Below are 53,026 nucleotides of genomic sequence, written 5' to 3'. Positions count from 1 at the left end.
TTCAGGCGAAGGCCGCCTCCGTGTACGGCAGTTGCCGAACCGGGTGATCAAGTTCGAGGGACCATTCGACACCGGACGTTAAAGATCAAGCTAAGGACTGTCTCGCAAAAGCCGGTTGACGTCCAGGTCAGGTGCTGAGATGGATACTCGCGAGACCCTGACGCGGGGCTGTGACTGTCTGCGGACATGCCAGAGCTGCGCGTCCATGCGGGTCGTCACTATGCCGTCCAGTTCCACTGCGCCTTGCCGGATGACGCATGGTGTGTGGAGCTGAGCAAGGCTGCTCCCGCGCCGGAGGCATGGGCTGAGATCCCCCGTGCGGAACCCCATTTGCCTGGGGCGGCCTTCGTGGTGGCGGTGATACCCGACGAGGATCCGGACCTGGAACCGACCGTCCACATTCACAGCCATGACGAGCACGTCATCCCCTACGAGATCATGCGCTGGCTCATGGAGCACGTTGCTGAGCAGGTCGAACGTTGCCGCATCGCGTTCGAGCAGGGAGAACCTGAAGCAGCGGAATGATCACGCGGTGCCTGGTGTGATCACGGCGCCGGAGCCGTCTTGGATAGCCCCGCTCACCGGGCTGAGCCCGCGCTGTTTCGGCAGGCTGGTGACGGTAGTGCGTAACGCGATCGCGAACGAGACGCGACGCGGGCGACCGTGGGGCCTGTCGTTGGAAGACCGGGTGCTGCTGGTTGTGGCGTATTGGCGCACGAACCTGACCATGCGCCAACTGGCCCTACTGTTCGGGGTGTCCAAATTGGCTCTGAACTTCAGGCTGTGGATCCTGCGGCGCAGGGTTCCGCAGCTGCCGAACGCACGGCACCCGCCCAGCGGGCGTCGCAGAGCGGGTGCCGAGGGGTGTGGGATCAGGCAGGCTTGATGTTCTCCGCCTGGGGTCCCTTCTGGCCCTGAGTGACGTCGAAGTTCACTTTCTGGCCTTCCTGGAGCTCACGGAAGCCGGAGCTGGCGATGTTGGAGTAGTGGGCGAAGACGTCGGGGCCGCCGCCGTCCTGCTCGATGAAGCCGAAGCCCTTTTCCGAGTTGAACCACTTGACGGTTCCGCTGGCCATTGTGCCCTCCAAGGGGACTCGAAGTCGGTCCCGCACTGCGCGGGAACCGGAGGTGATCGCCCTGGTCCTCAGAGACTGTGAACAGCAGAATCGCCCGTGCGCATTGCTCACGGGCGACCGGTACTTCGGAACCACGACAGCTGGCCTTCACGCTACAGGGAAAGATCCGTCCTCGCCGTGGGAACGCTCAGGTCACAAGCGGCCGAGCCGTCCGTTCAGCCGGGTGACGGCTGGCGGTCACCTGACGTGATTCTCGGCCACCGTTGTCCAGAGGTCCTTACTCCTGGGCTGATCCACAACCCCTGCCGTGGCCACGCAGGCACGTTCTGAGGAGACGGACATGCGGCAAAGACGACAGCGCACGCGAGCAGTGGCCTTTGTCGACGAGAACGGCAGTCGACGACTTGCGATGCCCCATAGACGTGGGCAACGCAGGAAGTATCCAGAGGTCACGGTCAGGGAGCACAGCACTGTAGAACCGCTGGCAGACGGCGACAGCGTTGAGGAAGGCGAGCGTGAGATGCTGTACATCAAGGTGAGAGTCGGCGGTGTCATCACGGCCTACCCTCGGTATCGGGCACCCGGCCACCTTTCCCACCGAGGCGATCATCAAGCAGGCCCAGCGCCTGCGAGCCGCCCAGAACACCTGGGACTTCCTGTCGACCCGGGAGCGGGGCGCCGACGTGACCCGGTTCCCCGCTGGTGCCTTCCTGACCCGTTTACGGCGGAACGGGTGACCAGGGGTCGGCCGGCGCGCGGTGGAACGCGACCTAAAGGGGCTGGGCCTGCCGGACTTCGAAGCGGTGGCGCATCTGGAGACCGAGCTCAGCGCGGACCTGCGGACGCGCCGCGGAGCCGGTCTAGGGCATATCGTTCCAAGCGGGCGCGGTGCCGCCGGAACTCCCCGCTTCGCCGTGCCGCTTCATGACGCCGTGGCCGCCCGGCCGCTGGACTGGGCTGCGGCGGGACAGCGGAGCGCGGGCGGCTGCCTTCCAGGTGTCCAGTACCGCCTCGTCGGCCGGCTTCATCTCGCCGTGGAACATCAGGACGTTGCCGTCCTTCACGGTCGTCTCGTCCCGCCAGGGCTGGGTGGCGAACACGTAGGCACCGCCCTCTGACAGTCGCTGCCGGGGCTCGTGGTCCGGCGCCCAGGTCACCCTGACCCGGGGGGGGGTGAGCGCCGCAAGGTCGTCGGGAAGGTTCTGGCCGGCTGCGGTCGCGCGGGCCTGGGTGCCTCGACGACGCTCGACGGCGTCCCGCCGCGCGGCGAACAGGCGCAACCAGCGCAGGTCACTGTCGTCCTGGTCGCCCGCGGGGGTGTAGAGGCGCTGGCGCGCACCGTGCTCGTCGACGACGGTCATGCCGATCGCCTCCAGCATGCGGCGAGGCCGTGTTGGCCTTCTGGGCGACCGCGATCAGCGGGCCACCGCCGGGGACGGCGTCCGTCCACCAGCTGACCGCCGCCGCGACCGCCCTAATGGTGGAGTCGGATGTTGTAACTCTCTCGCTTTCCGCCCACCGCGTGCCGTCAACGACGGGACTGATGTTTTTCGCCGAACCGCTTCCGTTCAGGGCGACGGAGCCGGAGGTAGTCGCGGCCTCCTGGGGCCCCTGGGACCCGCACACCAGCCCAGCAGGGTGGGTGACGAGCCATCTCCCGACCATTCCCGCGGCCAGCACCACGTTCGAACCCGCCGAGTTCGGACCGGGCCCGCACTGGTGGGTCACGCTGTACTACAACCAGGACGACCTGATCGACGACGGTCGGGACACTCCGCCAATGGACCGAGGCGGCACGTACGTGCTTTCCTCCGGGCAGTCGTTCCCAGACCCGGGGCCTCGTTGGGTGTCAACGGCCAGAGCGTCTCGATTCAGTCTGTCGAGAATACCTTCGGCTCCTGATGGGGCGGCGAAAAGGTTAGTTGCGCCCGGGCGAAACCGGGACGCTGATCGAGCGTTCGTGATGCGGAATACTCTGGTCATGAGCGAAGACTCCGAGCGGCTGGCGAAAGCTCTCATCGAGTACCGGGAATCCGAAGGCATCTCCGTGAGGCAGCTCGCGTATCGCACCCAGTTGAGCCAGGCAACCATCAGGCTCCACGAGAGTGATAGCGAACGCCCACCCGTCCCCTTCGCGGCCCGCCATCTCGAGGAAGTACTCGGCTGGGCATCTGGCAGCATCGCAACCGAGTCGCGCGCGACGACGGATCTCGAGCTTCCGCCGGACTCCGGCGCTTCGACTGGGTAGCCCGAGAGAATCAGGTGGTCGGAGGGTGCTGCAGCGTCCGGCGATCTGACCAAAGGTGGGCAGGCCCAGGTGGATCACCGACGGTTTGAGTGCGGCATTGAGCTGGGTCAGCTTCTCCTCGGCGCCGACCAGGCTGATCTCCAAGCCCTCGACCTCTCCGATCCAGCCTTCGCGCTGAGCTTCGGCGATCCGGTCGAGCAGGTTGTCGCGGATCTCGATCAGGCGTTTACGCTGGGACGGCTCAGGTCGGAGGAGCGAGCATCTGGCACAAGCTTCTCTGAACAACTCCGAGACAGGTATCCAGCCTGTGACAGTTGCCGCTGGATCACCCAGCGGTACTGCTCGGGGTCCGCTGTGATGATGTCTGTTGCCCGCTGGTGGCTGGACCGGGTGACCTGATGGCCGGTGTTCTCCCGGCGCCGGCGAAGCACGGCGTGTGGCGGCTGCGCCGTGAGCCGGCAGGGGATGCGGCACCGTGTGGGGCTCCCCCGCCGTCTCCGCTTTATACAGGACGGTTCCGTGCCCGCCGGTCAGCCGTGCTGGATGAGGTGGTCGAACTCTCCGTCCCGTACGCCGTTGAGGAAGGCCCGCAGTTCTGAGGGCGTGAAGACGTGCGGGGCGCGGTCGGGGTTCTTCGTGTCGCCGATGAGGATGTGCCCGTCGATCGCGCCGACCCGGACGCAGTCGCCTCCGCCTCCGCTGTGGGAGGAGACGGTCCACTGGACTTGAGTGAGGTCGAGGCCGGCGGGATCGGGCTTGGGGTTGGCGGTCATGTCCGCAGCTCCTTGATCAGTTTCTGGAGGCCGATGCGCGGGTCGCCGGGCGGAAGGGCAGCATCCCGAAGAACCCCGCAACACCGCAGAACGCACCCGGTCACCGGGGGTGCCCCAGTGACACCCCCGATGCCGGTCGGGCACTTCGACCGGCCGAACGTCGCCCGCGTCCAGGACCACCTCGACGGCGGCACCGACCACCACGCCGCCGACCGCGACTTCGCCCGCCGCCTCGTGGCAGCAGCGCCCTGGCTCCCGGCCAGCATCCGCACCAACCGCCGGCACGGCCCCCGGGTCCTCGACTGCCTCACCCGGGAGTCCGGCATCGACCAGGTCCTCGACCTCGGATGCGGCCTGCCGCACGACGACAACCGCCACCCGCCCGACGCGGTACACCGCATCATCTACATCGACTCCGACCCCGCAGTGGACGCCCACGCCCGCATGATCCTCGCGGAACGGGACGGCACGGACTCACTGCGGGCAGATCTCACCGACATGCCCGCCCTGCTGGCCGCGCAGCCGGTGGCAGGGCTCGACCGCAGCCGTCCCGTCGGGGTGCTGCTCCACGACGTCCTGCCCTGGATCGACGACGAGGCCGCCCACACCGCAATGGCAGCGCTCAGGACCTGGCTTCCGTCCGGGTCCGTACTGTCCCTCACCCACGCCGCCTCCGACACGGCACCCGCGGCGATGGCCGCCCTCACCGCCCACTACGCAAGCGCCGGAATCGCCTTCCGGCCCCGCACCGGGCAGCAGATCCGTCACCTGCTCCGCTCCTGGAAGCCCGTGGAGCGCGGCGGGCTAGTGACCACCGCGTCCTGGCGCCGCCCCACGCCCCCGCACGAGCGGCTCGACCACTCCCACGCCTACGCCGTCCTCGCCTCGCCCGGAGACCACCCCACATGACCGCCCCACCACCGCCCATGCCCGCCGTGCGGTGTACGTTCGGCAGGCCGGGGAAACGAGTGAGCGAGGGCGGGATGCCATGGGGAACGGCAGAGGTACAGGTCACGGCAGAGCAGTAGGCGGCTCGCAGTGACCGCCCGGAGGGCCACCCTCTGGACCCGGCTGACCGGCGTCCTCACGCTGGCCGCGGTCTACGCCGCCCTGCTCGCCGGGATCGTCCCGCTGGCCATCCCGCACCCGGTCACCCGGCCCCTCCGGCTGGCGCTGGCCGGGTGCGTGGTGGTGTGCGTGCTGCTGTGGACGCTGGCCTCGGTCAAGGCGCCGCCGGTTCCGCCCGTCCCGCCGGTTCCGCTCGACAAGGGCCGACGGGACGCGCGGCGGTACGTGCTGCCGCGCACGGGCCGGTTCCTGCGGGCCCTCCTCGTCCTCACCGTCCCGCTGGCCAGCGGCGCCGCACTGATACAAGGCGTCGGACCGGACGGCGCCGACGGCCGCTGGCAGACCGAGGTCTACGCGGCGGGCGGGGGCATCCAGGCCCTCCCCATCGACCGGCTGCTCGGCGACCCCGTGCCGACCGGGGTCAACATCAACGACGTGGACCAGTACGCGACCGACGTCCAGATCACCGTGCCGTTCACCGACGGCCCCCGATCGGTCACCGTGCACCGGGCGAAGACGCGGGGCGAACCGGCCGAGGGGGACACGGTGGACATGCTCTACGCCCCCGACCGGCCCGCGCTCGGGGCACGTTTCAACGACTCGGGGTACATGTCACGTGGCTTCGCCCTCCTCTGGATCCTGGTCCTGACCTTCTGCGCGTGCCTGTTCACCGTCGCGACCTTCAGCGCCGTCGCCCCGGAGAGCCTGAACTGCCGCCGGTTCCGGCCCCGGCTGCACGGAGTCTGGGCGCTGCTGGCGGTGCTGAGCATCGGACTGCTGCTGCCAGGCCTGTTCTTCCTCGTGTCGTCCGGGGTCGGCTGGCTCCTCGCGCTCACCGCCGCCGCGCTGCCCTGGCTCGCCCTCACCTGGACACTGAAGCAGGAGTAGTCCCGGCGCCGGGTGCCGGGGTTCAGGTCCGGCCGTGAGCGATCACAATCGGCCGGATCATAGAGTGTCGTGACGGCCGGTCCAGGGCGTCCGCGAACGCGTCCGCCCGCCGAGGCCGTACGGCCGCCGTCAGCCGTCCGTCGTAGCCCTCGCCCAGGGTGGCCACCACGTCGACGGAGTCGAACGCGCCGCTGAGCACCAGACCGACGGACCCCTCCGCCCCGACGGTGACCTTGCCCCCGGCCGGCCACGCGGTGGTGGCACACGTGAGCGTCAGGGTGAGGGTGGTGCGCCCGGCGTCGATCTGGGGCACACCGGAGTCCGCCGTGCCCTGGCAGAAGCCGTCCGGGAAGGTGCCGAGCACGTGGGCAGCTGCGGCGCCACCACAAGGGTCACGAGCCCGACTGGGGTGCCTCCGGGGGTCGCAGAGGGCCATGGCGGCGGCCGGTGGACACCGAAGCTGCACCGCCGGTCTCATCGCGTTCGAGAGGACGCGGCCGGGCGGGGCGCTGCGCTGCGGACCGGTGGCGGTGGGCGGCGCGGTCATGACGGGGCTCCCGGTGTGTGGACGGGCGCAGGGTTTCCAGAACTTGGAAGAGAATCAGCGGGTCGAGTTCGAGACCGCCGTCGGACCCAAGGGCTCTGAGGCCCGGGAGGTCAGGAAGCTGCGACCCTGATCGGGGCTGTCCGCCCGATTCCCACCGCGGCCGTAGCCGGGTCAACGCGAGGATGAGCGTGCCGGGTGGTGAGCCCTCCGTGTGAGCGGACCGTCAACTCGTCGGGCCGGGCCGCATCAAGGTCCGCTCCGCCGGCTCAGAGCCCGCTGAAAAGCTGAACCCCGCGATCATCGAGGTCATGGCGGAGAAGGGCATCGACCTCGCCGGGCACACCCCCAAGCACCTGACCCCCGATGCCGTCCGGGCGTCTGAGCCCCGCCTTCCCCGGCAAGGCACACCTCGACTGGATCGGATCGATCCTCGACGACCCCGCAGGACAGGACACCGACGCGGTCCGGCCGATCCGCGACGACATCGAGCACCGCGTCCGGGTTCGATCACGAACCCGGCTGTCCCGTTCGCCGTGCAGTCGGTCCGCGGTGCCGGGGGCTTGTGGAGAATCTGGTGTCCGGGTTACGCGGCCAGGTAGGCGGCTGCCCGGGCGGTGAGGTTGCGGGCATCGGGGTCGTCGGGGTAGCGGGTGAGGCGGTTGCGCGAGGAACTCCTCATCGTCTTCAGCGCCACCCTGGGGCCCGGCCCCCGCACGGCGTAATCCGCCGCCCGGCCGCGCCGCTACCTCGCTACCCGCATACCCGGCCGCCGGCCGCTGACCCTCCTCGCCCCGACCAAGTGCTTTTGCGCACAGGCGGGATGGGGACACGCAGGGGGGTGGCTTCCTTCCGGCCTCGGGGTCGAACACAGGTGTCAGCCCGCGAGTGGATGCCCCCGGACGTGCCCGCGCGCACCAGCAAGTCCGCCCGCGTCGGCCCCAGATGCGTCCTGGACTACCCCACATCAGAGGCTGCGGTGGGCCTTGGCACTCCCGCGAGGGACGCGCTCGCCACCACGCGCCCCGCCCGACCCCGCGCACTCGGGCCGTGCCCGGCTCGCGTTCCCGCCTGCCGGGCATCGCCCGGCGGAGGAGTCGCACGCGCGCCGGGATCGGTCTGCGGGGATCTCCAGTGGGGGTGACGGCGAGCCGGGCATACGGTAGCTGTCGTCCGGCGGTTCCGGCGGCTTGGTGGTGCGGGTCAGGAGTCGATGGCGTAGGCGGGGTGGAACCACAGGGATTGCTGGATGTCGGTGAGAAAGGCGCAGCCGGTGGTGAGGTAGGGCATTCCCGCCCAGGCAGTGAACGCGGCGGCGATCGCGCTGGCGCCTTGGTCGGAGCTGGTCTTGAGCTCTGGCAGAGCGGCACCGGTGGTGAGCTTCGCCCAGGACACGCAGTACAGAGGCGGGGTCTCCTCGTTGGCCGCCTTGGTGAAGTTCACCGCGGCGATGCGGTCGCCGGCGTGCAGGAACACCATGGCACCGGAGTCGTTGCCGAAAGAGTTGCTGTCGATGCCGACGATGGCGGCGGGCAGGGGAGTTCCCAGGACGGTTTGGACGCCCGTGACAAGGTCCTTGACGGAGCCGTCGGGCAGCTTGACGGGCCACTTGTGGTCGACGCCGAGTGTGATGATGCCCGTCTGCAGGTCCATGGCCTGGAGAGTGTCGCGGATGACCGCGATGCCTTTGCCGTTCTGTTCGAAGAAGACCCCTGCGGTGATGCCGGAGTGGCTGGGCTCGACGGGCGTGTATGCCACGGGGTCGAGGCTGGTGAGAGCGGCTCTCAGGTCGTAGCGGAGGTCGGCCCAGAAAGCCCCGAAGGACTGGGGGGTGTCGTCCTTGGGCTTTCCGTCCTGGCCGAAGGTGTGGCCGACGATGATGGCGTCGGGGACCTCGGGGAAGGGCCTGCCGCGCACCGGTTCGGTTCGCGTGAGCTTCATTGTTCCGTCTTTGCTGTAGTTGCTGCCCGTGGAGATGTGGCCACCGGTGTATTCGGGCGGGGCGATGGCGACGGGTCCCAAGGCCGGGTCCGAGGTGGTGAATTCGACACGGCGGGTCCTGGAGTTCCACACCGAGTCGATGGGGGTGCGGCTGGTCAGCGCGGTGAGTTCGTATCCGGCGGCGTAGGCGGCCGCGGCGTCGGGCTGGATGCGTACCGCCATGCGTGGGGCCGGGTGGACCAGGACGCCGAGGGGGGAGGGGGGTCGGTAGTTGAAGTTGGCGCGGGTCAGGTTCCCCAGGTCGGGGAAGGGTTTGGGGTCGTCGAAGGGCGGATCGCCGGCGTCGTCCAGGCCCCAGGAGTACGCCTCCCCCGCCTCCCAGTCGATCACGAAGCGCTGCAGGAGCCGCTGCATCCCGCTCTCTCCCGATACGACTATGTGAATCTGGAATCCGGCATGCCGTTGCCGGGGGACGTCGGATGCCAGGCCGAAGACGGCCTCAAGATGCGGGGAGATACCCGTCTGCGCCAGAAGGTCTGGTGTGTCGTCGCTCTTCTCGAACCGCCACGCCACGCCCGGGATGTCCAGGTAGGTGCCGGGTGCGTTCGCTCCGGAGACGTAGAAGTCCGGAACCGACCAGGACTTGCCCGTCGAGTAGCTGTAGCTGACGCCTCCGGTGAGTGAGTCACCGAAGAACCCGAGGTTGGCTCCGACGCTGGTGGAGGTGCTCATCGTCGTGCTCTTCCCGGTGGTGGCCGGGGAGAAGTCCGTGAGCGTCCAATCCGTCGGGGACTGGGCCTTGTGCTTGCTTTTCAGGGGGACGGCCATCGGTGTGACATTCACCTCAAGCTGGGCGAGCTTCCCTCCGGTGGCGAAGGTAGATCCGGAGGTGCCGAGGCGCACCGCTCGGGCGGGTGACTTACCGGCCGGGTTGGATTCCTCGAACAGTTCGAGGAGAAAGCTCACCCTGACGGCTAGCGCGGAGTCGGCGAAACGGCGTGAGACGTGACGCATGGTGCGCGGGTTGGCTGCGGCCGCATGGGTGCCGCGGATGAGTGGCATCGGTGATCTCCTGGCTTCCGGGTTGTCTGTCGTCGGCAGTGCCGTCCCGGGGTGTGGGCCGGCACGAGGGAGGAGTCTCAGGGCCGGCCGGGCGCTTTGCGCAGGCCGGCCCAGGGCGATGGTGTGTTGTCCTGCGGCGTTCGGACGGCGACGGGTCCGCGGGACGGGCGGGCCCCGCAGAGCGGGGTCGGCTCTGCGGGGGTCGGCCGTGGGAATCGGGACTCCTTCGGTGCCTTGCGGCGGGGTGGTGTCACAAGAGCGTTCACCCACGCATGGCCCTGGCTCCCCCTATCCGTGCGGTGTGGGGTACCCGTGCGATGTATGGCCCGTGCCTCAGCGCCATGAGGGTCCCGGGATGTCCCACTCGTGTGGCGGCGGGAGGTCGGGGAGCAGTGGGGCGCCCGGGGTCTGTGCGGGGCCGTCGGCGCCGGCGGCCGCGTCGAGGCGCTCTGCCGGGGGTGCGTGATCCGCACGGCGAGGTGGGTCATCGTTCTCCTCCGGGCGAGTGTCGTAAAAGGGGAGGGCTTCGGTCAGGGCGGCGTCGAACGCGCGGGGCCCCAGATGCCAGATGAGGCCGAGGTCGGAGCTGCGCGCCTGCTCCATGCCTGTGTGGGTGAGTTCCCAGTACGCCTGCCAGTTCTGGTTGGCCATGGCGCCGGCCGGGGAGTCGGCGAACTCGATCACGCTTTGGCGCACCTGCTGGTACAGGCTGCGGGCGCGGCGCTGGTCGACGTACGGCACGAAGGGCCGGTAGCCGCTGGTGTGCTCGTTGCCCATGACGCCTTCGGCCATGCACTGCCCGATGGGGAAGGTCGAGACGAAGGTGTGGTAGGCGCCGAAGTTCATGTAGGCGGCGATGCCGGTCGTGGCGGCGAGGACGGTGTCGCGGTCCCCGTACAGCGAGGTGGGGCTCAGGCAGCTCAGGCCCAGCAGGATGTCGCAGGTCCCTCCGGACTGTGCTCCTGCCACCGGCAGCAGCTGGCCCTCGGCGTCCCACATCCAGGTGCCCCGCAGCTGCCATCGGCCGGTGCCGGTGCCGTGGAAGTAGCGGTGGTCGGCCAGGGCGTCGGGCAGGCCGCTGTCCTGGAACGGGCGGGGCATGTTCTCAAGCCGGGCGTCGGCGTCGCTGAGGGTGCCGGGGCGGGACAGGTCGGTGATGGGCTGCCCGATCCGCGGCAGTCCGCCCACGCCCATCTCCTCTTCCTGGGCTTGGAGCTGCTGTCTCAGGCCGGGATCGACGACATCGATGATGGAGCCGAATCCCTTGTTCACCGACGATGCCTCGATGTACCGCCAGGTCCCGGACGGAGCGTCGTGCAACAGTTCAGGGACGCGCTCGATCCGGGCGCGGCTGATCTCCTGGTCGAACAGCGGGGTGCGCGTCCGGCTGCGGAAATCCCGGAAACGCCACTCCAGCCGCTGCCCCAGCGCGATGTCCGGGTTGCCTCGTCGCAGGGCGCTGCGGAAGGCTTCGCCGGTGTTCACGGTGAACGTCTCGCCGTCGCGCCGGACCAGCATGTCCTGGAACTGGTAGGGCTCTTGGAGGTACTGCCACACCAGCGAGCCGAATCCGCAGATCGCCTTGATCTTGGTCAGCAGCCGGTCGTAGCGGTAGTTGTCATCCGTGGTGGGTGTGCGGAGTTCGGCCAGGAGCCACTGGAGGCCCTGGGTCTCCATGTAGTGGCGCTGGTCGGCGCTGTCGTTCAGCCCTCGCATGGTCTGCTCCGCAGCGTCGTCCCGCCAGCGCCCGATCTGGTCGGTGAGCGGCGACATCTGCATCAGAACGCCCCGGGTGACCACCTCGCGCAGGGTCTCCACCGGGGCGTCCAGGGTTTCGATGGCCGGGTCGGCCTGTGTCCGGCACACCCGCTGGTTCCCGATGGCGGCATCGGTGTAGATGCCTTCGAGGACCGTCGCCAGACGGCGGCTGAACCGGTCGTAGACCTCACCGACACGCCCGGGATAATCCAGGATGGCCAGAGACAGGGCCGTCTCGAAGTCCCGGGCATAGGACAGGTACCGGGCCCGGTCCGGGGACGGGGGGAAGTTGTGACTGATGTCCACCAGCCGACCTGTCACCGGGAGACGCCGGATCACGCGGTAGGCCAGCGTCTCGGGATCGAACTCCGTCTCCTGCGTTCCGAGCCATCCGGGAACGGGACTGGTCATCGCTCGGCCTCCCATTCACGCACCGGTGCCGGCTCGGGCGGCAGCAGAGTGCCCTCGGGACGGGCTGGATCGGTGGCGGAGCCACCGGCCTGCGCGCCGAGTGGGTCCCGGTCCTGGTATCGGTTCTCCTGCCCGCCTTCTTCGACGGGCGAATATGGCCATTGCACCCGGTCGGAGCCATACGGTGCCGTGATTGATCCGATCGACGGCGCGTCCCGGCAACCACGGGTCAGCCCCGGCGCACCGGCATGCGCCGCAGTCGGGGAGAGCGAGAAGCGGCCTTCGGCTCGCCCTGTCTCAGTAGCACCACCCGCCGGAGGCGTCTTCGCCCCTCAGGCGCCTTCCGTGCCAGCGTGCTCGCACGATCGCCCACGAACCGCCCCTGCGGTGCCGACCACACTGCCGACCACACGGGCCAGCTCGGGACGTGTCCCGGCGGCTCTACCCGGCGCGCCGTCCACCGCGCCGATGGAGGACATGTGATGGTTGCGAGGTGATCATGAGCCGCTGAGAGGAATCGCCGGGAGACCGCAATGCCGGGTGGAGAAACACTTCCGTACACCGTGACGTCCGTAAACCGTCTGACCGGTCGACTGCAGGACATCACCCGAGGCGCCCCGGGACCGTTCGGCCCCGATGACTTCTTCATGTTCGGACAGTACTTCGAGGCTGCGGTCAGCATCGCAATCCTCGACCAACCAGGTGCAATCGGCGACGTCTACGACCGGTACTGCAGCATCCTGGCCGATGTCCTGCAGCGCCTGAAGGACGACCCCGAAGTCGCGAACAGGCGGGTCAAGCAAGTTCGCCCGTACACGGAAACGACCCTGCTCAGCGCGGTAGTGGATGCCTTGTTGATGCCGTTCTCGCCACTGTCCGACCAACCCGGGGCATGCCTGGACGAGAACATGAAGAAGGCGCTGGCCGACCGGCTCAAGATCTTCACCGAACCCGAGTACAGACAGGAGGTGATCAGGGACTTCATGAAGAAGGAAGGCCTGGACTGGCTCCTCAAGGAACTGAGAACCCCATGCTGGGACCCCGGGTACACGTACACGCACCTGCTGACCAAGATCAAAGCCATCGGGGCGTTCGGTAGCATTCTGTGGGAGTACCTCAGAGACGGGCCGGGCCAGTTCGAGGACGCCACATTCGATGGCAGCTCCTTCAATACGGCCGGCTCCCTCTGCGAGTTGTTGAGGGAGAGCAACCCCGCCCTCGGCGACATCGAAGCGCTCCGCGAACGCTTCGACGAGTTCCGGCGACGGACCCGCACCCCACTGTTCGACCGCCCGACCGTCCGGCTCGCTTCGGGGGACACCTGGACAACGTTGGAGGACCGCACGGGCAAGAAGACCTGGCGGTGGTTCCTCGACGGGGCCCCCGTAGGCTGGCGGGTCGGGATCCACAATCTCGAGGGCCGTTTCCTCAATCCCTACCTGTGCCGGCTCATCGCCCAGCGCTTCGAGGCCCCGGGCGGTGGCCTCGCCGGTGACGACGTCCCGGTGTCAGACCTGGTGCGGTCCGGCCCGCTGTCCCGGCTCGGGCAGGAGTACATGCCGCCAGGGTTCCGGCGGCTCGGGCTGCCCGAGGCCCTGGCCGGCCACGTACTGGAACCCGGGAGCGGCATCAACATGTGGGAGCGGCTGGGGGTGTATCCCTACCACTTCCAACGGCAAGAGCTTCTGCACACGCCCGGTTCGCCGGCCGGCGGAGCCTTCGATGTGCTGCTGGGCCTGAACAGCTTGAGCGACACGTCCCTGTACGGAGCAGAGGACACGGTGATGCCGGCCACCGCGGGCATGTCGGCCTTCTTGTCCTTCAGCGGACTCCAGCCCTTCGAAGAGACCTTCCCCATCGGCCACTGCATGGCCGCCGACATCATGGGCGACCAGCACACCGGAGGGCTGCGGCCCCACCCCGCCTTCACCACAGGACAGCGCCTGACCCTCTACCGGCACGTCACGGACACTCTGATCCTGTCCGACCAGGTCCACGCCAGTATGACCGCCGTGGACTACATTCGGGAATGCGAGCGGCTCGCAGGAGAACTGATCCAGGCCCGGACGCTGCAGCACCGGATCGCCATGCCGGTGCCGCCCGCAGCATACGAGGGTCCGGCACCGCTCCAAGGGTTCGACGAACCTTCCGGCAGCCGCGATGAACCCTCGGCAGACGACGGGCCCTCCCCCGCAGACCACCCCGGGGCCCCGCTGATCCCCGAGCCCCCACCCCAGCCCGACTGGTCCACCCTGCTCGGCCTCGACACCCTTGCGCACACCGACACCCCGGTGCCCGAATGGGCGGGTTGGTGACGCCGATGGGCGTGCTTGCCTCCTACCGCCAGAACGGGCAGGTCGTCGTATGCGGCGTCCGGAAGGGACCCACCCTCTGCGCCTGCCCTTCCCGGGCTGCTCTCGTCACTGAATCGCGCGACAGGCCAACGTCTCTGCGCACCGACCGCCGCTTGGACCTCACCGACCTCCCGACGACGTGAACGCCCTGCGCCGTCGTCCTCGCCCGGTAGGCGCGTTGCCGGCACGCCCGGGAGCATGACGGGCGCGACCGTCCGGCAACGGCGCGCAGGTCATGACCGCCGCACTCAGCGCAGCCAGGGTCTGCTGCGCCCAGGGCCTCATTGCACGGCTCCGGTTTCCGTGTGCGGGGTGGTGGAGCCCGGTACCGGGGCTGATCGAGGTCGATCCGACGACGCTCTGCCCGTAGGGCGCCACCAGCGCCGCGACGCCAGAGCGGCCAGCCCGGCTCCGGCGGCGTTGAGCAGTACGTCGTCCACAGAGGACACCCGGTCCAGCCGCAGGACGTACTGCGCGGTCTCGACCAGGACCGAGCAGCCCGCCGCGAGCGCCAGGATCCGCGGTACCGACGCCAGCGCCGCGAACCGCAGCGGGGCGAGGAACCCCAGCGCCGCGAAGACCAGCAGGTTGCCGACGACCTGGACCGTCGCCGTCATCGGATCGCTTGCGAGGATCGTGAGCAGGTCCCGCAGCGGCACCAGGCTCACTCGAGCGGGGACGGTGTCGGCCCGGCCGCCCGGCAACATGATCATCCATACCCACGGCACCGTCCCGTAGACGATGCCGACCTCGGCCAGCGACATCCGCCACGCCGACGTGGTGCCGGTGCCCCTCCGACGACGTGCCAGAAGCCCCACCGTCAGCGCGGCCAACGGCAGTACGGCGGCCGTGATGAGGGCCACGCCGGTGAACGTACCGACCCAGCCGTGCCACCCCTTGATGATCACGCTGCCTCCGCTTCCGTCCGACCCCGAAATCTCCCCGCAGGTCAGAGTGTCTTCTTTGATGTCCCAATGGATGTGACGGTTGTCAGGCTGTACCCCGCACCGTGGTGGATGCGGTGGAGTTCCTGAAGGCCGACCGGCGTCGGGGCGGTGCCGGCCGCCCGACCGAGGGTGCCCTCCGGCTGTCCGGTACGCCAGGCAGGCGGAGATCCCTTCTCATCGGGTCAGCCGACGGATCACCTCAGCCACCTGACCCGCCGCCGGGCGTGGCCCCGGTGATGGCCTGTGTCTCTCGCCCGATCATGTCCTGAAGCGGCACGCCGTCGATGTTGCCGAGGATGACGCCGACCCAGTCGGTGTACGGGTAGATGTCCCAGTTGGCGGCGACACCGGGGTTGCCTCCGGCGCGCTGGTACTTCCACTGCCCGTTGACGATGGAGACCGGAATCCTGTACGCGCCGAACGACGCCGGTCCGTGGGGGATCTTGGCCCCGGTGAGCACATCGGCCCAGGGCCGGTCCAGGAGCGTGCCGTCGCCCAGCGCGTGCGCGAACCGGACCAGATCCGGCGCGGTGGCGAAGCCACCGTCCCCGGGGGCATCGATGAAGGCGCGGCCCGGGTTCCTGCCGAGTACGTTCGGGTTCGGGCTGCTCTTGTCCAGGTTGCGGACGGCGTCCACCTGGCTGCCGTCGGCCAGCGTCATGTACGGGTGCGCGATGGCCTTGTCGGTGAGCCACTGCGGCCTGGTGTAGAACGCCGAGCCGGTCATGCCGCAGCGCTTGAAGATGTGTTCCTCGACGTAGTCCCAGTACGTCGTGCCGGCCACGGCCTCCACGATCAGCGCGGAAATGGTGACCTCCGACTCGGCGTGAGCGGTGTCGGAGGTGCCCGGCAGGCCCACCAGTTTCGCCTGCCGGGCCCGCTGCTCGTAGTGCTCGTGCACCTCATCCCGGCTCTGGAAGACGCGTTGCACGTCGTCCTCCGGGCTGTCCAGCCCGGAGGTGCCGGAGAGCAGGTGGTGGATGGTCACCTTCTCGGCGATGTCCTTGGCGAAGCCCGTCAGATGGGTGCCCACCGTGTCCGACAGCTTCACCTTCCCCTGCTGCGCCAACTGCAAGATGGCCACCGCGCCGAACGGCTTGCCCGCCGAACTGAGGGCGAACGCGACGCCCTCGTGATTGCGGATCCCCTTCTCCTTGTCGGCCATGCCGTAGCTGCGCGACAGCACCGTCCGGCCCTGGTGCGACAACAGCACCACGCCGGAGAACTTGCCCTCGGCGGCCAGCTTCGTCACGTACCGGTCATAGGCTCCGCCGGGCCGGGTGTCCGGTGGGATGCCGGGGTCGGTTGCGGCCGTTCGGTGCTGTCCCGCGGCTGCGGCATGGCCGCGTCGGGCGCCCACCAGCGGCACGCCGGCCGCCACGACGCCGACGGCCAGCCCGCCCCACCCGCACAGCCACCGCCGGTCGATACCACGTACGGAATCCGAGTCCACGATCACGATCCATTCCCGGTCGACAAGCCGACCGTTGCAGGTGTGCTGCTGTCCATGCCTCCACTGAAGGCGGACGACCGTCGCGGTGGCGTATGCGATTTTCGATACGCCTGCGACAGCTCGCCGTCACGCCCGCACGTCTGCCCTGAACCATGAACGCCTGGGAACCACGGCGGCGGGACGCGCATCCACCGGAAGATCGGGACGGGTCCGCCCACCGGAAGTGGTTTCTCCGGGCTAAGCGTCGCCCAGGACTAGCTGGTCAGCGCCTTGCAGGCCGTCGAAGGCCCGTTGCATACGTCGGCGATATGCCGTGCTGCCTATGCTTCGGGGATGCGTGTGCTGATCGTGGAGGACGAGCGCTACCTGGCCGAAGCCGTCCGTGACGGTCTCCGGCTGGAAGCGATCGCCGCCGACATCGCAGGTGACGGCGGCACCGCTCTGGAACTGCTGAGCATCAACGTCTACGACATCGCCGTCCTCGACCGCGACATTCCCGGCCCTTGCGGTGACGAGGTCGCCCGGCGCATCGTCGGCTCCGGCAGCGGTGTCCCGATCCTCATGCTCACCGCTGCCGACCGGATCGATGACAAGGCTTCGGGGTTCGAGCTGGGCGCCGATGACTACCTCACCAAACCGTTCGAGCTTCGCGAACTCGTCATGCGGCTGCGGGCGCTCGACCGTAGGCGCGCGTACGCCCGACCACCGGTCCGCGAGATCGCGGGCCTGCGGCTGGACCCCTTTCGCCGGGAGGTCTTCCGTGATGGACGCTACGTCGCGCTCACCCGCAAGCAGTTCGCCGTGCTCGAAGTCCTCCTCGCCGCCGAAGGCGGTGTCATCAGCGCCGAAGAACTCTTGGAGCGGGCCTGGGACCAGAACGCCGACCCCTTCACCAACGCCGTCCGCATCACCGTCTCCGCCCTGCGCAAACGACTCGGCGAACCACGCGTCATCACCACGGTGCCCGGCGTCGGCTACCGAATCGACACCGGCATAGGCCCCGCACACCCTGGCAACCCTCATGACTAGACGCCCAGGGCTCAGCGCCCGACTGAAACTCACCATCAGCTACGCCGGATTCCTCCTCCTCGCCGGCGCTCTCCTGCTGGCCCTGGTATGGGTGTTCCTGCTGCGTTACGTACCCGACAGCCCCAGGGGCCTTCTCGGAGTCGCACCCAACCGCTACGTCCTCGTGCGGGTCTTCGCCCCCGCCGCGGCCACAGCCTGGGCCTTCCTCCTGGTGTTCGGCCTCCTGGGAGGATGGGTCCTCGCCGGCCGGATGCTCGCACCACTCACACGGATCGCAGACGCGGCACGGATGGCCTCGAACGGAACGCTGTCCCATCGGATCCGCATGGAAGGCCCCAAAGACGAATTCCGCGAACTGTCCGACGCGTTCGACACCATGCTCGAACAACTCCAATCCCACCTCGGCGAACAGCAACGGTTCGCCGCGAACGCCTCCCACGAACTGCGCACCCCGCTGGCAATCTCCCAGACACTCCTCGACGTCGCCCGCAACGACCCCACACGGGACCAGGGCGAACTCATCGAACGCCTCCACACCGTCAACACGCGGGCGATCGGCCTCACCGAGGCCCTCCTGCTGCTCACCCGCGCCGACCGCAGGAGCTTCACCCGCGAGCCCGTCGACCTGTCCCTCATCGCCGAAGAAGCCACCGAAACACTGCTCCCCCTCGCCGAGCAGCGCCGGATCACGCTCAACGTCACCGGCGAGAAGACACAGACCGCCGGTTCCGCGGCGCTCCTACTGCGGATGGTGACGAACCTTGTCCAGAACGCCATCGTCCACAACCTCCCCGCCGGCGGCACCGTAAGGGTCCACACCGAACCTCAGCACGACGCGAGCGTGCTGCGGGTCGAGAACACCGGCCATCGGCTCCCACCTGAACTGGTACCGACCCTCACCGAACCCTTCCAACGCGGAACAACACGCGTCCGCACCGACGAGCACGCCGGCGTCGGCCTCGGGCTGGCCATCGTGCGCAGCGTCGTCCGAGCACACGACGGGACCCTCGACCTCACACCCCGCCCCACCGGCGGTCTCCTCGTCACGATTCGGCTTCCCGCCACACCGTAAGCATCGTCGGGCGTGGCCCCGGGCCGTACGACGACGGCTCGGCCAGGCATCTACCGCGACAACTCAGCTCCGCACACTCCTCGACGACAAGCCGCCGACGAGGAGATTCGTGCCGCACGCAGGCGGCGCCGGGCAACCCGCGCGTGGTGAGCCATTTCGGTGAGGCTGCCGAGGGCTTTGCCGCCGCGGCGGCGGGCACGGGGGCGTGTTCAGATGAAGCCGATGTAGCTGGGCGACCACCGTCTGGGGTGGTGGGCCCGGACAGGTCGCCGCCTTCCAGGCCGAGGTGGTGGTCGCGGTCGTTCTGGCCGATCGCCGCCTCAGGGGAGCGGAAGGTGGCGCTGGCCGACAACGACGCGGCCGTCGTCTGGCCGCTCGGCCACCTCGCCGCCTGCGATGTGGTGCTCGTCAATGCCTCCCGCGGGGCACGCCTGGACGAGGTCGCCGCGGCGTTCGCGTACTTTGGCGGGCGAGCCAGATTCTTGCCAACCACATGACCCCGTCGAGCGTCTCTATGTCGCAACGCTCCGGATCCCGTGTGCTGTTGCTCGGATCGGCCCGTCTGGAACACCCATGTCCTGCGCACCGGGAAGGGATCTCCAGCGGGCCGCTGCGGCATGTCTGACCTGCAATTCCGTCCCCCGACACGGCACTTGACAGGTCTAATGTGGTCGGTCATATTGAATCGGCCGTCAGCCCAGTCGGTACTCATCCGGCATCGAACGCCCACCCCCGGAACGGACGCGGCGCACCCACCCACTGTGAGCCGAACAAAGAGAAGGAGCCCGTGATGGTGACGGACGACAACTCCACGGCAGCGGCACCCATCACGGCACTGCCGCCGGGGCGGCACGCGTCGTGGCCGCGAGCCAGGTGACCTACGGCACCATCGTTCACTGGAACGAAGTCGGCCCTGGCGCCCGCTTCTCCACCTGCGAACAGCCGAAGCTCCTCACCGTGGAACTGCGCACCGCCTTTCGTCCACCGCGCTGACCCGCCCCATGCCCCGTCCCCGTGCAGGAGGCGGACCAGGACTTTCCCGGACGGCGACTACCTCCGACCGACGACGATCGGCTGGAGACCGCCGTTCCACGCACTGCTCAAGGTGGCAGTTCCGCAGGTGACGGCCAGGTCACTTGAGGTCCGGTGCATCACCGGGCCGAGTGGTCACCCCCTTGCACACCGATCGCCTCAGGGTCGTGTGCGTACGCGCACGAGACCACCTCACGCCGGGCGATGACATGACGCCCGGCATCCCGTCTCCAGGAGGAGATTTGCCCATTCGAAGGAAGAGCCCGGCAGCCGCGATGGTCGCGGCGGCTGCCGCCGCCGCTCTTGCCGCAAGTGTGATCAGCCCGGCGGCTGCGTCGGCCACTCCCGCCGTGGACGCGGCGCCGATCCCGGGCCCTGTCGACAAGCAGCGGATCACTCTGATCACAGGTGACCGGGTGACCCTGGACGGCAGGGGCCGGGTCGCCGGTTTCGAACCGGCCGAGGGCCGGGAGAAGATACCCGTCCAGGTCCGCGAGAGCAGTGGCCGCACCTACGTCCTCCCTTCGGACGCTTCGCGGCTTGTCGCGAGCGGCAGACTGGACCCCCGCCTGTTCGATGTCACCGAGCTGAGCAAGGCCGCCGCGATCCAGAAGGCGCAGCAGGACGGTCTGAAGGTCATCGTCGGTTATCGCGACGGTGCCTCCGCCACCAAGTCGGAGGTACGCGAGGCGAGCACGGTGCGTCGCACCTTCAGGACGCTCAACGCCGATGTGGTGCAGGCTCCACAGTACGACGCCACCGCGTTGTGGAAGGCGCTCACCGACGGCAGCCGTACCGCCTCGGGGATCTCCCGTATCTGGCTGGACGGGGTCCGCACGGCTGCCCTCGACAGGTCCGTCGAACAGGTCGGCGCCCCTGCGGCCTGGTCTTCAGGCTACGACGGCAAGGGCGTCACGATCGCGGTCCTGGACACCGGCGTCGACACCGGACACGAGGACCTCGAGGGCCGGGTCGTCGCTTCCAGGAACTTCAGCGACTCCCCCGACGCCGGTGACCGACACGGCCACGGCACGCATGTCGCGTCAACCGCCGCCGGCAGTGGTGCCAGGTCCGGCGGCACGTACAAGGGGGTCGCGCCGGGTGCGCGGATCCTCAGCGGCAAGGTGCTCGCCGACAACGGCTCGGGCAGTGACTCGGGCATCATCGCCGGCATGGAGTGGGCCGTCGAGCAGGGCGCCGACGTCGTCAACCTCAGCCTCGGTTCCCCGGACTCCCCGGGCATCGACGCCATGGAGGCGGCGGTCGACCGTCTGTCCACGGAGAAGGGTGTCCTGTTCATCATCGCTGCGGGCAACGACGGTCCCTCGGCGGGGACGGTCAACTCGCCCGGAAGCGCACAGGCCGCGCTGACCGTGGGGGCCGTGGACGACCAGGACCGGCTGGCCGAGTTCTCCAGCATCGGCCCGCGTGCCGGGGACGCCGGTCTGAAGCCGGACATGACGGCCCCCGGAGTGGCGATCACCGCCGCCGCAGCCAACGGCAGTTCGCTCGCCGAAAGGCTCGGCGAGAATCCGCCCGGCTACCTGACCATCGAGGGCACGTCGATGGCGACACCGCATGTCGCCGGCGCCGCGGCGATCCTCAAGCAGCAGCACCCCGACTGGACGTCCGCCCGGCTCAAGGTCGCCCTCACCGGCTCCGCCAAGGGCGGCTCCGACGGTGCGTACCAGCAGGGCTCGGGCCGGCTCCAGGTGGACCGGGCGATCGGGCAGAACGTGATCGCGGAGCAGGTCTCGCTCACCTTCGGCACCCAGCGCTGGCCCCACACCGACGACACCCCCGTCGGCCGACAAGTGACGTACCGCAACCTCGGCACCGAGGACATCACGCTCGATCTGTCGACGAGCGGCGTCGGCCCTGAGGGCCAGGCCGCACCGGCCGGCTTCTTCACCCTCAGCGCCGACCGGGTGACCGTCCCGGCGGGCGGCACCGCCTCCGTCGACATCACCGTGGACACCCGCCTCGGCGGCGCCCTGGACGGTGCGTACTCGGTGTTCCTCACCGCGGCGGGCAGCGGACAGAGCGTGCGCACGGCTGGTGTGGTCGAGCGCGAGGTGGAGTCCTACGACCTCACCATCCGGCACATCGGGCGGGACGGCGGCCCGGCGAAGTACTACGACACGGAGGTCGCGGGCCTGGGAGGGCTGGGGGCGGACCGGTACCACCGGTTCCTGGAGGAGACCTCCGGCACGGTCACGGTCCGGGTCCCGAGGGGCTCCTACGTGCTCAACTCCGGTGTGTACATGGACCCGCTGGACGTGACGAAGGGTACCGACTGGGTGGCCCAGCCGAATCTGGACGTCACCGGCGACACCACCGTCACCGTGGACGCCCGTACGGCCGGACCGGTCTCCGTGACGGTCCCCGACGCGGCGGCCGAGCAGGTCCACGCCGCCGCCCGCTACACCGTGCGTGCCGGCGAGAGCCTGGAGACGTTCGGCTGGTTCCTGGGCTCCTACCGCGGATTCCGCTCGGCCCACCTCGGCCCTGACGCGTCCGCCGGGACCCTGCGGCAGGAGTGGGGCACGCATCTGCGGCAGGGCGTGAGCGGCGACTACTACGCCACTGTCTCGGGCGCGGTGGCCGACCGGCTCACCACCGGCCATACGAAGAGGTACCAGGCATCCGAGCTGGCCACCGTCAAGACACGGGTCGGCGGGCCTCTGGGCAAGACGGGATCGATCGGTCTGTACAGCTATCTGCCCGACGCCCTGTTCGGCACGGGCGCCGCCACCGAGATCGCCCTTCCCGCCCGGCGCACCCTGTACGTGTCCGCGCAGGACGGGGTGAAGTGGGAGCTGGACTTCACACAGCACGACGCCCTCGGCGAGGCGGAAGCCGGATACCGCATCGACCAGTCCACGGTCTTCGAGCCCGGCCGCACCTACCAGCGGACCGTCAACCGCGCGGTCTTCGGCCCGGCCCTGGGAGATGGGTTCGGCCTGTACCGGGACGGCGACGACATCTTCGGTTCGCTGCCGCTGTTCGCCGACTCACGCGGCAATCCCGGGGGGTCCGCGCACTCCTTTGCGTACACGACGCTGTACCGCGACGGCGCCGAAGTCACCTCCTACGAGGAGCCGCTGAACCCGTTCCAGGTGTTCAAGGTGCCGTCCGCCGACGCCGAGTACCGGATGACCACCTCGGCCACACGGAGCCATGACGTCGCGGGGGCCAGCACGCGGGTGGACGCGAGCTGGACCTTCCGCTCGAAGCAGCCCACGGCGTTCACCGCGCTTCCGCTCTCCGTGGTCCGCTTCGACGCCGCGACCGGCCTGGACAACAAGGTCACGGCAGGCCGTACGGCCACCGTTCCCGTCGTGGTGGAAGGCGCCGCCGCCGGCGGGAACCTCAAGTCCCTGACGGTGGAGGCGTCCTACGACCACGGCCGGACCTGGACGCAGCTCCCGGTCGAATCCGGCGGCGTCACGGTTCCGCAACCCCGCCAGGGGAGAGTCGATCTCGTACCGGGCGGACATCACCGACATGGACGGCAACAAGTCGACGGTGTCGATCTACGACGCCTACTACGGGAACTAGGCGGACACAGGCCCGGCCCTGGAGGCTGTGAACTGAGGCGACGGCCGCCGGGCGGCGCCTCACCGGGAGCACGACCCACGCCGGTCGAGCGGTCCTGGAGCACTTCCACCTGGCGCTCCAGGCCGCCTCGACCGGCGTCGCCTTCGTCCCGTACGCCCCCTCCCGGGGCGATCCTGAGCGGGGACGGCTCGTCGCGCCGTTCGGCATCGCCCCCGACAGGACCGGCTGCCACCTCCGCAGCCACCGGTCAACCCGACGAGGTGTCCCGTTGGCCGGTTGTGCGCCTGATGGAAGGCCGGCACGAGCTGTCTCCGGACCGTGCCGTCGCCGCAGATCCACGTCGGGCATCAGTGCCCATCTGGATCGCCGGCGGCTGCGGGAAGGGCGGGCGGCGCAGTCGTCCTGCCCCATCACAGCAAGCCTGACCTGAAGCGGCCAAACACTCTTTGCTTCTTACTTTCATGGCGCACGCATAAGACGAATCCAATGATTGAAAGACCTGTAATGGGTATGCTTGCTTCGCAGTTGAGTCAACCCCGCATCCTGGACGGAGGACGGCCTCACGGCTTCCCACCTCGATTACTCCGTGCTCGTCACGCCCGGCGCGGAGCGCGCCGGAAAGGTCCTGCCGAACGGCGATCCGATCATCTCCTCGCCCGTCTCCACCGTCCTCGTGTACGGACAGGTGGACGCGGTACTCATCGACCCGCCGTTCCTGGACTCCCAGATCGCCCAGGTGCGTGACTGGGTAGCCGAGTCCGGCAAGCGGGTCCGGTACGTCTTCGCCACTCACGGCCACGGGGACCACTGGTTCGGTACCGCCGCTCTGCTGCCCGGGTTCCCGGACGCCCGGGTCTACGCGACCCCGGGGACCATCGAGGTCATGCACCAGCAGGCGACCGAAGGCCGGGCAGCCATGTGGGATGTCGACTTCCCCGGCCAGGTCCCGCCCTCCCCGGTGCTGGCCGGTCCGGTGCCGGAAGAAGGCTTCCTGCTGGAAGGCGAGGTGCTGCGTGCCATCGACATCGGCCACACCGACACCGACCGCACCTCGGTCCTGCACGTGCCCTCGCTCGGCTTGGTGGTCGCGGGCGACTCCGTCTACAACGGCGTGCACCAGTACTTCCTCGAGGGCGGAAACGGCGGGCTGGAGTCCTGGCTCGCGGCGCTCGACGTGCTCGAGGCACTTGAGCCCCGCCATGTGGTGGCCGGCCACAAGAGCGCGGCACTGCCCGACGACCCGGCGACGATCGCGAGCACCCGGGAGTATCTGCGGGACGTGATCCGCCTGCTGGAGGACAAGCCGAACGCCCGCGACTTCTACGACGAGATGCTGCGGCTGCACCCTGACCGCCTCAATCCCGGGCCGGTCTGGTACGGCGCCGTCGGCCTGCTGGGCGCCTGAGAGCGAAGGGATGCAGCGATGGACATCGACTCACGTGGCCTGACCGCGAAAGAGGCCTACAAACTGCTGATCGGCAGCATCATCCCACGGCCCATCGCCTGGATCAGCACCCAGTCGGCGGACGGGATCGGCAATCTGGCCCCCGTCTCGTTCTTCACCTGCGTCGGGCGCAAGCCCCCCAAAGTCTCGCTGACCATCCAGCCCAAGTCGGACGGGCTCTCACCCAAGGACAGCTTCCTGAACATTCGGGACACCGGAGAGTTCGTCACCAACCTCGCGACGCTTCCGCAGATCATGCCGCTGCACCGCAGCGCCGTGGAATTCGAGCCGGACGTGGACGAGTTCGACGCCGTGGGGGTGGAGAAGGAGCCGTCGGTGCTGATCACCCCGCCCCGAGTCAAGGGCGCACCCGTCGCCCTGGAATGCAAGGTCGACAAGATCTTCTCCGCCCCGGACGGGCTGCACCATGTGGTGTGGGGGGAGGTCGTGAGCTTTCACGTGCGCGACGACATCTATATCAACGGGCGGATCGACTTCGGCGCGCTGGCGCCCGTGGGCCGCCTGGCGGCGGAGTACACCGTAGTGGACAACGCCTTCGTTCCCCCGCTGCCCGACGAGGTCATGGCCAGAAGGACAGGGCAGCGGATGGAGCGGATCGACCACCTGGGCGATGAGTACTCGGCGGTGGACAACTCGGACTGGTCAGCCTCCGGAGCAGTCGCGGAGTAAGCAGGGACGGGCAAGTGCCACCATGCCCTGCGGGTCACGCTTGAGCGCCGGAGCCGTCGAGGTTCGCGGGCCGGACCGTCTACCATCGGCTGTTTGATGCGTGGGGAGGCGGCCGGTCGATACGGCCCACCCGTGACACAGGGAGGTGTCGGTTCCATGGGAGCCACCTGGCAGGCGACCGGCCGGTACGGCCTCGCGTCGGCTCCCGGCGCTCTGGGCCTGGTACAGGATCTGCTCAACACCGTCCCGGCAGGCCGGCCGCGAGCGGCCGACCTGCTGTCGGACACGGAAGCCGCGCAAGAATGGCTGGACTCGGCGCTGACCGCCTGGGCGGCCACCATGGAACGCCCCGCCCCGAAAGTACGGCTCGACGGCGAGGACCTGACGCGGCTGCGTGATCTCCGCAGAGCCCTTCGTGACTCCCTGACGCCGCTCTCCGAGGAGATGCAGGGACCCGGAGCGGGCTCGCGGGCACCGGTGACGGAGGCCGCGCAGGCCGCACTGCAACTCGACGGCTCCGGCAGGGTGCACCTGGAACCGCGCGGCGGCGGGATGGGAATCCTTGTCGCCACGCTGCTCCTGACGCTGTGGCAGGCCCAGAACACTGGTGACCGGCACCGGCTCAAGCTGTGCCGAAACCCTCGGTGCGCGGTCGCGTTCTACGACCGTTCCCGCAACAGCAGCGGTGTCTGGCACGACGTGCGGACATGCGGCAACGCGGCGAATCTGCGCGCGCACCGCGCCCGGAGCCGCGACACCGGGGCAGCCCAGACCTGACGTCCCCGACGACCGCGCCTGTCCAGCCAGGCAGGGGCCGACCTGCCCATCTCTGCCCGCAGCTCCAAACGGCGGCTGCGGTAGCTGGTCGGCTCCGCCGCGCCGTACGGGTGAGGGCGGACGAAGCGGGCCGGTGCGCCGGGGGCATGGAGCCTCGACGGCGACCGGCCCGCTCACCGGTGCGGCTACGGAGCCGGGAGCGGGCCGGGCCCCGGACCTGTCAGTGGAGATGCTCGCGGAACCAGGTCAGGGCGGCCTCGCTCGCCTGGTCGAACTCTGCGATGTACGGCGCGAAGTGGCCGCCGGGGATCAGCCGCAGGCGCTTGGGTTCCAGCGCCCGTTCGTAGGCTCCGAGGGCAAGATCGGTGACGGTGACGGTGTCGCCGAGGGCGACCACCATGAGCAGCGGCGTCGGGGAGACCCGGCTGACCCAGGCGCCGGGCTCGTACATGCGCGCCGCGCGGGTGGAGCGCACCGTGGCGTAGTTCGCCCACACGCCGTCGGGCGTCGGCTGGAGGTAGAAGTCGATCGCCTCCTGAGTACGGTAGGAGGCCGGCACCGTGGGGTCGCTTCCCACGATCGCCTGGGTGCGCGGGGCCTCGCCGCGTGCCTGGGCCCGCTCGTCCTCGTCGAGTGCCTCCTCCAGGGCCGCGGTGGCTTCCGGGGCGATGCGGCGCAGGCCCTGCTCGTAGCCGCTGATGGTCGGTACCTGGGCGACCACGGCACGCAGCCGACGGTCGGTGGCGCCCAGCACGATGGCGTGGCCGCCCGCGTAGCTGGTACCCCACAGGCCGATCCGTCCGGGATCGACCTCGGGCCGGCTCTCCAGGTAGGAGATGGCCCGCCGCCAGTCGGAGATCTGCCGCCAGGGGTCCACATCCTGGCGCGGGTGACCGTCGCTGGCACCGAAGGCGCGGTGGTCGTGGAGCAGTACGACGAAGCCGTTCTCGGCGAAGGTGCGGGCGAACGGTTCCAGACCGTGGTCCTTCACTCCGGCGTAGCCGTGCGCCATCGTGATCGCCGGATGCGGACCCGGTCCGTCCGGCAGGTACAGCCATCCGCGCAGCGTCACGTCTGCGTCAGCCTTGAACTCGACGTCCTTGCGTTCAACCATGAAAGCCGCCTCCTGCGGTGTGACAGTGCCTAGCTTTGGTGGAAATGGTCTGCTGCTACCCGCCCGCGCAGCCGGTCACGGAGTTCGGCGGAGAAGCGCAGCGCGGCTCCCAGCGGCCGGTGATGGATAGCGCCTCGTCGGATCTGGCCGTCCGCGTCCTTGGTCAGCACGGTCACGCCCTGGATCGCCAGACCACCGAAGGCGGTGGCTTCCCATTCGAGGTAGGTCCGGTCACCGTCGGTGGTCTCGCGGGCGAAGGTGAGCGACTCGTAGATCGTGCTGGCCGTGCCCATGACGGCCATGACCTGTTCCCGGCCGTGGATCGGACGGGTGAGCACGCTGGCCTCTAGCTCGACGTCCGGGGCGAAGGCGGCGCCGAAGGCCGCGGCTGACTTCTGGGTGAAGGCGCCGGTCCAGCCCTGTCCGCCCGCCGCTTCGGGAGCTGGTGCGACGCCGGGCCGGGAGAGCGCGGCCAGGAAGCGTTCCACATGGGCGGCGACCATGGCGGTCTGTTCCAGGTGGACCCAGTGCCCGCCCGAGGGGACCGACACTGACTCCACGGAGCAGAACCGGGGTGCGACGGCGGTGCTGACGAGTTCTTCGGTGACGAAACCGTCGGCCTCTCCGTGGAGGATCAGTACCGGGCCCGTGTAGCCGCTGGCCTGCCCGCCTGACGGATGGCCGTTGTTCCAGCAGTCGGCGAAGTCCCGGACGATCTGCGGCGGTACCCGCTCCCCGACCGCCACCAACCGATCCAGCTCTCCGTCCGGCATGGTCGCGGACAACTGGCCGCGCACCGCGCGCTGCCCCGCACCGTCACCGCCCAGGCCCTGGAACTGGCCTATTGCCTCGTCCGGCAGGTGGATGCCGGACAGGGGAACCGGTGTGATCAGCACGAGGCCGAGGGCTCGGTCGGGACGCTGGGCGGCGACCAGCTCGGCCACCGCTGCCCCCATACTCTGTCCGACGATCACAAAGGGTCTGCCGACGGCATCGACCACGGCGCCGACCTCTGCCGCGAATCGGTCGTATGTGAAGGGCCCGTCGGCTGCCGCACGATCGCCGCTGCCCGCGAGGTCGAGGGTGATGTACTCGGTGCCTGAAGTGTCCAGCTCGGCGATCAGGGGGTCCCAGACATACTGGTCGTCCAGGAAGCCGTGGACGAACACCACGGCGCGATCCCCTTCACCGCCTCGCCGGAAGCGAATGCCTGTCTGCCCAAGGCGATCTGTTCTCATGTTCCAGCCCACCATCCGGGAAGGGACTCGGACCGCAGGGGACCGGTCCCGGGTTTCGATCGGAGGGAAGCAGATCAGCCGCGTCGCACCGGGAGTGCCGGTGGCAGCCGCGGTGATGGTCCTTGAAGTGGATGCACCCGCTCCCAGGTCGCGTTCGAGCGCCGAGGGCGTCGGCCGCAACCGCCGAGTTCGGGTGGAGCGGATGTCCCTGAGGCTGGCCGATGCTCTGACCTGCCTGGGGATTGTCGCTAGGTGTCGTCGTACCAGATGCTGCGGCGCCGGATCGCCACCCCTGCTCCTTACGTCGTAGGACGGTTCTCGACGGCGGTTCCTACTCGGCTGGCACAGGAGAACCTTCTAGCATCCGCTTCAAATATGACCGGTCGTATTGCTAGTGTCAAGCACGTTGGGCTAGCCTCGCCAAGGACCTCAAATGCGGGCTTTCCGCACGTACTTGAGTAGACACGAACCAGCAAGCGCACCTACCGGAGAGGCACTCCTGACATGTCCCGCACCCACGACATCGCCGAGGACCACGTCCTGGCCGAGTCCACGCAGACCGCGGTCGTCAACGCCCCGCTCGACAAGATCGACCTGGGCACATGGCTGTCCCAGCTCACGGATGAGGAGTACCAGGCCTGCGCGGTTCCCGATCACAAGGCGTGCGGCTGGAGCCGGAACGCCGAAGGCGAGTTGGTCAGCATCAACGTCGAAGAAGTCGGCGGTGTGCTGCTCATCCAGCACTACGTCGCAGAGATCCTTGAGCCGCACCACTGCCGCATGGTGTCCCTCTCGGAGTCCCAGACCCCGGACGGGTGGCAGTACCAGCACGTCATCTGGGATCTCAGCGTCACCGCGCTGGACACCAACCGGTCGACCTTCACGAACACGATCCTCAGTCGGCCCACCCGGGCTTTCGTGGCCTCCCTTCAGGAGCGCGGCATCCCCTTCGAGCAGGCCGTGGAAGCGCGCAGGGAGGCCGTGGAACAACACAACGCACTTGAAGCACCCCACTACGCCGCGAGCGTGGAACGAGCCGCCAACCGGGAAACTGCCGACAGGGACTGATCCCTCCTCAGGTCGGCACTGCCGCGGCTGCTTGGCGGTCACCGACGGCAGCGATCACTCCAGCAACCGGGACGGACGGCGCTGTCGCCGCAGTTGGCAGGTGTGGCGACGCCGGGCCGGGCGGACGGGTGGCTGCCCGGCGGGCCTTCGACGAGTGAGCCCGGCCCGCCAGAGTTCAGTCCGCCGCGTGAGCATCGGTCGGCGCGATGGGCAGGCTCGCCGGCCGGGGCCCGTCCCACGGGCGCCGACCGCGTTCTGTTCGGCACGCACGATGGTGGAGCCCACCGCGACGATCCAGCTCAGTTCGCCCTCGGCATCGGCTTGGGCAAGCAGGGCGGTGGGGATGTCCCAGGTGCCGTCCATGGCGCATTGCCTCAGCCGTGAGCAACTGCCCCTCCAGGACCGCACTCGGAGGGCGGGGGCACCTACCGCGAGCCGGTCCGGAACCTCCAGGCGATGGCGTCGGGGTCGGGGTCGGGGTCGAGGTCGGCGACAACGGCTCAGCGGCACGCCAGACGAAAGCGCAGATGATCCCGGTGAGTCGGCCTAGTGCGGGTACTGGCCCACTGCCTCGCCGAGGTCGCGTTCCAGGTCGCCGGGGCTCTGGAGGCCCCGGTCCGCCAGGTGGCCGAGGCGCTCGCGGCTCTCGGGCAGGGCGACCAGGTCGCGGAAGGCCATGGCGTCGGAGCGGACAGCGGCCGGCTCGGGCAGAGTGAGGTCGTTGACGGCGCGCTTGGCGGCCCTGACGCCCTGGGGCGGGAAGCCCGCGATGCGCTTGGCCAGGCGCTCCACGAAGCCGTCGAGTTCGGCGTCGGGCAGGGCGCGGTTGATCCAGCCGTAGCGCTCGGCGAGGTCGGCGTCGAAATCGTCGGCGCTGACGAGGGCCTCGATCGCCCGGGTCCTGCCGAGGCGCCGGGCGAGGTGCTGGATACCGCCCGCGCCGGGCACCGAGCCGGTGCCCGCCTCGAACTGGCCGAAGACCGCGTTCTCGCGTGCGGCGAAGATCATGTCGCAGGCCAGGGCGAGTTCGTCGCCGCCGCCCCGGGCCCGGCCGCGCACCTTGGCGATGGTGATCACCGGGACGCGGGCGAGCTTGTACAGGAACATACCGAGTGAGCCGTCTCCGGGGCCGCCGGCCTTCGCGGCCTCCGCGGTGTACTCCGGTACGGCGGTGAGGTCCACGTGCGCCGAGAAGTATTCCGGTGACGCGCTGTCGAGAACGACGACTCGCACATCGCCGGGGTCGCTGTACAGGGTGTCGACAAGTGAGACGAGATCCCGGACGAGGTCGACACCGAGCAGGTTGAGCGGGCCCGCGTCGAGGGTGGCGAACAGTACGCCGTTCTCCAGCCGGGTCCGGATCGACGGGTAGGTGAAGCTCATGGTGACTCCTTCGCGTGGGGCGAGCATGGGAAGCGGGGAAGGGCCGGGCCGTGCCCGGCACTCCGGGACGGCGTCGAAGCGACGCTCGTCGGCGGCAGGCACGAAAGGCGGTTCCAGCGGCGCGGCCACCCGCCCACTGTCCCTCAGTACCGGCCCGTGCCTGGTCGGCCGCGCCGGAGTGTCAGGGATGATGGCCCCGCGGCGTGCGCGTCCCCAGGCCGCTGCCGGGTTCGCGGTACGCCGGTGGGTGGTCAGCCGCCGGCGCCCAGACGCAGGGCGTTGGAGAGCTGCTGGGCGTTCATGTCGTACGACGGGTCCAGTGCCTGGACCGACTGGAAGACTCCTACGGTCTCCGCGTTGTCGTAGGTGACCTGGAGTTCGGCGGCCAGGGAGAGCCAGGTGGTGAGGGTGACGCCGAGTTGGGTGAGGCGGGTCAGGGCGGTGTCGTGGGCGACCTGGGTGGAGCCGGCGGTGGCGTCGACGACCACGGTCACGCCGAGCCCTCGACGCAGGGCGCCGACCGCGGTGCGCAGGACGCAGCCTTCGGTGGTGAGTCCGGCGATCACCAGGTGGCGTACGCCGGTCGCTTCGATGGCCGCTTCGAAGCCGGGGTGGCCGAAGGCGTCGAAGGAACCGGCGCGGTGGACGAGGGGGAGGTCGCCGATCTCCTGGGCGAGTTCGGGGTAGAGGGTGCCGCGCGGGTCGCGTTCGGGGCCGAGTGTCACCACCAGCGGCGCCCCGTAGCCGAGCGCCATGCGGGCCAGGGCGACGGCGCCGGTGACGTTGTCGGCGATGGGCTGGGTCCGGATGAGGTTGGCGTAGCCGGTGACGTAGTCGACCAGGACGAACGCGGTGTTCTGCGGGGTGCGTGCTTCGATGTCCATGTGAGCCTCCGGGGCGGAAAGCAGAAAGTGGATTCAGTGCTGCCGGGCGCGCTTGTGCACGAAGATCAGTGCGGCCAGGGCGGCGAGGAGGGCTCCGACGCCCGGGATCAGGACGGCGAGGTGGAGTGAGGCGGTGAACGCGTCCCCGAAGGCGGCCGTGACGTTGTCGCGGATTGCGGCGGGGAGGGAGTCGAGGGGGGTGCCGGAGGTGACACGGCCGGTGATGTCCCCGGCGTCTTCGGGCGCGACGCCGTGCCGGGTGAGCTGTTCCGGCAGCCGGCTGACCAGGCCGCTGGTGACGATGGTGCCGGTGATGCTGGCCCCGAGGGTGTTCCCGATCTGCCGGAACAGGTTGACGGTGCTCCCGGCCATGCCCGCCTCGGACGCGGGCGCGCTGACGACGGCGACGGCGGTGCTCGGCGGCAGGACCAGCCCGGCGCCCGCGCCGAAGGCCGCCAGGAACACACCGATCAGCGCCGCGTGGGTGTGCGCGGTCTGGGTGAGCATCAGCAGCGTTCCGGTGCCGGCCGTCAGAGAGCCGAGGGTGAGGGTGGCCTTGAAGCCGAGCCTGCCGACCACCCGTCCGGCCACCGCGCTGACCAGCAGATAGGAGGCTGTCAGCGGAAGCGTGATCAGGCCGGTCTCCAGAATGGATACCTGGCGGACCCGCTGGAAGTACAGGACCTGGGCGATGGCGATGGCCACGAACGCGTACTGGGCCACCAGGGCGACCAGATTGGCCACGGTGAACGACGCGTTGCGGAACAGCCTCAGATGGAGCATCGGTGTACGGGTGCGCGTCTCGACCACCACGAAGGCTGCCAGGGCCAGTACGAACCCGGCGAACGCCCACAGCGCCTTCGGGGCGCCGAAACCCTCGTAACCCCCGTCGATCACAGCGAAGTTGAGCAGGCCGATCGCGATCACGGTCAGTACGAGACCGGGCGGGTCCAGATGGCGGCCGGGCACCCGGCTCTCGCTGACGTAGCGCGGGGTGAGGACCAGGATCAGGGCCGCCAGTACGACATTGACCAGGAACACCGTCTGCCAGGAGGCGAACAGCAGCACCGCGCCGGCGAGGATGGGGCCGAGTGCGAGGCCGAGACCGGACACCGCGACCCAGATGCCGACGGCGGTCGTTCTCGCGTGCTGGTCGGTGAAACTGCTGGTGACGATCGCCAGGCTGGTGGGCAGGATGGCGGCGCCGCCCAGTCCCATGATCGCCTGTCCGGCGATGACGACGGCCGCGGAGGGCGCCAGGAAGACCAGGAGGCTGCCCAGCCCGAGCAGCAGGACACCCGCGGTGAAGACCCGGCGGCGGCCCAGGATGTCACCGAGCGTACCGGCGGCCAGGACGAAACAGGCCACCATCATCGCGTTGACGCTGGCGATCCAGACCAGTTCGGCGCCGGTGGTGTGCAGCGCGTCCTGGACGGCGGCGAGGGTGGCTGTGGTCTGGGTGAGATTGAGGAACAGTCCGAGCTGGCCAAGGCTGACGACGGTGAATCCGGGCCAGGGGCTCTTCGCCCTCGGCGCCACCGGGATATGCCGTTGTGCGGCCTGGGCGGCGGTCTGATCGGGTGACATGGAATTCTTCCGGGGTGAGTCGACGCCCGGCTGGCCTCTAGGACAGCGCGTCGAGGACGGTTCGGGGCTGCGGGGTACGGCGGCCGAGGGACGGGGGCGGCACCACCGGATGGGTGTGTGCGGCGGTCGGGCGTACGGCGTCGGTATGACTCGCCGTTCCGCTGATTCCCGCTGCCCGCAGGGGATTGCGGGTCAGGCGGTGGCGTCGAGCACCACGCGGAACCGGGCCTGGCCGGACATCATGTGCGCGTAGGCGGCGGGCGCCTGGGACAGCGGCATCACCTCGGTCATGGGCAGGACGCCGTGCCGCAGACTGAAGGCGAGGTTGTCCTCGTTCTCGATCGAGGTGCCGGTGAGTGTGCCGCTGATGGTGCGGGTGCCGAGGATCAGTTCGGGCGTCCTGAAGGTGACGGGGTCGGAGGCGACACCGACGACGACCAACTGTCCTTGCGGGGCCAGTCCATTGACGAGGCCGCTCATCGAGGCGCCGCTGGCGGCGGTGGCGATGATCGCGTCGGCGCCGCCCAGGCGCCGCAGCGCGTGGGCGGGGTCCTGGACGGTGCTGTCGATGTAGTGGTCGGCACCGAGGTGCCGGGCCAGTTCCTCCTTGGCCTGACCACGGGCGATGGCCGCGACCCGGTAGCCGAGGCGGGTGGCGTACTGGAGGCCGAGGTGACCCAGCCCGCCGATACCCTGGACCGCGACCAGCGACCCCGGCCGCAACGACAGCTTCCCCAGGGCCGCGTACATGGTCAGCCCCGCGCACAGGAGAGGTGCCGCCTCCAGCGGCCCGAGCCCCTCGGGCATCCGCACCAGGGCACTGCTCCGGGCGTGGACCACCTCGGCGTATCCGCCGTCGGTGGTCATCCCGGTCAGCGGCTGGTCGGCGCAGTTGACGAAATCACCACGGCGGCAGCGCTCGCACTGGCCGCAGTGCCCGCCGAGGAAGCCGATCCCGACCCGCTCCCCCACGCTCCAGCCCCGCACACCCGCCCCGACGGCATCGATCACACCGACGACCTCGTGTCCCGGCACGATCGGCACTTCGGTGCCGGTGTCCGGCCTGTCCACCGTCCCCGCATCGGAATGACACACACCGCAGGCATCCACCCGCACCCGCACATCCCCCGGTCCGGGCTCGCGGACCTCTCTCTCGACCAGCCGGAACCGCCGGCCGCCCGTCGCCTCGAATGCCCGGTACGTGGACAAGGACTCCTCCTTCGCTCTTCGCTGTCACACTCCGCTTTCAATATGACCGGTCGCTTTGAGAGATGTCAAGCGGGCCGACGGGCACGCCGCGCCAGCTCCGACCAGGCACGCACGGCAGCTACGGACAGCGCCCCCGGCCGCCCCGCATCGGCCCCCCGAGGGCCAGCGGGCAGCCACGACCGAACACCGGAGGGCGAACACTCCCCAGGGAGCCCACCCGCCGGAGGTCGCCCGGACCGACGTTTGACATTCCCAAGACGACCGGTCATATTTTGCTGCCGGTACACATCCGACGGGCCTCGCGCCCCGACGGCGGAACACACCGCCGCCCCACCTACCACGCCACCGCGCAAGGAGTAGGCATGGCAACCCTGCGTTTTCATCTCGACTCGACACTCACCCCGGCCGAAGTCATGCGGGTGCTGACCGACTTCAGCCCCGCCCGCGCCGAGACCTGGCCCACGATCGACGCGGAGCACTTCCAGGTCCACCAGCTCGGGGACACCTGGGCCGAGGTGACCGAAGGAACGGCCGACGCCTGGGAACGCGTCCGCTACGAATGGGAACCCGACGCCAACACCGTCGTCATCACCACCCACGACTCGAAGGTCTTCGGGCCGGGCGGCGGCTGGGTGTTCCGCACGACCCCCCGAGGTACCGGCAGCCGGGTCGACATCGAACTGGAACGGCACCCCTCGACACTCAAGAGCAGGATGGTCGCCACCATCCTCCCCTTCGCCGCACCCGTGTTCCGCAAGTCCTTCAAGGCGCCCCTCAAGGGCATCTGACGCTCTCCCGAACAGCCCCAGCCACACCACCGGAAAGGCTCGGCCACACCATGAGCACCTTGCTCGACAACATCCTCGATGCCCATGGCGGCCTCGACCGCTGGCGGCAGCTCAGTTCCGTACGAGCGACGGTCGTCAGCGGCGGCGACCTCTTCGCGCTCAAGGGCCTCCCCCAGGACCCGACGCCTCGCGAGATGACCGTGCGCCTGCACGAGGAGCGCGCGTCGGTCGCCCCGTTCGGCGCTCCCGACCAGCGGACCGACTTCACCGCGGACCGGGTCGCCATCGAGAGAACCGACGGCACCGTTGTCGCCGAACGCCCCTTCCCGCGCACCTCGTTCGACGGCCACGCCCTGGACACCCCCTGGGATCCCCTGGACCGGGCGTACTTCAACGGCTACGCCATGTGGACCTACCTCACCACACCGTTCCTGTTCGCGATGCCCGGCTTCCGGGCCGAGGAGATCGCGCCCTGGCAGGAAGACGGCGAGGAGTGGCGCGGACTGCGCGTGACCTTCCCGGCCACGATCGCCAGTCACAGCCCCCAGCAGGACTTCTACTTCGGCCCTGACCTGCTGCTGCGCCGCCACGACTACCATGTCGACATCGCCGGCGGTTTCGCCGCCGCACAGTACGTCTACGACATCACCGATGCCGACGGCATCCGGCTGCCCACCCGACGCCGCGCGTACCGCCGCGACAAGGACCTGCGCCCGATCCGCAGCGAACTCATGGTGTCCATCGACTACAGCGACATCCGGTTCTCCTGAATCCACCGCCTCACAGCCACCGCGTCGGCTGCAAGTCGGCCAACATACAAAGGTGTTCAGGCTTGACAGACTTAAGATGACCGGTCACATTTAATTCACATTGACTTCTCTGCGTCACAGTGGCCAAGACCCTTGAGCCCCTACGCGCAGTCCTCAGGCGCCCGCACATCAACGTGTGCTGTGCGCGCCTCCCCGCCGTAGCCGCTCAGGCTCAGCCGGCCGAACACGGCCGTATCCCAAGGAGATTCCTCATGAAGGCGAAGACCGTCCTCTCCCGCCCCCGCAATTCCGTTCTCACTCTCGGCGTGGCGGCGGTGGGGGCGACGGCGGTGGCGCTGGCGCTCACCGTGCCCGCGTCAGCCTCGGCCACGTCGACCAGCCCGGCACCGAAGCAGAAGCCCACCGTCGTCCTCGTGCACGGCGCCTTCGTGGACGCGTCCAGCTGGAGCGGCGTCATCGGCCGCCTCCAGAGCGACGGCTACCAGGTGATCGCACCAGCCAACCCGCTGCGCGGCCTCGCCGACGACGCGGCCTACCTGCGCAGCGTCCTCAAGACCATCGACGGCCCCGTCGTCCTGGCCGGACACTCCTACGGCGGCGCCGTCATCAGCCAGGCCGCCGCCGGGAACAAGAAGGTCAAAGCCCTCGTCTACATCGCCGCCTTCGCCCCCGACCGCGGCGAAAGCGTGACCTCGGTGAACAGCAACTTCCCGCCCGCACCCCTCGGCAATGCGCTGGTCCCCACCGCCTACCCGCTTCCCGACGGCAGCACGGGCACCGAACTCTCCGTCCAGCCCGACAAGTTCCACGAGATCGTCGCCGCCGACGCCCCCGAGGCCGTAGCCGACATCGCCGCCGCCGCACAACGCCCCGCCGCCGCCAACATCTTCACCGACATCTCCACCAGGGCCGCCTGGAAGACCACCCCCTCCTGGAGCGTGATCGCCACCCAGGACCACGCCATCAACCCCGACGCCCAGACCTTCATGGCCAAGCGCGCCCACGCCCGCATCACCGAGGTCGACGCCTCCCACGCCATCACCCTCACCCGCCCCGACACCGTCACCGACGTCATCGAACAGGCCGCGAAGGCGACCGTCCGCTGACCGCCCCATGAGCCGCGACCCGCCCCGCCGGGTTCCCCCCACCCCGGGACGGGTCGCGCCAAGGCCGGGGCGGCGCCCCACCCCAACGCGCCGCCCCGGCCACCACACACAACGAACCCCGACCCACAAGACGAGAAAGGGCCCAGGCCATGGACATGAAGTTCGAAGTAGTCGTCATACCCGTCGCCGACGTCGACCGCGCCAAAACCTTCTACACCACACTCGGCTGGCGCCTCGACGCCGACATCACCACCGACCCGCACTTCCGCGTCGTCCAGGTCACCCCACCCGGCTCCCCCGCCTCCGTCATCTTCGGCACCTCCGTCACCTCCCAGACCCCCGGCACCGCCCAGGGCCTCCACCTCATCACCGAAGACATCGAAGCCACCCACCAGGAACTCAAGGAGCGCGGCGCCGAGCCCAGCGAGGTCTTCCACGACGCCGGCGGCGTGTTCCACCACGCCGGGACCGACGCCCGCGTCCCCGGACCCCACCCCCAGCGCGCAAGCTACGGCTCCTTCCTCTCCTTCAACGACCCCGACGGCAACAGCTGGACCGTCCAGGAAGTCACCACCCGCCTCCCCGGACGCCAGGACCCCTCGACCCTCAGCTTCAACTCCCCCTCCGCCCTCGCCGACGCACTACGCCGCGCCGCAGCCTCCGACCCCCACCACCAGGGCACCCAGCCCCGATCCCAGTGGGACTGGTACGCCCACCACATCGCAGCCGAGCAGACCGGCGGCGATCCGTCGCAGTGACGAGCGGGCGGGCCGGCACTCACCGGGCCGTCCGATGGACGCCGGAGTCTTCGCCCCGCCCCTGGCAGGCGGCGCGCAGCGGCGTCCTCTCCGGTCCCCCGGCACCGAACGTCACAAGGCCGAGCACGAGAGGGAAGAGCATGAGGATCACCTTCGCATCGACGGCGGACCTCGCCGACGCCATACGGCGGGCCGCCCAGCAGCACGGCGATGCCCTGGGCGTGCCGTACTCGCCGGACACAGACTGGATCGAGCGGTTCGCCCTGCACATGGCCCGTGAGCAGCACCCCGAGGACACAGGCCCCGACCGCTTCCGGCAGCTGCCCGCGCGGATCGCCCTGGACGACACCATCGCCAGCCACCCCTCCACCCCGAAACAGGACCCCGACGCAGGACGCGACCACGAACGCGACTTCCTGCTCCACTACAGCGCCGACGACTGACGTCCGCCGGGCGGCCGACCGGTCGCGGCAATCCACCTGTGTGAAAGAGACGTGTCCACGCGCCGAGCTGTCGAGGCGTCAGGGCGCCGCTGTTCCGTCTGGTCGAGCGCCAACAGCGGGACGGAAGCCCGGCCAGGTTCCCAGGCACGCCCAGCCTCCGAACGCATGATGTCGGGCGAGGCACGACTGCGTCTCGTACTCGCCCCCACAGCCTGACCGCCCGCCCCCGCCCACACCAAGGGATCGCCGGCACACGGCGAACGTTGACCGAGACAGTAAAGGAACAGCCGAGATGGATGAGACCTCCCGTACCTATGACGTGATCGTCATCGGTGCCGGACCCGTGGGCGAGAACGTCGCCGAACGCACCCGCGCCGCCGGACTCAGCACCGTCATCGTGGAACGCGAACTGCTCGGCGGCGAATGCTCGTTCTGGGCCTGCGAACCCAGCAAAGCCCTCCTGCGCCCCGTCCTCGCCCACGCCGAAGCCCGCCGGATACCCGGACTCGGCGCGGCGGGCACCAGGACGCTGGACGTGGAGGCCGTACTCGCGCACCGCGACCGGATGGCCGCCCACTGGAAGGACGAGGACCAGGCCGACTGGCTCGCCTCCGTCTCCGTCGACCTGCTGCGCGGCCACGGACAGCTCGACGGCCCCCGCAAGGTGACCGTCCACCTGCCCGGCGGGGAAGCCGTACGGCTGACCGCCCGCCACGCCGTGGTCCTGTCGACCGGCACCACCGCCGCCCTCCCCGACATCCCCGGCATCGACACCGTCCCCGTCTGGACCAGCCGGGAAGCCACCAGCGCCCAGAGCGTCCCCGCACGCCTTGCCGTGGTCGGCGCCGGAGTGGTCGCCGTGGAGATGGCCACGGCATGGCAGGGACTCGGCTCACAGGTCACCCTGCTCGTCCGCGACGGCGAACTCCTCGAACGCGCCGAACCCTTCGCCGGAGAACTGGTCACCGCAGCACTGCGCGAGGCAGGTACCGACATAAGGTTCGGCGTCGAGGTGGCATCGCTCGCCCCACACGGGGAGGCGGGCGACGAGATACGGATCACCCTCACCGACGGCGGCGAACTGGTCACCGACGAGATCCTCGTCGCCACCGGCCGCACACCACGCACCACGAACCTCGGCCTGGAGACCGTGGGACTGGTCCCCGGCGGCTGGCTGGACGTGGACGACACGTTCCGCGTCACCGATGTGCCCGGCGACTGGCTGTACGCGGTCGGCGACATCAACCGCCGTGCCCTGCTGACCCACCAGGGCAAGTACCAGGCCCGCATCGCAGGCACCGTCATCGGCGCACGCGCCAACGGCGAAACCGTCGACGCCTCCCCGTGGAGCAGGCACACGGCCACCGCCGACAAGGTCGCCGTACCGCAGGTCGTCTTCACCGCCCCCGAAGTCGCCTCCGTAGGACTCACCACACGCGACGCCGAACGCACAGGGCGCAGGGTCGACGTGGTCGACTACGACCTCGGGCTGCTGGCGGGGGCACAGCAGTACCTCCCCGGGTACCAGGGACGCGCGCGGATGCTCGTCGACCCCGAGCGGGGCACCGTCGTCGGCGTCACCTTCGTCGGCCCCGGCGTCGCGGAACTGGTGCACTCAGCAACCGTCGTGATCGCCGGAGAAGTACCGGTGGAACGACTGTGGCACGCGGTACCGGCGTTCCCCACCATCGGTGAGGTATGGCTGCGGTTGCTGGAGACATACCGGGGGTGAGAGCGGTGTTCCCCGGCGCTGTGGACATCACCTGAGTGCGGGACACGTACCTGCTGACTCTGTCGTCGCCGTGTGACGCGGAAGGCCCTGTGCTTCCAAGAAGCTCTGGCGCGCAGACTGCGCGTATGCAAGAGAACTGATCGTCTCCAGCAACAGGGAAAGGAGTGTGGAAGATGCCCAGGCCCAGCATGCGTGAGCAGCTGATCGAGGCTGCTACCGACCGCTTCCATGAGCACGGCTTCAACGGCAGCGGCATCAAGGACATCACCGACGCGGCCGGAACCCCGAAGGGTTCCTTCTACAACCACTTCGACAGCAAGGAATCCATAGCTGTCGAGGTGATGCGGCGCCACACCCGCGGACGCCAGATAAGCCTGCTCTCCGACACCACGACCAACGCCGTCGAACGCATCCGCCAGCACTTCGGGTACATGGCACATGCCCTTGAACAGTTCGGCTATGCCCGGGGCTGTCTGCTGGGGAATTTCGGGTCGGAGCTGTCGGCACAGAGTCCGGTGATCCGGGCGGAGGTGGCCGGGAAGTTCGCCTGTTGGGAGTCGGCCCTTGCCTCCGCGCTCGACGAGGCGAATGCGGACGGCGCACTGGCCGGCGATGTGGACACTGTGATGCTCGCGCGTTTCCTGGTCAGCGCGTGGGAGGGTGCGGTGCTGCGAGCGAAGGTCATACGCAAGGCGATGCCGCTCGACGACTTCTTCTTCGCCCTCGATTCACTGTTCATCGACCCGCCCGAGACTGAGGCAGGCTCAGGCAAGGCGTGACAGGCCCCGACTGAGCGTCGTGGGATCGGAAGAGTCGTACTGGAAGAGCAAGGTCCCCGTCCGGGGTTCTCTCCGTGAGCGTTTCGTTGCTTCCCGGCTCTGCCCTTCCGGCTTGGCGGGGTCCCCTCGGGTCAGTGGGGTGTGAGGTCGCCCTCGTGTACAGCCCGCTTCGCCCGTTCGGCATCGCCGTTCTCCTCGACCGGAGCCGGATGGCCGGGGACCTGCCACCAGCCGCCCGAGGTCGGGGTCGGGGTCGGGGTCGGGGTCGGGGTCGGGTAAGGAGGGGGCCTCACCCCGTAGGAAGCCCCCAGCCCTGTCTACGAACCCGCCGCCCCGGGGCGGGGATCCATCACACAGTCGCCGCAGTACCGACTTGGCGAAGCCAACTTGACACGTCCAAAACGACCGGTCATATTCACAGTGAGACGGTGATCACGAACTCCCTTGTCACCGCGCCAATACGACACTTCGAAAGAGAGGCCGGCATGAGTGTGCTGTCCACCAGGTTCACCGAGAGGTTCGCGGTCCCCTACCCCTTCGTCTGCGCGGGAATGGCCTTCGCCGCCGGTACCCCGGACCTGGCCATCGCCGTCTCACAGGCGGGCGGCATCGGCGCGGTCGGCGCCGGGCTGATGCCCCCGGACACCCTCCGGCACACGGTTCGCGAGATCCGCGCGAGCGTGAACGGCGCCCCGTTCCACATCAACCTGATCACCTACTTCGACAACACCGACCTCATACAGGTCTGCATCGAGGAACACGTACCGATCGTCTCCTTCCACTGGGGCCACCCGCCGGCCGAACAGATCCGGCGACTGCGCGACGCCGGGATCTCAGTGTGGGAGCAGGTCGGTTCCGCGGCGGCGGCCGAGCGGGCCGTCGAGGACGGTGTGGAAGTCGTCGTCGCCCAGGGCTGGGAGGCCGGCGGGCACAACTACGGCGGCCTGCCCACCATGGTCGGTGTGCCCGCCGTCGTCGACGCCGTCGGTGACCGGGCCCTGGTCCTCGCCGCCGGGGGCATCACCGACGGACGCCAGGCCGCCGCGGCCCTGTGCCTGGGCGCCGACGGCGTATGGGTCGGCACCCGCCTGGTCGCCTCCCACGAGGCACAGGTCCACCCCGAGCACCACCACCGCCTGGTCACGGCCCACGGCGAAGACACCCTACGCACCAGCATCTTCGGACCCGAGTGGCCCGACTTCAACCCGATGCGCGTCCAGCGCAACCGCGTCGTGTCCGAATGGGACCACCGGCTGGCCGAGGTACCCACCGCCCGCGACGGCCTCGAACAGGTCGGCACCACACACCTCCAGGGCGAAGACAGCGTCCTGCGCAAGTTCAACGTCCTGCCGCCCGTGCCCACGACCGAGGCCGACTGGGAGGAGATGCCCTGGCTGATGGGCCAGGGAGTCGGCCTGGTCCACGACATCCGGCCGGCCGGGGACATCGTCCACGAGCTGATGGAACAGGCCGAGCACGTCCTCACCCGCACACAGCGCTGAAAGGCCGTCATGAGCACGCAGAACCAGAAGGTCGTCGTCATCTCGGGTGCGTCGCAGGGCATCGGTGCGGCACTGGTCGCCGCCTACCGCTCACGCGGGCACGCCGTCGTGGCCACCTCCCGGACCATCGCCCCCTCCGGGGACCCGGACCTGATCACCGTCCGCGGAGACATCTCCGAACCCGCCACCGCCGAACAGGTCATCGCCGCCGGTGTGGAGCGGTTCGGCCGGATCGACACACTCATCAGCAACGCGGGGATCTTCCTCGCCAGGCCCTTCACCGACTACACCCGGGACGAGTTCGCCACCATGGTCGGCGTGAACCTGGCCGGCTTCTTCCACCTCGCCCAGCCCGCCATCGACCACATGCTCACCCGCGGCACCGGCCATGTCGTCACCATCACCTCCAGCCTGGTCGACCACGCCATCTCCCACGTCCCCTCCGCGCTGACCTCGCTGACCAAGGGCGGCCTCCAGTCCGCAACCAAGTCCCTGGCCATCGAGTACGCCCGGCACGGCATCCGGGTCAACGCCGTGTCACCGGGCATCATCAAGACCCCGATGAACCCCACGGAGGCCCACGACGCCCTCAGCGGCCTCATCCCCGTGGGCCGTATGGGAGAGCCCGGCGACATCGTCTCCGCGGTCACCTTCCTCGACGACTCCCCCTACATCACCGGCGAGATCCTCCACGTCGACGGCGGGCAGAGCGCCGGCCATTGACCCGCGCCCGGGAGAACGGGGAGACACAGGCCGGGGGCGGGTACGACGATGTCGTACCCGCCCCCGGCTGCTGCCTACAGCTGTACCGTTCGGTTGCTCACCTGCCGGTGTACGCCCGGTAGGTGAGCAGCATCGGCCTGCCGTTCTTGTCCGTGACCTTGGCGCGGGATGAGACGGCCGTGCCTGACCGGCTTGTCGTCAGTGTCCGGAAGAGCTGGGTGCCGGAGCCGAGTGCCTCGGGTTCGGCGACGACGGCCCGCTCAACAGCCCGGTCGACCCTGCGTACGGCCGCGGCCTGCTCGAACGGGGCTGTACGAGTCGCTTCCCGGCGGAACCGGTCCGGGCACTCTTCAGTTCGGCGTATCCCCATTTTGGCGGGCACAGCTTCAGGATCGCCGCAGCGCCCGCGACGTGCCAGGTGGCCATCGAAGCGCTGGAAGGGGTGCGGGATGGCTAGGGGTGCTCGCCCAACTCCTGGGCGATAGGCTTGCCTTGGCGTCCGGCCACGGTGGTGATGTCGACGCCCGGAGCGGTGGCGGCGGGCTTGACCGCCGATCCACGACACGCGGGCCGGTGGACGAAGAGTCGGCTGGCTGGTCGTCGCCGTCGGCCCGATCCCACCGACGGTGAGCGCGGAGTCGTCACTGTCGGCGAACCGGGCGTCTTGGGGCCGTAGTTGTCCGAGGCCACGGTGAGCAGAGCGTCGCTCGGCGCGGAGCCTGTCGACCTGCACCTCCGGTGGCCGGGCGGGTCAGGGACTCCAAGCCTCATGTTGAAGACCTCGGGACCCCTCGCTGCCCACTCCGTGTGCGCGGTGATCCCGGATTTCCTCGGCCTTGCCGTCGTAGTCAAGGGCGGCTGATGGACGGCACCTGGATCGAGGAGAGCCGGGCCGCGCACATGTGGCTCTCCTCGGTCTGCTCCGCGCCAGCCACCTGGTCATCGTCCGCCCCATCACGAGCACCAGTCGGAGCCCATCACTCAGGGTGGCCGGAGGCGGAGCCGTCACCATCGGCTCCGCCGCCTTCCATGGCTCCCTGCGCCCACGCCGGAACCCTCCGGTCCCAGTGAGCACCCCTGGTCCGACCGAAGCGAAAGGCGAGCCGGGACCCTCTGTCTGATGGGCCCCGCGCAGGGGCACCCGCCACCACAGCACGCCCATGCCAGGACAGGCGACCGCTGTTCCCTGGTCCGGGAAGCGCAGGTGTTTCCCAGGCCGACCGGTGCAAGCACGGCGACCGCTCACGATGGCCCACATCGGCCCTGGGCCGAACCGAGGTGCGGGACCGTGGTTTGATTCGCGGCCTCTGAGGGGCGTCAGCGGGTCGCGCGCGCGGCCTGCCGGATCAGGCGGGCTACGGCGCCCGGCTGGGAGACCGCCACGGCGTGGGATGCCTCGATCTCGACCGTGTGGGCATCGGCGCGCTTGGCCATGAAGAGCTGGGAGGCCGGGGGGATGTTCTTGTCCTCGGTAGTTACCGGGTTCCAAGAGGGAATGGTCGTCCAAGCGGCCTCGGTGGCATTCTCCTCCAGGGCGGACGCGGCCACGGGGCGCTGTGTGGCGGCCATGAGACTGGCGACCGGCTCAGGGACATCAGCAGCGAACTGGGCGTGGAAGGCGTCGGTCTTGATGTACAGATCGGTGCCTGTGCCGCCGCCGGGCAGCGGAAACGCCACATCGTCGAGGGTTGGTCCGAGTGTGCTGCCGGGGAACCTGTTCGACAGTTCCAGCGCGCTCTCACCCGCTGCGGGGATGAACGCGGCAATGTAGACCAGCGCCTTGACGTTCGGGCTGCCGACGGCAGCCTGGCTGATCACGGCGCCGCCGTAGGAGTGCCCCACGAGCACGACGGGCGCGTCCAGGCTGTCGAGCACACTGCGGACGTAGGCGGCATCATCGGCCAGGCCCCGCAGCGGGTTCGCGGCGGCGATCACCTGGTAGCCGTCCCACTGGAGGCGCTCGACCACACCGTTCCAGCTGGATGAATCTGCGAACGCACCGTGGACAAGCACGATGGTGGGCTTGTCCGGCGAGGTGTTGTTCATGGTTAGAGTTCTCCTTGTCATGGTTGCGCCAGTGTCGGCGCGAGTACAGTGGCGCCCCGGCCCTCCGGTCTGGCGGGTGGTGGCGGTGCGCGAGGGAGCAGGCGACGGCCCGCCCGCAGCAGGGGTGAGGGAACAGGCAACGGCCGGCCCCGGTGACTCGCTCCTCCCGAGGGAACGAGGCCAGTGGGGCGTCGTAGTCACAGCCATCACACGACCGGCCGGGGACAGTCTTCGCACACCGGGCACGAGAGCCTGCGCCGACCGGCCATGAACGGGCCCGTGACACCGGTGAGCCAGCTCCGCCGACCTGGCTCAGCGGGAGAGCGGCGGGTGACGACGCACCTCAGGCGCCGAGAAAGTCGGCGACGTCCGCAGCAAATTCTTGGTGGTGCTGGAACAGGAACCCGTGCCCGGATTCCGGGTAGATCTTGATCCGGGCGTCAGGTAGGAGCCCGGCCAGCAGGTGGGAGTACCGGGGCAGGATCATCGGATCGTTGTCACCACCAGCCACGAACACCGGCTGCTCGATGCCGCGCAGGCGCTCCAGCCTGGAGTGGTCCGGGATGCCCCAGCGGGTGACCGCGTCGTACTGAGCCTGCCGGGTCTGCCAGGTCGTCGGCTCGTCCCGGTGCTCGGTCCGCCCGGCGAAGATCCGACCTGCGGCCCGCTGTCCCTCCGCCAGCCCTTGGGCCGTCCTGGTGAAGAACACGCGCAGATACCCTTCCGGTGACGGCTCCCGGCCGCCCACAGCCGCGATGACGTCCGGGCTCCATCCGTGCATGTCCGGCGCGCCTTGCGGCGCCGAGGCGGCAAGCACGATCCTGCCTACCAGGTCGGGTCGGTACAGGGCGATCTCCTGCGCCACGAAGCTGCCCAGGGAGAAACCCAGCAGATCCACCCGGTCCAGGTCCAGCGCGTCGAGGAACGCGATCGCGTCGTATGCCATTTCGGCGACGGTGTGCAGGGTACTTCCCGTGCTAGCGCCCACACCGGTGTTGTCGAAGGTGATCACCCGGCGGCCCACCGCCAGGCCGTCGATCAGCGCGGGGTCCCAGTTGTCCAAGTTCCCGCGGAAGTGCTGGAGCAGCACCAGCGGTGGTGCTCCGGTGTCCGTTCCCAAGTCTCGGTACGCGTAGCTGACGCCGTTGGCCGCGAGCGCCAGGTGGGTTGCGGCAGCTGTGTAGGCGGTCATGGTGAACCTCCCTGTGTGGTTCCGACCGGAGGCCGGCGATGATCGATGTAAATATGACCGGTCGTCTTACGACTGTCAAGTACTGACCCGCCACCCTGGGAAGGCGGCACTATGGCGTCACGGCGTTCGGAGCTTGCTCTACAACCTGATGCTCATGTCGGGATCCGGCTCGGGCCGCCTCCTTACACGGCGCGGGAAGGGTCAGCAACGCCCACCCGTGGCGCAGCGGTCAGGTCCGCGGATACGCCGTATTGATCTACGCCAGATGCCATGTCGCCGAGCCAACCAAGCGGCGGCCTGCTCGGCGACGATGACGGGCAGGCGTATGTCGGCGTCGGCGATCGTGTCTACCGCGAGGGACCGCCCTGTTCAGTGGCCTCGCCTCGTCCGCCTCCACCGCGCCCACGCCCCACCTCGCCGTGGACACTCATGTGCCTGCCGGCGATGACGATGGTCACCCGCCCCAGCCTCCACGACGCCCACACCGCCCGCGACTTCCTCGTCCGTCTCCGCCCCGCCCACCCTCAAATCACCCTGGTCTGGACCGACTCCGCCTACGGCGGCGAACTTGTCACCTGGGCCAAAGACCACGTCACCCTCACAACCGTCCCAGACCGAGGTCGACATGGACGTCCAGGCCCGCTTGTCGGGCCACTCCTCCCACCAGACGGCAGCACTCCTGGCCCGGCTCGTCACAACTCGCACTCTGGCGTCCTGACATCACGACCGCATCAGTGACACGGTCTCCTGGCGGCACTGCCCGGCCAGGCCGCAGTGACAGAGTCCGATGTACGGAAGGCGATCTGCGATCCGCTCCCGGCATCTCGACGCGCTCGGGCAACAGCCGTCTGCCCTGGTCACCACCGCCCACGGCGTCGGCTATGCAGCGAGTCTTCGCCCTGACCGGAGCGCCGTGGTGGGCGTGATCAGACACCCAATACCCCCGCAGCTACGGCACACATCACACATATCGCAGTGCAGATATCAGCTATCCAAGAATACGTGACGCGTTTCACTATTCCACCTTGAATAGTCCCGGTCTGAGTACGCCGAAGATGAGATTGCACTCGCTCCGAAGCACGTACGGAGGACCCCACGAAGCCGTCGAGAAGTGAACCCGCGTACGCACTCGGCAGTACCTCGCCAGAGCCGTGCACGGAAATAACGAGACCTCCGCTTTCCTCTATCCCAACTCCTGATATGACTCCGACAGGGATCGTATAGGTGAAAATCGGATTGACCACGATTACGTAAGGGCCTTTCATTAGAATCCGCGCTCCCAAGATCCTTCGCGCCAATGCAATAGTTCCGCAACATGCGGCGATTCCGGCGGCCGGCCCTCCCGAAAGCCCGTTCATCTGACTGATCGCCAGGCCCGCAGCCAGCACCCCAAAGGCAAGCGTTGCGAACCATGAGAAAATTCTGTAGGACACGCGCTGAAGAGTTTCAGACTTCTCAGGGCTCATTAAACTTCCTAGGAGACCGAGTAGTAGGGCCTGTTGGGAAAGTGCTGGCACTCTGCGGGGACATCGATGTCTGATTTCCGCCAGCGTGGTCTGCCCCTACTGATCACACTGGCACCATGACGATTTCATCCACTACAGACTCGGTTACGGTCCTCACCGGCATGTATGCGGCTGAGGCGAAGTACCTGGCGGCCGGAGGCCCTGGCGAGGCTTCATTCGACCTGCTCGCCCCCTTCTTTGCGCCGGATGTCGTGTTGCATCAAGCCGATGCTCTGCCCTATGGCGGCACCTGGCGCGGACACTCGGGCATGACTCGGTTCTTCCTCACGATGGGTGCTGTTTGGGAGTCATTCGACATGGTGAAGCAAGAGTTCCTCGCCACTGGTGAGACTGCGGTAGTGCTCACCCAGGTCCGTGCTCGTGCTCGTGCGACAGGCCGCGAACTCTCCTTTCCGATCCTTCAGACGATCACGGTCAAGGACGGGAGGATCACCGAGATCCGTCCGTTCTACTGGGACACACGGGTCATCGCCGACGCCTGCGCAGAGCCGAGCGCGAGCGGCTGACGTGGACGGTGAGTCCGCTGGTCACAGCCACTCGTTGATGGTTGCGACCAGCACGGTTGCCTCATAGCGGACCGCGAGCTTGTCGTACCGTGTTGCCACTGCGCGGTGTCTTTTGAGGCGATTGATGCCGTACTCCACTGTGTGACGCTGCTTGTAGTCTTCCTGGTCGAACTCCGGCTGTCTGCCTCTGCGGGAGCCGAGGTTCTTGCGATTGCGGACCTGGTCCGTCTTCTCCGGAATAGTGCAGGAGATCCGGCGTCTGCTCAGGTAGGCGCGGTTCGCGCGGGAACCATAAGCCTTGTCGCCCCGGACCTTATCGGGCCTGGTGCGCGGCTGACCGGGCCCGAGGCGGGGAACCCGGATCTTCTCCAGGACCGGCCGAAAGTACGGGCTGTCGTGCCGGTGTCCGGCAGTGATGTGCAACGACAGCGGCTTCTGGCCCTGCTCGGCTGCGAGGTGGACTTTCGTGGCCAGGCCGCCGCGGGAACGTCCCAGCCCGTGGTCGTGGGGCTCGGTGTCGACGCCTCCGGGCGGTTCCTTCATGGACCGTACCGTTCCGGCACATCCCGCCACGGCGTTCCCGCCCGCGTCCGCCACCGTATCCCGTCGATGAGCTGCCGCCTTGTCCATATCGGCGGCCTCCCCTGCTTCTTCCCCCTGGGCAACAGCGGCTCCAGCCTGGCCCACTGTGCGTCTGTCAGATCTCTACGCGCCACAACGCCCGATCATCACCGAGCAAGATCCACTTTTGCAGCAGGCCCTACTGATCTTTTCGTTAGTGCGGTGGGTGTGGTGGTCGTGTGAGCGGGAGGCTGTCGGGGTGGCCTATCCACCTGTTTCCCCGGCCGTCGGTTCTCCTCTTCCGCCGTTGTCGCGGCCTCAGTTGGCGGAGGCGATGCGTGTCCGGGCGGTGGGGTTGTTCGAGGAGGGTGTCTCGAATACGGAGATCGCGCGGGCGGTGGGGGTGTGTCCGCAGAGCGTGCGGCGTTGGCGCCGGGTGTGGGAGGAAGGCGGTGCTTCCGCGTTGCGGCGGCGGGCGGCGACGGGTCGTCCGCCCAAGCTGGACGACTCCCAGGTCGAGGTGGTCCGGGTCGCGTTGGAGCGAGGGGCCCAGGCTCACGGTTTCGAGGCTGACCTGTGGACCCTGGAGCGGGTCGGCGCCGTCGTGGAGCGGGAGACGGGGGTGGTCCTGTCGAGGACGTCGGTGTGGAGGCTGCTGACCGACCGGCCGGGGTGGAGTCTGCAGCGGCCCGAGCGGCGGGCGGTCGAGCGGGACGAGTCCGAGATCGCCCGCTGGGCCGCGCATGAGTGGCCGCGGATCAAAAAAGGGGGGCGGTGAACACACGTGCCTGGACCGTGTTCCTCGACGAATCAGGTGTCTCGCTACTGCCGCAGGTCCGTCACACCTACGCGCCCCGAGGACGGACCCCGCTCCTTCGGCACCGCCTGAACTGGAAGCGGGCGTCGACGACCGGCGCACTCGGCTACCACTGCACCGACCCCGAACGCGGGCCACGACTGTGTTTCCATCTCAAGCCCGGCAGCTACGACACCCCGGGACTCATCGAGGTCCTGGAGCAGACGAAGGTGCCCACTGGAGCCGGGCCATGCGGGCCCGGGTCGCCGAGCAGGACTGGCTCACCCTGGAGCGATTACCCGCCTACGCGCCCCAGCTGAACCCAGTGGAACTGCTGTGGTCCTCCCTCAAGAAACGTGAACTCGCCAACCCTGCCGACAACCACCTCGCCGATGTCGCCGACGCCACCGAACAAGGCATCCACCGCATCAACACCACCCCACAACTCCCCTGGCCATTCCTCACCCACACCGGACTCACCATCCACCCACCACACCCACCGAACCAACGAAAAGATCAGTAATAGTTGGATCAGATCGCCGTGAGGGATGCGATGGCTCGCACCCCTCATACTCACTGAGCACTAGGCAGTGTCCGGCGGATCATGTGACAGCTCACGCCGCAACCGCCGCTACCTGCGAAGACGCCAGATCAAGCACACCATCCCCGAACTGAGGGACCAGCGGGCCAACCGCAGACGACGGGGCAGCAAGGGCGGCCGACCCACCAGCTTCGACAGCGAGATCTACAAACGCCGCGACGAGGTCGAGCGCACCATCAATCGGCTGAAGAACTCCCGGGCCGTCGCCACCCGCTCGACAAGCGGGCCTACGTCTTCCACGGCACCGTCACCACCGCAGCAATCCGCCTATGGCTCCGCCTGTGATCTGCGAGGCACCCTGTGGCTCTAGAGTCTCCCTGTGGACGCCAACAGCTGGTTCGAGGTCGAGGACCCGGAGGAGTACGGCGAGGAGCCCTGGGACTTCGACGAGGCCGAACTCGCCTTCCTGGCAGCCCTGCGAACCCGGGCCGCTGATTGGCAGGTGCCGTGGGCTCCCAGCCAGGTCGGACGGCCTGAGGACGAGTCGTCGTTCCTCGTCCATATCAGCCTTCTCGATGAGGCGCGCCGACTGGTGCTCGCCGAGTGGGCCGTGCACTTTTACGGCACACACGTGCTGGCCGGGAGAGTCTGCGACCAGCTCTTCAACCTTCACGAGTCGCCCGAGCATGGCTTCTTCCGGGCCTCCGGCACGGTCGAGGAGCTCGCGGAGCGGTGCGCCGGCTGGTTCGAGAGCCTGTTGTGCCGCCCTGTCGTCCGCGTCGAATGGCCGTTCAAGGACGGGAAGCATGCGACCCGCTGGGAGTTCGCCGACACAGGCGAGATCCTGGGGACGCGCGGCTCCATCCCCGCCGACGGCTCATCCCCGGCTCACCGCCTCCCGGTCCGTCCCTGATCCGCCGGACACTGCCTAGGGCGGATCAACCTCAGCAGGCTCCCGGGTAGGCTCTCAGACTTGCCGATCCTGCCCCGTAAAATCCATTATCGAATGCCGCATTGGCGGACATTTCACCGTACGCAGCTCCCCAGCTCATGGGATCTTTCGGTTTTGGCTGAGTAACCCACGACTTGCGGCCTCCGCCTACACGCCGGAGACACCAGGAACCATCGTTTTGTACGACCGTGGCACCCTGGGACGGGCATTGCTCCGGTATGCCTTTCTCCAAGCAGCCGCTCCCGCCTAAGCTCTGACTACCTCACCTCAGCGCGTCCTCCCGGGCGGCATACAGGATCTCCTCCGAGAGATCGGGGTCGGCCTGCCCCACCGCGCGGGCGAGAATCAAGGCACCGACCATTTCACTGAGCAGACCGATCGCCCGGCGGTGTGCCTCCCGGGGCTCCAGGGCAGCACCTTTTTCGTGTGCCTCTCGCAAAAGTTCAGATGCGAAACCGGTGAGGTATCCCTCGACTCCGTGGGCGTATGCGTTCTGAACGGCGGCGTTGTCGCGTGCGGCGTCGGCGGCCAGGGAGGAGGACGGGCAGCCTCCGTCCGGGGCGTCCCGGTGCCGGGTCGACAAGTACTCGGTGACGATGCGTTGGAGCGGTGAGGCGCCTTCGCGGTCCCCCTCCTCCACCGTCTGGGCAAGGCTGGCGAGGGAGGTGAGGAAGGAGGCCGCACACACCTCGGCGACAAGCTCGTTCTTCGAGGCGAAGTGGTTGTAGAAGCCGCCGTGGGTGAGTCCGGCGTCGTTCATCAGCTCGGCGATGCCGACCGCCTTGACTCCTCGTGAGCGGAACAGACGGCCGGCTGCTTCGAGGATGATCTCGCGGTTGTGCGCCTTCTCCTCCTGGGTGATCCGAGGCATCTGGGCCCTCCTTGGCCGTCGGCTTGACATCTTTGATGACGACTCTCATCGTAGTAGACAGTTTCAATGACACTCGACATCAAAGGACTGGGCTGTGCCGCGCGCCATCCTCCACACCGAGTTCGGCGAGCCTCGGCAGGTGCTTCGCCTCGCAGAGCTGCCCGTACCTGGCAAGCCTCCTTCCGGACACGTGCTGGTGCGGGTTCCGATCCGCCCGGTGCACTGCGGCGATCTCATGGGGGTGCGGAGTGCGCCTCCTACGGGGCCTGGCTTCTTCCGGACGCAGTGGGCGGCTCGCTCACGACCGGCCTGATCGGGGTGCTCGTCGACACGGGCCGGTTGATCACCTTCGGGCACCTGGGCTCTGGGAGCACAGCGCTCAACAAGTCGCTGCCGCTGACCACCTCTGGCCTGACCGTGCGGGGCGTTTCTATCGGCCAGTGGACGAGCCGTACACCCGACGAGCGCGCTGACGACATCGGCCACGCCACCCGCCTCTCGGTGGACGAACCGGCGCTCCTCGGCGTCGCCGCGCGCTACGGCCTGGCGGGCTTCAGCGGGGCAGCAATCGACCACATCAGTCGCCCAGGCAGGACGGGAACGGTACTGCCCACCAGCCCTTCCTGACACCGCGAAAGGATGTGCCATGGAGATCGGAACCATCGGTGCCGGCACGGTCGCCCAGGCCATCGCCCGCCATGCCCTCGCCCACGGCCACGAGGTCGTAGTGAGCAACCGGCGCGGTCCCGCTTCCCTGGCCTCCCTCACCGACCGGCTGGGGCCGCTGGCCCGAGCGGGCACGCCGGAGGAGGCTGCCGCCGTC

At 68.8% G+C, this 53,026-nt stretch carries 48 protein-coding genes and 6 pseudogenes (1 of these 54 running past the window's edge); 33 read left to right on the top strand and 21 right to left on the bottom strand.

Translation table 11 applies throughout. The annotated features are described in order from the left end of the window. Positions 1 to 186 precede the first annotated feature (186 nt). Complete coding sequence (locus AB0D49_RS29170) at positions 187 to 525, top strand: hypothetical protein (RefSeq protein WP_362762713.1); 339 nt, start codon at positions 187 to 189, stop codon at positions 523 to 525. A 7-nt stretch (positions 526 to 532) separates the two neighbouring features. After that, a pseudogene (locus AB0D49_RS29165) lies at positions 533 to 769 on the top strand (transposase family protein); the annotation flags it as partial. Between the two features lie 103 nt (positions 770 to 872). Here AB0D49_RS29165 and AB0D49_RS29160 read toward each other — a convergent pair. Next, positions 873 to 1,076, bottom strand: coding sequence for a cold-shock protein (locus AB0D49_RS29160; RefSeq protein ID WP_362762711.1), 204 nt, complete (start codon positions 1,074 to 1,076; stop codon positions 873 to 875). A gap of 548 nt (positions 1,077 to 1,624) precedes the next feature. Between AB0D49_RS29160 and AB0D49_RS29155 the strand changes: the two genes are divergently transcribed. Then, on the top strand, positions 1,625 to 1,813 hold the full coding sequence (locus AB0D49_RS29155; RefSeq protein WP_362762710.1) for a hypothetical protein: 189 nt from the start codon (positions 1,625 to 1,627) through the stop codon (positions 1,811 to 1,813). Between the two features lie 123 nt (positions 1,814 to 1,936). Here AB0D49_RS29155 and AB0D49_RS29150 read toward each other — a convergent pair whose 3' ends face one another. The 3 genes from AB0D49_RS29150 to AB0D49_RS29140 all read right to left on the bottom strand — a co-directional run bounded on the left by AB0D49_RS29150 (position 1,937) and on the right by AB0D49_RS29140 (position 4,097). Then, positions 1,937 to 2,455: a hypothetical protein gene (locus AB0D49_RS29150; RefSeq protein ID WP_362762708.1), complete on the bottom strand. Its 519-nt coding sequence runs from the start codon at positions 2,453 to 2,455 to the stop codon at positions 1,937 to 1,939. A 539-nt stretch (positions 2,456 to 2,994) separates the two neighbouring features. Beyond that, positions 2,995 to 3,609, bottom strand: a complete 615-nt coding sequence (locus AB0D49_RS29145) for a hypothetical protein (RefSeq protein WP_362762706.1) — start codon at positions 3,607 to 3,609, stop codon at positions 2,995 to 2,997. Positions 3,610 to 3,854: 245 nt separating this feature from the next. After that, positions 3,855 to 4,097 (bottom strand): DUF397 domain-containing protein, encoded by a 243-nt coding sequence (locus tag AB0D49_RS29140; protein WP_362762704.1) that lies wholly within the window; start codon positions 4,095 to 4,097, stop codon positions 3,855 to 3,857. Between the two features lie 117 nt (positions 4,098 to 4,214). Between AB0D49_RS29140 and AB0D49_RS29135 the strand changes: the two genes are divergently transcribed. Continuing rightward, positions 4,215 to 5,006 (top strand): SAM-dependent methyltransferase, encoded by a 792-nt coding sequence (locus AB0D49_RS29135; RefSeq protein WP_362762702.1) that lies wholly within the window; start codon positions 4,215 to 4,217, stop codon positions 5,004 to 5,006. Positions 5,007 to 5,135: 129 nt separating this feature from the next. Then, positions 5,136 to 6,053: a hypothetical protein gene (locus AB0D49_RS29130; protein ID WP_362762701.1), complete on the top strand. Its 918-nt coding sequence runs from the start codon at positions 5,136 to 5,138 to the stop codon at positions 6,051 to 6,053. A gap of 22 nt (positions 6,054 to 6,075) precedes the next feature. Here the strand turns inward: AB0D49_RS29130 and AB0D49_RS29125 are convergent, their stop codons facing one another. After that, positions 6,076 to 6,417 carry a histidine phosphotransferase family protein gene (locus AB0D49_RS29125; protein ID WP_362762699.1) on the bottom strand — a complete coding sequence of 114 codons (342 nt, stop codon included), beginning with the start codon at positions 6,415 to 6,417 and terminating at the stop codon, positions 6,076 to 6,078. A 428-nt stretch (positions 6,418 to 6,845) separates the two neighbouring features. On the opposite strand from AB0D49_RS29125, the pseudogene AB0D49_RS29120 reads away from it, so the two are divergent. Further along, positions 6,846 to 7,101, top strand: a pseudogene (locus AB0D49_RS29120) (phosphotyrosine protein phosphatase); the annotation flags it as partial. Between the two features lie 699 nt (positions 7,102 to 7,800). On the opposite strand, the gene AB0D49_RS29115 reads toward AB0D49_RS29120, so the two are convergent. Next, positions 7,801 to 9,600 carry a hypothetical protein gene (locus AB0D49_RS29115; RefSeq protein ID WP_362762697.1) on the bottom strand — a complete coding sequence of 600 codons (1,800 nt, stop codon included), beginning with the start codon at positions 9,598 to 9,600 and terminating at the stop codon, positions 7,801 to 7,803. A gap of 333 nt (positions 9,601 to 9,933) precedes the next feature. Further along, positions 9,934 to 11,769: a hypothetical protein gene (locus tag AB0D49_RS29110; RefSeq protein ID WP_362762695.1), complete on the bottom strand. Its 1,836-nt coding sequence runs from the start codon at positions 11,767 to 11,769 to the stop codon at positions 9,934 to 9,936. A 563-nt stretch (positions 11,770 to 12,332) separates the two neighbouring features. Between AB0D49_RS29110 and AB0D49_RS29105 the strand changes: the two genes are divergently transcribed. Then, positions 12,333 to 14,084, top strand: a complete 1,752-nt coding sequence (locus tag AB0D49_RS29105) for a hypothetical protein (protein ID WP_362762693.1) — start codon at positions 12,333 to 12,335, stop codon at positions 14,082 to 14,084. A 320-nt stretch (positions 14,085 to 14,404) separates the two neighbouring features. Here the strand turns inward: AB0D49_RS29105 and AB0D49_RS29100 are convergent, their stop codons facing one another. Together AB0D49_RS29100 and AB0D49_RS29095 are read right to left on the bottom strand one after the other, a co-directional pair. Continuing rightward, entirely contained in the window at positions 14,405 to 15,031 is a 627-nt protein-coding gene (locus AB0D49_RS29100) for a VanZ family protein (protein ID WP_362762691.1), read from the bottom strand. A 238-nt stretch (positions 15,032 to 15,269) separates the two neighbouring features. Beyond that, positions 15,270 to 16,322 carry a serine hydrolase domain-containing protein gene (locus tag AB0D49_RS29095; RefSeq protein WP_362762689.1) on the bottom strand — a complete coding sequence of 351 codons (1,053 nt, stop codon included), beginning with the start codon at positions 16,320 to 16,322 and terminating at the stop codon, positions 15,270 to 15,272. Positions 16,323 to 16,856: 534 nt separating this feature from the next. Here AB0D49_RS29095 and AB0D49_RS29090 point away from each other — a divergent pair. The 8 genes from AB0D49_RS29090 to AB0D49_RS29055 all read left to right on the top strand — a co-directional run bounded on the left by AB0D49_RS29090 (position 16,857) and on the right by AB0D49_RS29055 (position 26,128). Continuing rightward, positions 16,857 to 17,552, top strand: coding sequence for a response regulator transcription factor (locus AB0D49_RS29090; RefSeq protein ID WP_362762687.1), 696 nt, complete (start codon positions 16,857 to 16,859; stop codon positions 17,550 to 17,552). Next, entirely contained in the window at positions 17,545 to 18,624 is a 1,080-nt protein-coding gene (locus AB0D49_RS29085; protein WP_362762685.1) for a HAMP domain-containing sensor histidine kinase, read from the top strand. Before AB0D49_RS29090 ends, AB0D49_RS29085 begins: the two co-directional genes overlap by 8 nt. A gap of 335 nt (positions 18,625 to 18,959) precedes the next feature. Continuing rightward, entirely contained in the window at positions 18,960 to 19,121 is a 162-nt protein-coding gene (locus AB0D49_RS29080) for a hypothetical protein (protein ID WP_362762684.1), read from the top strand. Between the two features lie 361 nt (positions 19,122 to 19,482). Further along, entirely contained in the window at positions 19,483 to 19,617 is a 135-nt protein-coding gene (locus AB0D49_RS29075) for a hypothetical protein (RefSeq protein WP_362762682.1), read from the top strand. Between the two features lie 281 nt (positions 19,618 to 19,898). Further along, complete coding sequence (locus AB0D49_RS29070) at positions 19,899 to 23,642, top strand: S8 family serine peptidase (RefSeq protein WP_362762681.1); 3,744 nt, start codon at positions 19,899 to 19,901, stop codon at positions 23,640 to 23,642. Between the two features lie 161 nt (positions 23,643 to 23,803). After that, positions 23,804 to 24,622 carry an MBL fold metallo-hydrolase gene (locus AB0D49_RS29065; protein WP_362762679.1) on the top strand — a complete coding sequence of 273 codons (819 nt, stop codon included), beginning with the start codon at positions 23,804 to 23,806 and terminating at the stop codon, positions 24,620 to 24,622. A gap of 18 nt (positions 24,623 to 24,640) precedes the next feature. After that, the gene (locus AB0D49_RS29060; protein ID WP_362762677.1) at positions 24,641 to 25,351 is read left to right on the top strand and encodes a flavin reductase family protein; all 711 of its coding nucleotides are present in this window, start codon (positions 24,641 to 24,643) and stop codon (positions 25,349 to 25,351) included. A 156-nt stretch (positions 25,352 to 25,507) separates the two neighbouring features. Then, positions 25,508 to 26,128: a CGNR zinc finger domain-containing protein gene (locus AB0D49_RS29055; RefSeq protein WP_362762676.1), complete on the top strand. Its 621-nt coding sequence runs from the start codon at positions 25,508 to 25,510 to the stop codon at positions 26,126 to 26,128. A 220-nt stretch (positions 26,129 to 26,348) separates the two neighbouring features. Here AB0D49_RS29055 and AB0D49_RS29050 read toward each other — a convergent pair whose 3' ends face one another. Beyond that, complete coding sequence (locus tag AB0D49_RS29050; RefSeq protein WP_362762675.1) at positions 26,349 to 27,242, bottom strand: alpha/beta hydrolase; 894 nt, start codon at positions 27,240 to 27,242, stop codon at positions 26,349 to 26,351. A gap of 29 nt (positions 27,243 to 27,271) precedes the next feature. Further along, positions 27,272 to 28,414 carry an alpha/beta hydrolase gene (locus AB0D49_RS29045; RefSeq protein WP_362762674.1) on the bottom strand — a complete coding sequence of 381 codons (1,143 nt, stop codon included), beginning with the start codon at positions 28,412 to 28,414 and terminating at the stop codon, positions 27,272 to 27,274. 570 nt (positions 28,415 to 28,984) lie between these two features. Between AB0D49_RS29045 and AB0D49_RS29040 the strand changes: the two genes are divergently transcribed. Continuing rightward, entirely contained in the window at positions 28,985 to 29,548 is a 564-nt protein-coding gene (locus AB0D49_RS29040; protein ID WP_362762673.1) for a hypothetical protein, read from the top strand. Between the two features lie 546 nt (positions 29,549 to 30,094). Here the strand turns inward: AB0D49_RS29040 and AB0D49_RS29035 are convergent. From AB0D49_RS29035 to AB0D49_RS29020, 4 genes are all read right to left on the bottom strand, one after another. Next, on the bottom strand, positions 30,095 to 30,931 hold the full coding sequence (locus AB0D49_RS29035) for an enoyl-CoA hydratase/isomerase family protein (protein ID WP_362762672.1): 837 nt from the start codon (positions 30,929 to 30,931) through the stop codon (positions 30,095 to 30,097). Positions 30,932 to 31,182: 251 nt separating this feature from the next. Continuing rightward, positions 31,183 to 31,815: an isochorismatase family protein gene (locus AB0D49_RS29030; RefSeq protein ID WP_362762671.1), complete on the bottom strand. Its 633-nt coding sequence runs from the start codon at positions 31,813 to 31,815 to the stop codon at positions 31,183 to 31,185. A gap of 33 nt (positions 31,816 to 31,848) precedes the next feature. Continuing rightward, on the bottom strand, positions 31,849 to 33,402 hold the full coding sequence (locus tag AB0D49_RS29025; RefSeq protein WP_362762669.1) for an MFS transporter: 1,554 nt from the start codon (positions 33,400 to 33,402) through the stop codon (positions 31,849 to 31,851). Between the two features lie 192 nt (positions 33,403 to 33,594). Beyond that, positions 33,595 to 34,611, bottom strand: coding sequence for an alcohol dehydrogenase catalytic domain-containing protein (locus AB0D49_RS29020; RefSeq protein WP_362762667.1), 1,017 nt, complete (start codon positions 34,609 to 34,611; stop codon positions 33,595 to 33,597). Between the two features lie 362 nt (positions 34,612 to 34,973). Between AB0D49_RS29020 and AB0D49_RS29015 the strand changes: the two genes are divergently transcribed. The 4 genes from AB0D49_RS29015 (at position 34,974) to AB0D49_RS29000 (ending at position 38,033) form a co-directional block, all read left to right on the top strand. Further along, positions 34,974 to 35,399 (top strand): hypothetical protein, encoded by a 426-nt coding sequence (locus tag AB0D49_RS29015; protein WP_362762665.1) that lies wholly within the window; start codon positions 34,974 to 34,976, stop codon positions 35,397 to 35,399. Positions 35,400 to 35,449: 50 nt separating this feature from the next. After that, entirely contained in the window at positions 35,450 to 36,169 is a 720-nt protein-coding gene (locus AB0D49_RS29010; RefSeq protein WP_362762664.1) for a hypothetical protein, read from the top strand. 251 nt (positions 36,170 to 36,420) lie between these two features. Beyond that, entirely contained in the window at positions 36,421 to 37,275 is an 855-nt protein-coding gene (locus AB0D49_RS29005) for an alpha/beta hydrolase (protein ID WP_362762662.1), read from the top strand. Between the two features lie 155 nt (positions 37,276 to 37,430). Beyond that, positions 37,431 to 38,033 carry a VOC family protein gene (locus tag AB0D49_RS29000; protein ID WP_362762661.1) on the top strand — a complete coding sequence of 201 codons (603 nt, stop codon included), beginning with the start codon at positions 37,431 to 37,433 and terminating at the stop codon, positions 38,031 to 38,033. Between the two features lie 19 nt (positions 38,034 to 38,052). Here the strand turns inward: AB0D49_RS29000 and AB0D49_RS28995 are convergent, their stop codons facing one another. Further along, entirely contained in the window at positions 38,053 to 38,175 is a 123-nt protein-coding gene (locus AB0D49_RS28995) for a hypothetical protein (RefSeq protein WP_362762659.1), read from the bottom strand. On the opposite strand from AB0D49_RS28995, the gene AB0D49_RS28990 reads away from it, so the two are divergent. The 5 genes from AB0D49_RS28990 to AB0D49_RS28970 all read left to right on the top strand — a co-directional run bounded on the left by AB0D49_RS28990 (position 38,174) and on the right by AB0D49_RS28970 (position 43,212). Then, a complete protein-coding gene (locus AB0D49_RS28990) occupies positions 38,174 to 38,476 on the top strand; it encodes a hypothetical protein (RefSeq protein WP_362762657.1) in 303 nt (100 codons plus the stop codon). The genes AB0D49_RS28995 and AB0D49_RS28990 overlap by 2 nt on opposite strands. Positions 38,477 to 38,768: 292 nt before the next feature. Next, a complete protein-coding gene (locus AB0D49_RS28985; protein ID WP_362762655.1) occupies positions 38,769 to 40,208 on the top strand; it encodes an NAD(P)/FAD-dependent oxidoreductase in 1,440 nt (479 codons plus the stop codon). A 188-nt stretch (positions 40,209 to 40,396) separates the two neighbouring features. After that, on the top strand, positions 40,397 to 40,987 hold the full coding sequence (locus tag AB0D49_RS28980; RefSeq protein WP_362762653.1) for a TetR family transcriptional regulator C-terminal domain-containing protein: 591 nt from the start codon (positions 40,397 to 40,399) through the stop codon (positions 40,985 to 40,987). Positions 40,988 to 41,472: 485 nt separating this feature from the next. After that, positions 41,473 to 42,489, top strand: a complete 1,017-nt coding sequence (locus tag AB0D49_RS28975; protein WP_362762651.1) for a nitronate monooxygenase — start codon at positions 41,473 to 41,475, stop codon at positions 42,487 to 42,489. A 9-nt stretch (positions 42,490 to 42,498) separates the two neighbouring features. Next, on the top strand, positions 42,499 to 43,212 hold the full coding sequence (locus tag AB0D49_RS28970; protein WP_362762649.1) for an SDR family oxidoreductase: 714 nt from the start codon (positions 42,499 to 42,501) through the stop codon (positions 43,210 to 43,212). Positions 43,213 to 43,309: 97 nt separating this feature from the next. Here the strand turns inward: AB0D49_RS28970 and AB0D49_RS28965 are convergent, their stop codons facing one another. The 3 genes from AB0D49_RS28965 to AB0D49_RS28955 form a co-directional block, all read right to left on the bottom strand. Continuing rightward, positions 43,310 to 43,594, bottom strand: coding sequence for a hypothetical protein (locus tag AB0D49_RS28965; protein ID WP_362762647.1), 285 nt, complete (start codon positions 43,592 to 43,594; stop codon positions 43,310 to 43,312). A 935-nt stretch (positions 43,595 to 44,529) separates the two neighbouring features. Beyond that, positions 44,530 to 45,258 carry an alpha/beta hydrolase gene (locus tag AB0D49_RS28960; RefSeq protein ID WP_362762645.1) on the bottom strand — a complete coding sequence of 243 codons (729 nt, stop codon included), beginning with the start codon at positions 45,256 to 45,258 and terminating at the stop codon, positions 44,530 to 44,532. A 343-nt stretch (positions 45,259 to 45,601) separates the two neighbouring features. After that, positions 45,602 to 46,450 (bottom strand): alpha/beta hydrolase, encoded by an 849-nt coding sequence (locus AB0D49_RS28955; RefSeq protein ID WP_362762643.1) that lies wholly within the window; start codon positions 46,448 to 46,450, stop codon positions 45,602 to 45,604. A gap of 435 nt (positions 46,451 to 46,885) precedes the next feature. On the opposite strand from AB0D49_RS28955, the pseudogene AB0D49_RS28950 reads away from it, so the two are divergent. Both AB0D49_RS28950 and AB0D49_RS28945 read left to right on the top strand, forming a co-directional pair. Further along, a pseudogene (locus AB0D49_RS28950) lies at positions 46,886 to 47,053 on the top strand (IS5/IS1182 family transposase); the annotation flags it as partial. A gap of 979 nt (positions 47,054 to 48,032) precedes the next feature. Next, the gene (locus tag AB0D49_RS28945) at positions 48,033 to 48,482 is read left to right on the top strand and encodes a nuclear transport factor 2 family protein (RefSeq protein WP_362762641.1); all 450 of its coding nucleotides are present in this window, start codon (positions 48,033 to 48,035) and stop codon (positions 48,480 to 48,482) included. Between the two features lie 21 nt (positions 48,483 to 48,503). Here AB0D49_RS28945 and AB0D49_RS28940 read toward each other — a convergent pair. Next, positions 48,504 to 49,198 (bottom strand): annotated as a pseudogene (locus AB0D49_RS28940) (IS5 family transposase). 179 nt (positions 49,199 to 49,377) lie between these two features. On the opposite strand from AB0D49_RS28940, the gene AB0D49_RS28935 reads away from it, so the two are divergent. From AB0D49_RS28935 to AB0D49_RS28920, 4 genes and pseudogenes are all read left to right on the top strand, one after another. Continuing rightward, positions 49,378 to 49,821, top strand: a complete 444-nt coding sequence (locus tag AB0D49_RS28935; RefSeq protein WP_362762639.1) for a winged helix-turn-helix domain-containing protein — start codon at positions 49,378 to 49,380, stop codon at positions 49,819 to 49,821. Between the two features lie 268 nt (positions 49,822 to 50,089). Further along, positions 50,090 to 50,362: a transposase gene (locus tag AB0D49_RS28930; protein ID WP_362762637.1), complete on the top strand. Its 273-nt coding sequence runs from the start codon at positions 50,090 to 50,092 to the stop codon at positions 50,360 to 50,362. A gap of 88 nt (positions 50,363 to 50,450) precedes the next feature. Further along, positions 50,451 to 50,725: pseudogene (locus AB0D49_RS28925) on the top strand (transposase); the annotation flags it as partial. A gap of 34 nt (positions 50,726 to 50,759) precedes the next feature. Next, on the top strand, positions 50,760 to 51,293 hold the full coding sequence (locus AB0D49_RS28920; RefSeq protein WP_362762635.1) for a hypothetical protein: 534 nt from the start codon (positions 50,760 to 50,762) through the stop codon (positions 51,291 to 51,293). 301 nt (positions 51,294 to 51,594) lie between these two features. Here AB0D49_RS28920 and AB0D49_RS28915 read toward each other — a convergent pair whose 3' ends face one another. After that, positions 51,595 to 52,203, bottom strand: coding sequence for a TetR family transcriptional regulator (locus AB0D49_RS28915; RefSeq protein ID WP_362762634.1), 609 nt, complete (start codon positions 52,201 to 52,203; stop codon positions 51,595 to 51,597). A 285-nt stretch (positions 52,204 to 52,488) separates the two neighbouring features. Between AB0D49_RS28915 and AB0D49_RS28910 the strand changes: the two genes are divergently transcribed. Together AB0D49_RS28910 and AB0D49_RS28905 are read left to right on the top strand one after the other, a co-directional pair. Beyond that, positions 52,489 to 52,830, top strand: coding sequence for a hypothetical protein (locus AB0D49_RS28910; protein ID WP_362762632.1), 342 nt, complete (start codon positions 52,489 to 52,491; stop codon positions 52,828 to 52,830). Between the two features lie 19 nt (positions 52,831 to 52,849). Then, positions 52,850 to 53,026, top strand: a pseudogene (locus AB0D49_RS28905) (NAD(P)-binding domain-containing protein); its annotated part runs 3 nt beyond the window's last position; the annotation flags it as partial.

The organism is Streptomyces sp. NPDC048290, from assembly GCF_040652095.1.
In the GTDB taxonomy this organism is placed as follows: Bacteria; Actinomycetota; Actinomycetes; order Streptomycetales; family Streptomycetaceae; genus Streptomyces.
The sequence above is the reverse complement of the archived record's forward strand: the minus strand, read 5'-3'. Positions and strand labels throughout refer to the sequence as shown.

Coding starts and splice junctions, on each gene's coding strand:
- AB0D49_RS28930 (WP_362762637.1), top strand. CDS start 50,090: ATGCGGGCCCGGGTCGCCGAGCAGGACTGGCTCACCCTGGAGCGATTA.
- AB0D49_RS29160 (WP_362762711.1), bottom strand. CDS start 1,076: ATGGCCAGCGGAACCGTCAAGTGGTTCAACTCGGAAAAGGGCTTCGGC.
- AB0D49_RS28915 (WP_362762634.1), bottom strand. CDS start 52,203: ATGCCTCGGATCACCCAGGAGGAGAAGGCGCACAACCGCGAGATCATC.
- AB0D49_RS29040 (WP_362762673.1), top strand. CDS start 28,985: ATGTCCCGCACCCACGACATCGCCGAGGACCACGTCCTGGCCGAGTCC.
- AB0D49_RS29025 (WP_362762669.1), bottom strand. CDS start 33,402: ATGTCACCCGATCAGACCGCCGCCCAGGCCGCACAACGGCATATCCCG.
- AB0D49_RS28985 (WP_362762655.1), top strand. CDS start 38,769: ATGGATGAGACCTCCCGTACCTATGACGTGATCGTCATCGGTGCCGGA.
- AB0D49_RS28935 (WP_362762639.1), top strand. CDS start 49,378: ATGCGTGTCCGGGCGGTGGGGTTGTTCGAGGAGGGTGTCTCGAATACG.
- AB0D49_RS29000 (WP_362762661.1), top strand. CDS start 37,431: ATGAAGTTCGAAGTAGTCGTCATACCCGTCGCCGACGTCGACCGCGCC.
- AB0D49_RS29030 (WP_362762671.1), bottom strand. CDS start 31,815: ATGGACATCGAAGCACGCACCCCGCAGAACACCGCGTTCGTCCTGGTC.
- AB0D49_RS29170 (WP_362762713.1), top strand. CDS start 187: ATGCCAGAGCTGCGCGTCCATGCGGGTCGTCACTATGCCGTCCAGTTC.
- AB0D49_RS28955 (WP_362762643.1), bottom strand. CDS start 46,450: ATGACCGCCTACACAGCTGCCGCAACCCACCTGGCGCTCGCGGCCAAC.
- AB0D49_RS29085 (WP_362762685.1), top strand. CDS start 17,545: ATGACTAGACGCCCAGGGCTCAGCGCCCGACTGAAACTCACCATCAGC.
- AB0D49_RS29010 (WP_362762664.1), top strand. CDS start 35,450: ATGAGCACCTTGCTCGACAACATCCTCGATGCCCATGGCGGCCTCGAC.
- AB0D49_RS28990 (WP_362762657.1), top strand. CDS start 38,174: ATGAGGATCACCTTCGCATCGACGGCGGACCTCGCCGACGCCATACGG.
- AB0D49_RS29055 (WP_362762676.1), top strand. CDS start 25,508: ATGGGAGCCACCTGGCAGGCGACCGGCCGGTACGGCCTCGCGTCGGCT.
- AB0D49_RS29140 (WP_362762704.1), bottom strand. CDS start 4,097: ATGACCGCCAACCCCAAGCCCGATCCCGCCGGCCTCGACCTCACTCAA.
- AB0D49_RS29090 (WP_362762687.1), top strand. CDS start 16,857: ATGCGTGTGCTGATCGTGGAGGACGAGCGCTACCTGGCCGAAGCCGTC.
- AB0D49_RS28945 (WP_362762641.1), top strand. CDS start 48,033: ATGACGATTTCATCCACTACAGACTCGGTTACGGTCCTCACCGGCATG.
- AB0D49_RS28960 (WP_362762645.1), bottom strand. CDS start 45,258: ATGAACAACACCTCGCCGGACAAGCCCACCATCGTGCTTGTCCACGGT.
- AB0D49_RS29050 (WP_362762675.1), bottom strand. CDS start 27,242: ATGGTTGAACGCAAGGACGTCGAGTTCAAGGCTGACGCAGACGTGACG.
- AB0D49_RS28975 (WP_362762651.1), top strand. CDS start 41,473: ATGAGTGTGCTGTCCACCAGGTTCACCGAGAGGTTCGCGGTCCCCTAC.
- AB0D49_RS29110 (WP_362762695.1), bottom strand. CDS start 11,769: ATGACCAGTCCCGTTCCCGGATGGCTCGGAACGCAGGAGACGGAGTTC.
- AB0D49_RS29150 (WP_362762708.1), bottom strand. CDS start 2,455: ATGCTGGAGGCGATCGGCATGACCGTCGTCGACGAGCACGGTGCGCGC.
- AB0D49_RS29060 (WP_362762677.1), top strand. CDS start 24,641: ATGGACATCGACTCACGTGGCCTGACCGCGAAAGAGGCCTACAAACTG.
- AB0D49_RS29015 (WP_362762665.1), top strand. CDS start 34,974: ATGGCAACCCTGCGTTTTCATCTCGACTCGACACTCACCCCGGCCGAA.
- AB0D49_RS28970 (WP_362762649.1), top strand. CDS start 42,499: ATGAGCACGCAGAACCAGAAGGTCGTCGTCATCTCGGGTGCGTCGCAG.
- AB0D49_RS29005 (WP_362762662.1), top strand. CDS start 36,421: ATGAAGGCGAAGACCGTCCTCTCCCGCCCCCGCAATTCCGTTCTCACT.
- AB0D49_RS28980 (WP_362762653.1), top strand. CDS start 40,397: ATGCGTGAGCAGCTGATCGAGGCTGCTACCGACCGCTTCCATGAGCAC.
- AB0D49_RS29115 (WP_362762697.1), bottom strand. CDS start 9,600: ATGCCACTCATCCGCGGCACCCATGCGGCCGCAGCCAACCCGCGCACC.
- AB0D49_RS28995 (WP_362762659.1), bottom strand. CDS start 38,175: ATGCTCTTCCCTCTCGTGCTCGGCCTTGTGACGTTCGGTGCCGGGGGA.
- AB0D49_RS29035 (WP_362762672.1), bottom strand. CDS start 30,931: ATGAGCTTCACCTACCCGTCGATCCGGACCCGGCTGGAGAACGGCGTA.